This is a genomic window from Microvirga sesbaniae, assembly GCF_025460805.1.
In the GTDB taxonomy this organism is placed as follows: domain Bacteria; phylum Pseudomonadota; class Alphaproteobacteria; order Rhizobiales; family Beijerinckiaceae; genus Microvirga; species Microvirga sesbaniae.
This window is the reverse complement of record NZ_JAMXFJ010000013.1, coordinates 111,618-168,633: the sequence shown is the minus strand read 5'-3', so window position 1 is coordinate 168,633 and position 57,016 is coordinate 111,618. Positions and strand designations below refer to the sequence as shown.

At 64.9% G+C, this 57,016-nt stretch carries 52 protein-coding genes and 1 tRNA gene (1 of these 53 running past the window's edge); 38 read left to right on the top strand and 15 right to left on the bottom strand.

The window, feature by feature from the left end:
* The first annotated feature begins 1,549 nt into the window (after nt 1–1,549).
* Nucleotides 1,550–2,662, top strand: coding sequence for a hypothetical protein (locus OCW50_RS18540; protein WP_262298588.1), 1,113 nt, complete (start codon nt 1,550–1,552; stop codon nt 2,660–2,662).
* Nucleotides 2,663–3,118: 456 nt separating this feature from the next.
* On the opposite strand, the gene OCW50_RS18535 is transcribed toward OCW50_RS18540, so the two are convergent.
* A complete protein-coding gene (locus tag OCW50_RS18535; protein ID WP_262298587.1) occupies nt 3,119–3,808 on the bottom strand; it encodes a recombinase family protein in 690 nt (229 codons plus the stop codon).
* A 298-nt stretch (nt 3,809–4,106) separates the two neighbouring features.
* On the opposite strand from OCW50_RS18535, the gene OCW50_RS18530 reads away from it, so the two are divergent.
* From OCW50_RS18530 to OCW50_RS18520, 3 genes are read left to right on the top strand one after another with little or no spacing between them, the layout of a single operon-like run.
* Complete coding sequence (locus tag OCW50_RS18530; protein WP_262298586.1) at nt 4,107–4,823, top strand: lysozyme; 717 nt, start codon at nt 4,107–4,109, stop codon at nt 4,821–4,823.
* Between the two features lie 20 nt (nt 4,824–4,843).
* A complete protein-coding gene (locus tag OCW50_RS18525; RefSeq protein ID WP_262298585.1) occupies nt 4,844–5,683 on the top strand; it encodes a M48 family metalloprotease in 840 nt (279 codons plus the stop codon).
* 53 nt (nt 5,684–5,736) lie between these two features.
* A complete protein-coding gene (locus OCW50_RS18520; protein WP_262298584.1) occupies nt 5,737–6,390 on the top strand; it encodes a M48 family metalloprotease in 654 nt (217 codons plus the stop codon).
* Between the two features lie 74 nt (nt 6,391–6,464).
* Here OCW50_RS18520 and OCW50_RS18515 read toward each other — a convergent pair whose 3' ends face one another.
* Entirely contained in the window at nt 6,465–8,147 is a 1,683-nt protein-coding gene (locus OCW50_RS18515) for a DUF6538 domain-containing protein (RefSeq protein ID WP_262298583.1), read from the bottom strand.
* Between the two features lie 102 nt (nt 8,148–8,249).
* Nucleotides 8,250–8,325, bottom strand: a tRNA-Ala gene (locus OCW50_RS18510).
* Between the two features lie 182 nt (nt 8,326–8,507).
* Here OCW50_RS18510 and OCW50_RS18505 point away from each other — a divergent pair.
* From OCW50_RS18505 to folD, 3 genes are all read left to right on the top strand, one after another.
* The gene (locus tag OCW50_RS18505; protein ID WP_262298582.1) at nt 8,508–8,798 is read left to right on the top strand and encodes a YggT family protein; all 291 of its coding nucleotides are present in this window, start codon (nt 8,508–8,510) and stop codon (nt 8,796–8,798) included.
* A 128-nt stretch (nt 8,799–8,926) separates the two neighbouring features.
* A complete protein-coding gene (locus OCW50_RS18500) occupies nt 8,927–9,244 on the top strand; it encodes a DUF167 family protein (RefSeq protein WP_262298581.1) in 318 nt (105 codons plus the stop codon).
* On the top strand, nt 9,241–10,143 hold the full coding sequence (folD, locus tag OCW50_RS18495) for a bifunctional methylenetetrahydrofolate dehydrogenase/methenyltetrahydrofolate cyclohydrolase FolD (protein WP_262298580.1): 903 nt from the start codon (nt 9,241–9,243) through the stop codon (nt 10,141–10,143). The genes OCW50_RS18500 and folD overlap by 4 nt, the downstream gene beginning before the upstream one ends.
* A 39-nt stretch (nt 10,144–10,182) precedes the next feature.
* Here folD and OCW50_RS18490 read toward each other — a convergent pair whose 3' ends face one another.
* Nucleotides 10,183–10,857, bottom strand: coding sequence for a hypothetical protein (locus OCW50_RS18490; RefSeq protein ID WP_373371472.1), 675 nt, complete (start codon nt 10,855–10,857; stop codon nt 10,183–10,185).
* A 113-nt stretch (nt 10,858–10,970) separates the two neighbouring features.
* Entirely contained in the window at nt 10,971–11,858 is an 888-nt protein-coding gene (locus OCW50_RS18485; RefSeq protein WP_262298579.1) for a LysR family transcriptional regulator, read from the bottom strand.
* Nucleotides 11,859–12,058: 200 nt separating this feature from the next.
* Here OCW50_RS18485 and sdhC point away from each other — a divergent pair, with 200 nt between their 5' ends.
* The 5 genes from sdhC to OCW50_RS18460 all read left to right on the top strand — a co-directional run bounded on the left by sdhC (nt 12,059) and on the right by OCW50_RS18460 (nt 16,282).
* Nucleotides 12,059–12,454 (top strand): succinate dehydrogenase, cytochrome b556 subunit, encoded by a 396-nt coding sequence (gene sdhC, locus OCW50_RS18480; protein ID WP_173947427.1) that lies wholly within the window; start codon nt 12,059–12,061, stop codon nt 12,452–12,454.
* An 11-nt stretch (nt 12,455–12,465) separates the two neighbouring features.
* On the top strand, nt 12,466–12,885 hold the full coding sequence (gene sdhD, locus OCW50_RS18475) for a succinate dehydrogenase, hydrophobic membrane anchor protein (RefSeq protein WP_262298578.1): 420 nt from the start codon (nt 12,466–12,468) through the stop codon (nt 12,883–12,885).
* An 11-nt stretch (nt 12,886–12,896) separates the two neighbouring features.
* Entirely contained in the window at nt 12,897–14,720 is a 1,824-nt protein-coding gene (gene sdhA / locus OCW50_RS18470; RefSeq protein WP_262298577.1) for a succinate dehydrogenase flavoprotein subunit, read from the top strand.
* A gap of 14 nt (nt 14,721–14,734) precedes the next feature.
* Complete coding sequence (locus OCW50_RS18465; protein WP_262298576.1) at nt 14,735–15,517, top strand: succinate dehydrogenase iron-sulfur subunit; 783 nt, start codon at nt 14,735–14,737, stop codon at nt 15,515–15,517.
* A 180-nt stretch (nt 15,518–15,697) separates the two neighbouring features.
* Nucleotides 15,698–16,282, top strand: a complete 585-nt coding sequence (locus OCW50_RS18460) for an AprI/Inh family metalloprotease inhibitor (RefSeq protein WP_262298575.1) — start codon at nt 15,698–15,700, stop codon at nt 16,280–16,282.
* Nucleotides 16,283–16,468: 186 nt separating this feature from the next.
* Here OCW50_RS18460 and OCW50_RS18455 read toward each other — a convergent pair whose 3' ends face one another.
* Nucleotides 16,469–17,134: an FABP family protein gene (locus tag OCW50_RS18455; protein ID WP_373371471.1), complete on the bottom strand. Its 666-nt coding sequence runs from the start codon at nt 17,132–17,134 to the stop codon at nt 16,469–16,471.
* Between the two features lie 96 nt (nt 17,135–17,230).
* Nucleotides 17,231–18,841, bottom strand: coding sequence for an IS66 family transposase (locus OCW50_RS18450; RefSeq protein ID WP_262298573.1), 1,611 nt, complete (start codon nt 18,839–18,841; stop codon nt 17,231–17,233).
* Between the two features lie 177 nt (nt 18,842–19,018).
* Here OCW50_RS18450 and zapE point away from each other — a divergent pair, with 177 nt between their 5' ends.
* The 11 genes from zapE (at nt 19,019) to OCW50_RS18395 (ending at nt 31,604) form a co-directional block, all read left to right on the top strand.
* Nucleotides 19,019–20,212 carry a cell division protein ZapE gene (zapE, locus tag OCW50_RS18445; protein WP_262298572.1) on the top strand — a complete coding sequence of 398 codons (1,194 nt, stop codon included), beginning with the start codon at nt 19,019–19,021 and terminating at the stop codon, nt 20,210–20,212.
* Nucleotides 20,209–20,838, top strand: coding sequence for a TetR/AcrR family transcriptional regulator (locus OCW50_RS18440; RefSeq protein ID WP_262298571.1), 630 nt, complete (start codon nt 20,209–20,211; stop codon nt 20,836–20,838). Before zapE ends, OCW50_RS18440 begins: the two co-directional genes overlap by 4 nt.
* A gap of 224 nt (nt 20,839–21,062) precedes the next feature.
* Nucleotides 21,063–22,025, top strand: coding sequence for a malate dehydrogenase (mdh, locus tag OCW50_RS18435; RefSeq protein ID WP_262271966.1), 963 nt, complete (start codon nt 21,063–21,065; stop codon nt 22,023–22,025).
* A gap of 74 nt (nt 22,026–22,099) precedes the next feature.
* Nucleotides 22,100–23,299 carry an ADP-forming succinate--CoA ligase subunit beta gene (sucC, locus tag OCW50_RS18430; protein ID WP_262298570.1) on the top strand — a complete coding sequence of 400 codons (1,200 nt, stop codon included), beginning with the start codon at nt 22,100–22,102 and terminating at the stop codon, nt 23,297–23,299.
* A gap of 12 nt (nt 23,300–23,311) precedes the next feature.
* Nucleotides 23,312–24,199, top strand: coding sequence for a succinate--CoA ligase subunit alpha (gene sucD / locus OCW50_RS18425; protein WP_262271968.1), 888 nt, complete (start codon nt 23,312–23,314; stop codon nt 24,197–24,199).
* A gap of 32 nt (nt 24,200–24,231) precedes the next feature.
* Entirely contained in the window at nt 24,232–24,726 is a 495-nt protein-coding gene (locus tag OCW50_RS18420) for a DUF1579 family protein (protein WP_262271969.1), read from the top strand.
* An 11-nt stretch (nt 24,727–24,737) separates the two neighbouring features.
* Entirely contained in the window at nt 24,738–27,698 is a 2,961-nt protein-coding gene (locus tag OCW50_RS18415) for a 2-oxoglutarate dehydrogenase E1 component (protein WP_262298569.1), read from the top strand.
* 20 nt (nt 27,699–27,718) lie between these two features.
* Nucleotides 27,719–28,039, top strand: coding sequence for a YciI family protein (locus OCW50_RS18410; RefSeq protein WP_262298568.1), 321 nt, complete (start codon nt 27,719–27,721; stop codon nt 28,037–28,039).
* A 24-nt stretch (nt 28,040–28,063) separates the two neighbouring features.
* Nucleotides 28,064–29,317 (top strand): 2-oxoglutarate dehydrogenase complex dihydrolipoyllysine-residue succinyltransferase, encoded by a 1,254-nt coding sequence (gene odhB / locus OCW50_RS18405; protein WP_262298567.1) that lies wholly within the window; start codon nt 28,064–28,066, stop codon nt 29,315–29,317.
* A gap of 253 nt (nt 29,318–29,570) precedes the next feature.
* The gene (lpdA, locus tag OCW50_RS18400) at nt 29,571–30,971 is read left to right on the top strand and encodes a dihydrolipoyl dehydrogenase (RefSeq protein ID WP_262298566.1); all 1,401 of its coding nucleotides are present in this window, start codon (nt 29,571–29,573) and stop codon (nt 30,969–30,971) included.
* 9 nt (nt 30,972–30,980) lie between these two features.
* Nucleotides 30,981–31,604 carry a thymidine kinase gene (locus OCW50_RS18395; RefSeq protein ID WP_262271973.1) on the top strand — a complete coding sequence of 208 codons (624 nt, stop codon included), beginning with the start codon at nt 30,981–30,983 and terminating at the stop codon, nt 31,602–31,604.
* A 236-nt stretch (nt 31,605–31,840) separates the two neighbouring features.
* Here OCW50_RS18395 and OCW50_RS18390 read toward each other — a convergent pair whose 3' ends face one another.
* On the bottom strand, nt 31,841–32,746 hold the full coding sequence (locus OCW50_RS18390) for a tyrosine recombinase XerC (RefSeq protein ID WP_262298592.1): 906 nt from the start codon (nt 32,744–32,746) through the stop codon (nt 31,841–31,843).
* A 176-nt stretch (nt 32,747–32,922) separates the two neighbouring features.
* Here OCW50_RS18390 and OCW50_RS18385 point away from each other — a divergent pair, with 176 nt between their 5' ends.
* The 9 genes from OCW50_RS18385 (at nt 32,923) to OCW50_RS18345 (ending at nt 42,160) form a co-directional block, all read left to right on the top strand.
* Nucleotides 32,923–33,543, top strand: coding sequence for a class I SAM-dependent methyltransferase (locus OCW50_RS18385; protein ID WP_262298565.1), 621 nt, complete (start codon nt 32,923–32,925; stop codon nt 33,541–33,543).
* 39 nt (nt 33,544–33,582) lie between these two features.
* Nucleotides 33,583–35,745, top strand: a complete 2,163-nt coding sequence (locus tag OCW50_RS18380; protein WP_262298564.1) for a primosomal protein N' — start codon at nt 33,583–33,585, stop codon at nt 35,743–35,745.
* 32 nt (nt 35,746–35,777) lie between these two features.
* Nucleotides 35,778–36,338, top strand: coding sequence for a histidine phosphatase family protein (locus OCW50_RS18375; protein ID WP_262298563.1), 561 nt, complete (start codon nt 35,778–35,780; stop codon nt 36,336–36,338).
* Between the two features lie 242 nt (nt 36,339–36,580).
* Nucleotides 36,581–37,153 (top strand): F0F1 ATP synthase subunit delta, encoded by a 573-nt coding sequence (locus OCW50_RS18370; RefSeq protein WP_262271977.1) that lies wholly within the window; start codon nt 36,581–36,583, stop codon nt 37,151–37,153.
* On the top strand, nt 37,153–38,682 hold the full coding sequence (atpA, locus tag OCW50_RS18365; protein WP_262271978.1) for a F0F1 ATP synthase subunit alpha: 1,530 nt from the start codon (nt 37,153–37,155) through the stop codon (nt 38,680–38,682). Before OCW50_RS18370 ends, atpA begins: the two co-directional genes overlap by 1 nt.
* A gap of 55 nt (nt 38,683–38,737) precedes the next feature.
* Nucleotides 38,738–39,610, top strand: coding sequence for a F0F1 ATP synthase subunit gamma (locus tag OCW50_RS18360; protein WP_262271979.1), 873 nt, complete (start codon nt 38,738–38,740; stop codon nt 39,608–39,610).
* Between the two features lie 22 nt (nt 39,611–39,632).
* A complete protein-coding gene (gene atpD / locus OCW50_RS18355) occupies nt 39,633–41,087 on the top strand; it encodes a F0F1 ATP synthase subunit beta (RefSeq protein ID WP_262271980.1) in 1,455 nt (484 codons plus the stop codon).
* Nucleotides 41,088–41,203: 116 nt separating this feature from the next.
* On the top strand, nt 41,204–41,605 hold the full coding sequence (locus OCW50_RS18350) for a F0F1 ATP synthase subunit epsilon (protein WP_262271981.1): 402 nt from the start codon (nt 41,204–41,206) through the stop codon (nt 41,603–41,605).
* Between the two features lie 39 nt (nt 41,606–41,644).
* On the top strand, nt 41,645–42,160 hold the full coding sequence (locus OCW50_RS18345; protein WP_262298562.1) for a 2'-5' RNA ligase family protein: 516 nt from the start codon (nt 41,645–41,647) through the stop codon (nt 42,158–42,160).
* Nucleotides 42,161–42,301: 141 nt separating this feature from the next.
* Here the strand turns inward: OCW50_RS18345 and putA are convergent, their stop codons facing one another.
* On the bottom strand, nt 42,302–45,400 hold the full coding sequence (putA, locus tag OCW50_RS18340) for a bifunctional proline dehydrogenase/L-glutamate gamma-semialdehyde dehydrogenase PutA (protein WP_262298561.1): 3,099 nt from the start codon (nt 45,398–45,400) through the stop codon (nt 42,302–42,304).
* Between the two features lie 114 nt (nt 45,401–45,514).
* On the opposite strand from putA, the gene OCW50_RS18335 reads away from it, so the two are divergent.
* A complete protein-coding gene (locus tag OCW50_RS18335) occupies nt 45,515–45,976 on the top strand; it encodes an Lrp/AsnC ligand binding domain-containing protein (RefSeq protein ID WP_262271984.1) in 462 nt (153 codons plus the stop codon).
* Between the two features lie 214 nt (nt 45,977–46,190).
* Here the strand turns inward: OCW50_RS18335 and OCW50_RS18330 are convergent, their stop codons facing one another.
* On the bottom strand, nt 46,191–47,198 hold the full coding sequence (locus OCW50_RS18330) for a TerC family protein (protein ID WP_262271985.1): 1,008 nt from the start codon (nt 47,196–47,198) through the stop codon (nt 46,191–46,193).
* Between the two features lie 304 nt (nt 47,199–47,502).
* Here OCW50_RS18330 and OCW50_RS18325 point away from each other — a divergent pair, with 304 nt between their 5' ends.
* Genes OCW50_RS18325 through OCW50_RS18315 form a run of 3 tightly spaced genes read left to right on the top strand, consistent with a single transcriptional unit; the run spans nt 47,503 to nt 50,167 of the window.
* Nucleotides 47,503–48,540 (top strand): ABC transporter substrate-binding protein, encoded by a 1,038-nt coding sequence (locus OCW50_RS18325; RefSeq protein ID WP_262298559.1) that lies wholly within the window; start codon nt 47,503–47,505, stop codon nt 48,538–48,540.
* A 60-nt stretch (nt 48,541–48,600) separates the two neighbouring features.
* Entirely contained in the window at nt 48,601–49,392 is a 792-nt protein-coding gene (locus OCW50_RS18320) for an ABC transporter ATP-binding protein (protein WP_262271987.1), read from the top strand.
* 7 nt (nt 49,393–49,399) lie between these two features.
* Nucleotides 49,400–50,167 (top strand): ABC transporter permease, encoded by a 768-nt coding sequence (locus tag OCW50_RS18315; RefSeq protein ID WP_262298558.1) that lies wholly within the window; start codon nt 49,400–49,402, stop codon nt 50,165–50,167.
* A gap of 232 nt (nt 50,168–50,399) precedes the next feature.
* Here OCW50_RS18315 and OCW50_RS18310 read toward each other — a convergent pair whose 3' ends face one another.
* The 3 genes from OCW50_RS18310 to OCW50_RS18300 form a co-directional block, all read right to left on the bottom strand.
* Entirely contained in the window at nt 50,400–51,536 is a 1,137-nt protein-coding gene (locus tag OCW50_RS18310; RefSeq protein WP_262298557.1) for a CobW family GTP-binding protein, read from the bottom strand.
* A gap of 4 nt (nt 51,537–51,540) precedes the next feature.
* A complete protein-coding gene (locus tag OCW50_RS18305; RefSeq protein WP_262298556.1) occupies nt 51,541–52,458 on the bottom strand; it encodes a DMT family transporter in 918 nt (305 codons plus the stop codon).
* A gap of 115 nt (nt 52,459–52,573) precedes the next feature.
* Nucleotides 52,574–53,968 carry a D-alanyl-D-alanine carboxypeptidase family protein gene (locus tag OCW50_RS18300; protein WP_262298555.1) on the bottom strand — a complete coding sequence of 465 codons (1,395 nt, stop codon included), beginning with the start codon at nt 53,966–53,968 and terminating at the stop codon, nt 52,574–52,576.
* A 190-nt stretch (nt 53,969–54,158) separates the two neighbouring features.
* On the opposite strand from OCW50_RS18300, the gene OCW50_RS18295 reads away from it, so the two are divergent.
* Together OCW50_RS18295 and OCW50_RS18290 are read left to right on the top strand one after the other, a co-directional pair.
* Entirely contained in the window at nt 54,159–55,061 is a 903-nt protein-coding gene (locus tag OCW50_RS18295; protein ID WP_262298554.1) for a DMT family transporter, read from the top strand.
* A gap of 72 nt (nt 55,062–55,133) precedes the next feature.
* Nucleotides 55,134–56,282, top strand: coding sequence for a 2OG-Fe(II) oxygenase (locus tag OCW50_RS18290; RefSeq protein ID WP_262298553.1), 1,149 nt, complete (start codon nt 55,134–55,136; stop codon nt 56,280–56,282).
* Here the strand turns inward: OCW50_RS18290 and OCW50_RS18285 are convergent.
* Nucleotides 56,270–56,680, bottom strand: coding sequence for an NUDIX hydrolase (locus OCW50_RS18285; RefSeq protein WP_262272508.1), 411 nt, complete (start codon nt 56,678–56,680; stop codon nt 56,270–56,272). The two genes, OCW50_RS18290 and OCW50_RS18285, sit on opposite strands and share 13 nt — an antisense overlap.
* Nucleotides 56,677–57,016, bottom strand: partial view of an LOG family protein gene (locus OCW50_RS18280; protein WP_262298552.1) — the 3' portion only. It continues 239 nt past the right edge of the window; 340 of the gene's 579 nt are visible here — the last part of the coding sequence; its start codon lies beyond the right edge, outside the window; its stop codon occupies nt 56,677–56,679. Before OCW50_RS18280 ends, OCW50_RS18285 begins: the two co-directional genes overlap by 4 nt.

Sequence of the window (57,016 nt, the reverse complement as noted above, 5' to 3'; positions counted from 1 at the left end):
CGCTATAGGCCGACAGTAGCACAACGACCAGCCACATGGGCTGAAGGGGATACGCCAAGGCTAAGAGACCAGCGGTGACGCCATAGGCAAACGCGTGTTCGAGGCCTGGGGGCGCAGGTGTCCGCAACTCTAGGTCCTGCGGGATGAGTGAGAGGTAAGTGATCAGGAGCACGCAGAACCAGGCCGAACAACGGAAGATGAGCGACCAGCTTCTTGGAGACACAGCACCCATTGCCCACCACCCAACTGTTGCGCACTGAATATGTACGCCAGACTGAGTTTATTTGCGCCCCCGGTCAAAGCTTCTCGTAAAACCGCAGCATCCGCCAATAGATCTCGATGACTTGGCGGACAGCCTCTCTCCTCGTCGGCACACGTCCAGAACGGGGTAAGGGGAACGTCGAAGTCACGCTCCAAGCCCAAAGACTAACCCTCTGGGCCACCTTCGACTTGGTGCACATTGCCGGTATAGGTAGGCCAAGAGTAGCTCTCCTATCCTCTCCTCATACCAGTCTCGACAGCAAGAGAAATTAGAGGGTGGAGATACCAAGCCGTGTTGGCATTGAGAGCCTTCAGGATTTTCGTAAGATCATCATGAGGGAGGCGTCTTGAACTGGCTTTGGCTGAGTCCGGCAACTTTATCTCAAGCACTGGATTGCAGGGCAAAGGGATACCCCATTCCCTCTTAGCGAGGGCAAAGCAGTGGTGGAGGATCGCAAGCTCTCGCCGGACACTTCCAGGCTGCACCACCAAAGGCGCTCATCCCGGTACTTGGCTGCTGAGGCAGGAGAGAGCTTATTCAGAGGAGTCTTTGCGATCTCATGAGCCAAGAGAGTTGCGAGGCGATAGCGCTCTGGTCCCGCTCCTCGCTTAGAGCCTCGGACGTGAAAAGTGGACACCACTTTTGAGATTCATCCCAGGCTCCCTCTCTTGACCGGCGCATCGTCCGATGCGCCAGTCAGCGTTACTGTATCACGATCCCTGCGCAACAGGTTGGCAACGGCGAGACCCCTGAGTTACCGTGTGGCCGTAGGGGCCTCAGTACGGTCAATGGACTTCTCCTGATCCCGAGCCCATGCCTGAGCATCGGCCTTTATAGCGAACGTCTTTGAGAGAGGAGGATAGCCCTCACGGCGCACCTGTGCCTGCCACGAGGAGCCGCGCTTAAGAATGGAAGCCATACTTGTGATCCGTCTCGCTGTGACAACGTTGTGACAGATCAGTCAATTCGGTGGAGGGAGAGCCTTAGCTCTATTTGAGAGACCCTAACGATTTCCTTACGTTAAGGCTTGGTGGAGCTGAGGGGAAACTAGCTCACGATCAAGAAACTTAAAGGAATCAAGGATTTCTCTCTGTGGTCCACCCGATGTATGACAGATTTGTGTACCACTTAACAGCTCCTATCGATCTGCTTCCCACTATAACCTCAGGTTCAACTGTGCGGGCCTCTTCACGGGGCCTGACTGGGCAATAACCCTACTATCCGCTATTAGGACAGGAGAGAACTTAGCTGGAAGCGAATCCAGCAAGCGTTGAGAGGGGCTGTAAGATGAACGCCGAAAGATTGAAGGGAGTTGTTGATTTCCTGCTCGCTCGCGAAAGGAAGATCAACATTCAACAGGCGCTGCAAGCATTTGTAAGCGCACTTAACAATCTAGTTGGCTCACCTACACACCCACCTTATCAAACGGAGGTGGCAGAGAGATTGACAGAACTCGATAATGGAGTTCGTAAATTCTACAATCAACTGACTCCGGCTGAGATCAAATCCATTGAGGGAATTGGTGGATTGCCGTTCTTTAGCTCAGAGCTTGTGGACACATTAAAGGACGCGGTTGCCCAGAATGCAATGACGCCAGCGGTCGTTCAGCAACGAACCAATGAGCTCATAGGTAAGCGGCAGGCTTTCCTTGAAACGTTGACCAACACATCCAACAGCCTAACCCAGCTAGGTATCAACTCTGATTCACTCGAAGAAGGCGAGGCAGAAATTGGCTTTCAAATACCTCGTGACATCTTCGAGAACGAGCTTGATGGCCTAATAGGTGAGCTCCGGGCGATTCGGCGCATCATCCGTGCTTTCTCTGAGCTTGCCACAGGCTCTGTTGAGCCTATCGAGGTTCGTCAGATCTCGACCAGTGATCCCTTTTTCTTCTTTGGCCTAGACGTGGCTACGGTTACTCAATTGGGATTAGTGGTTGTTTGGGCACTCGACAGATGGAAGCAAGTGGAGGAGATCCGAAAGCTTCGATCCGAGACGCGTAAAAACAAGAGTTTTAGCGAAGAGGAAATAAAGACGTTTTTCGACAAAAAAATCGAAGACACTGTGAAAGCAGCGATAGACCAGAAAACTACGGAGCTAGTCGGCCCAGCAGATGGGAAGGCTGGTCGCAAAGAGGAACAACGTGCCGATATCAGCTGGGCTCTAGAGAGCTTACTAGCTCGGATAGAGCGTGGGATGACAGTCGAGGTTCGTTTCCTTCCACCTACCGCTTCGGCAACAGACGAGAGCGGAGGAGCAAGTGGACAGACTGAGGACTTCCAGACGCTTAGCGAGCTTGCACCTCAATTGGTATTTCCTGCAGCAGATGCAGCTCCTGTGCTGGCTATCCCCCGAGCCGAACCCGAGAAAAGTCCGCGGAAAGCAAAGGCCGCAGAGTAGGTCGGCTTACCTCCAGTCTCCTGTCATTCGAGGGCGATTAGTTGGCCGCTCCGACAGGTTTGTCTCCTAAGCTGTACAGCGCACTCGGTGACGTGAAAGTAGCCACCACTGACAAGTAATGTAGTGAGAGGATCAAGGGCCGAATGAGAGCCATGGGACAGGTATAAGTGTCAACTATCTCGTATACCTGGATGTTCATCATGTGAGACGGCCCGCCCTCCCAATTTTTCAGAGTATATGACGGCTCATCTGCTCTTAAGAGGCGGATCTGTAGGGCGTATTACAGAACAGCAATAGGCAGAGTGCAGACGCCTGCAAGGGCCGGGTCGGTTTTATAGGGTAGGTGCATCTATTGTGTATTACATCTGTATTACAGGGATCTGTAATGCGCCTCCTTTTCGGAAAATTTTGTCCGAAAATTTTCGGAGAGTTAGAGAGACGCACCCCCTCACGGCCTCAACCTCGGTTTTCCAACCCTTCGATGCGGCCCAGCAGATCGCGGACCTGACTATGCCCCCAGCTCCCGCCACGTGGTGTCGGAATGCCGAGAGCATTAAGACCGCCCGCGATGGCGTTGAACGAGGTGCGGCCCTGGGCTTGAAGGGTGCGAACGGTTGGCGCTAGATCGGATGCCCGTCGATCCGCAACTGTGATACGAGCGATGCGGGCGCGCTTGCAGTCCTCAGCAGTGCCTGCTCGGCCCCGAAAGCCCCCAAGTTGCATTCCACGGGCTTTAGCGGCTGCGAGCGCTGCTTTCGTGCGATCAGAGATCATCTTTCGCTCGGCCTGGGCGACGACTGCCATGATGCCTACAACCAGCTCGTTGGCTTCCGGCATATCGACAGCGATGAAGCGAACCCCGGCATTTTGGAGGCCGAGGAGGAAGGCGGCATCACGGCTTAAGCGATCCAATTTGGCTATCAGTAATACGGCGTTGTGGATGCGGCAGGCTGCAAGGGCGGCTGCGAGCTGGGGACGGTCGCTGCGCTTTCCAGACTCGCATTCCACATACTCGGACAGCAACTCCCAAGAACCACCATTCAGGTAAGACAGTACCGCCGCGCGTTGGGCTTCGAGGCCAAGCCCCGACTTCCCCTGTCGCGCTGTTGAAACCCTGAGATATGAAATAAAGCGACGCTTCGGCACTGGCCTCTCCCGCATTGGCAGTTGCATGCAACGACCGTTGCAAATTTCTGCCAGCCAAATGCAGGTGCCTGCAAGTCAAAGTTATGAAATCACCTCAGCACAATGGACATGTTAGGTCACTATTCCTCGCCTGCGTCGGACGTGTCGGTCCGACGAACCAGAGCAAGACAATTCCTCGATTATACAATGGTGAACGAAACCAACCCAATAATCCTCGATCGAAACACGTTCCTTTTGAGGTACTATGCGGCTCCCACCTCTATAACTATCATACGAAGGCCCTGTTCGGAGGTGCCAGATGCGGTGGCTGCAAGGCTTAGTATTATCGCTTTTGATGATCGCGAGTGTCGCATTTGCCCAGCAAATTAGCTTTCGAATTATGTCGAGGAGCTTAATCGAGGATTTTGGCGAGCCTCCTTTAGGTGCCGCAAGATCTGCAGCAGCCCGGCCCTTGATCCGTCTAGCTCTCGACGTAATCAAAGACTTCGAAGGATGGGTGGATGTCGCTTACGATGATCCGGCGGGATACTGTACAATAGGTTATGGGCATCTAATCTCTCTCAAAAGGTGCAATGAAGTTGACCTTGCTGCAGTAGATGCGGGTAAGTACTCTAGTAAGTTGTCTGAATCATCTGGCTTAGATCTTCTTGAAAAAGATACTGTGACAGCGAGGCTGGCTATCCAGAGTCTTGTCTCAGTAGACTTAACAGACGAGCAGTTTGGCGCTCTTACATCGTTCGTTTTTAATATAGGTAAAGAAAATTTCAAGCGATCGACGATGTTGCGCCTTTTGAATGCGGGCGAGTTTGACTTCGCTGGACGGCAGTTTTCTCGATGGATTCGAGCAGGCGAAGTTATCCCTCCTGGGCTTGTTGCAAGACGTGCATGTGAGGAGACACTATTTAGACATCAGCTGGCTTATGGGAGAGATGGACGGTTCAATCGTGGCGATTGTGTTTCTCTTGGTGCTGCTCCCTCCGCTGGTTCATTGATCGATATTGAGAAGGGTGAGTAAGCGGGCGATGGAGATGTACCGTGAGCTTCCAATCCAGTATTCCCTCGTGGCTATATCGATGCATCAGCGTAACCATTCTATGTAGCTGGTTAGGCCTAGGCTATTCTTATGCCCAATCGGCAAGCAGCTTCTGTGTTAAAGAATATTTTGCGCGCCAAACAAAAGAGGGAACAAAGCTAGGCATTGCCGCGTCAGACGTCGAAGAGTTAATTCAAGAAGTAGCAAGATCAATTGGCCTAATGTCAAATGGCATAGTGATTGTTCCATGCGACCAATCCTCAAAAGTTTATGCATGGTACGCGGGGGCGAGCGTCATCGGAGTGCCAGAAGGTGAGTATATATTATTTGATCCTACTTGGGTTCGGGAAGTAATTGGCAATGATCGTGTTCAGGCCATTGCACTCTTTGGACATGAACTTGGACATTTCTTGAACAGACATTTCTCTGCTCGGCAGAAAGTCCCCAGAAAGGAGCAGGAAACAGAAGCGGATCGCTTCGCAGGATGCGCCGTCGGACGAATGGGTGGCAATTGGGAAGCGTTGGAAAGTCTACTGTCGCGCTTACGGAACGAACGTGATGATCTATATCCCGATCGTTTAAAGAGTTTGGAAGCAGCTAGGTTGGGCTTTGACGAGTGCATTCGTTCACATGAGCAGCCCGCTGCCCTGACAAACGATAGCGCAGGTTCCACCGCATGCGCGAAGTACCCTTCACTTTGCGATGGAGCCTTAACACGAACAGAGCCGCCTCGAGCGATTGGAAAGCTCGAATGTTTCAACGGTCTCGGCGATTGCCCAATCCTGCCCAAAGTAAAAAAGAACTGTGTGAACGGGCTCGGAGATTGTGATGGCGGCAACTGAGCTAAAACTTACTACTTCGATCTGGGGTTAGCGCTATGACGTGCAACCGTCGCGTGTTCGGCACGCTTTTGATCTCGAGTTTTCTAAGTGCTGTGTCGAACCAATCTGCTACCGCTTTTTCAGCGCGTGATGATGCGAGGCAGGGATTTAGCCGCTCGGGTGATGACGCTCTTGACCAAGCATTTATTGCAGAGCTCAAACGCATAGTGAGCGTTCTAAATATCAATCCGGGGTTTCAGTACATAGATGAGATGAATAGCTATTCGACAATTGAAGTGTATATACCAGGCACCAAAGGTACAGTGTTTTTTGGTGTCCCACTAATCAAAATGTTGATGATGGAGCCCGATGGCGGCATAGCTGTTGCCGGAATTGCAGCTCATGAGTGTGCCCATGTCTTACAGTATGTTATTGACATTCCGTCAAAGCTACGCACCACTTCTGGTTCTGTTACTCTTCTAGAGCTACATGCAGACTTCTTAGCAGGGTATTACATTGGAAGACGTAACGGGGACGGATCCAGTTCTATAATTCGGCTTTCTTCTGCTTTGTATAAATTTGGCGATTATGACTTCAAAAGTCCCGCTCATCATGGCACCCCAGCTAAGAGGTCCGCGGCCGCCGAAAAGGGGTATGCAGTTGCGCAAAATGGCGGCAAGCTTCAAGATGCTATAGAGGCAGGTATGAAGTACGTGAAAGAGCTTTAGACTTTGCCATCTAAAATAGGATCGGCGCTAGCGAGTTCAGCAAATCGTTTGATGCTCCCTTCCATGTGCCTGCCTCATGCAGAGGAGGATTTGGATTGGTAGATCCTTCTTAAGCTCAGTCCAGGAAACTCGACACGGCGCACATACGTTGCAAGGTGGTCGGGATCATAGCCCTTTCCGTAATTCTGGCTTGAGTTCTTGCTAGCATTCCATCCGCAGATAGCATCGCGAATAGGCAGCGGAGTTTCAGTCGCATCAAGGGCATCTTTGAACGTGTGGCGAAAGCTATGGAATCCGAGCTTCGGAGACTTCACGCCAACGCCCTTGAGGAATGTTCGGTTGAACCGCTTCGAGAAGCGTTCGCTGTAGTAGCCATGACGAGAGCTGCTTACATCCTCGAAAACTCGTGACTCTCCCGACGCAGTGCGATCTCTAACGAAATCAATGAATCCCAATCCGATGAGAACCGGATGCAGAGGCACATTTCTCTTGCTGTGGCGGTTTTTGACCCGCTTGCCGTTCTTGTCATTGATTGACAGGTACCAAGTGCCTTTTTTGGTTGCTTCTAAATCAGAGATCTCAAGCTGGCAGATCTCATTCAGGCGCATCCCTGAGAAAACCCCTATCAACGGTACCCAATAATCTGCCGTTCTCGCGGACTCCTGTTCTGAGAACAAAGCGGCGCAGAAAATTGCTTGGAGTTGCTCAAGGGTGAAAGGGTCCCGGGCTTCGTTTGCTGCTGTTCTCTCTCCGAGAGCCTCTAATCGATCCGCTGGGCTGGATGATATCAAGCCCTCTGCAACAGCCCAGTCGAGCATCATTCTTAAGGCCCGCAGATATGTATCCTGAGTGCCACGCTTCATAACTGGGAGGCGCAGTGCCTTTCCTTGCTTGATAATCTCAGCAAGGGGAGTATAGCGCCCGAAGTGCTTCCACATATTCGAGGGAAGCTCGTTTAAGGTATTGCGGAACTCGCGACACTGTTGGCGGTCGAGGTGATGAATCAATGTCTCTCGACCCAAAAATTCAGCTACGAGGTCCAGCGCGGCCTTTAGCTTCTCTTTACGCTTAATCCCTGTCTGCTTGGATAGGTTGTAGTCAGCGAGGTACCTTTGGCAAAGCTGCTCAACCGATATGGACTTCTCTGTTGGGTTTTTAAAACGAGGGTTGAATGTTTGGGCGGCTATCCCGTCTTGGAACCAAGCAACGGTACGCTTCTCGACCTCGATCATAGCTTGCCGAATAAGGTCCCGAGCGTGATTTATCTGATCCGGGCCTAGCGCACGGTCCAGTCCATTCTCTCCAAAGAGTTCCTGTTCAGTAATGCCGACGTCTTGCTGGGTAGAGAGGTCAACCGGATTCTCATAGTGATCTATGAGCCGCTGACTATGCCACCAAAGATCATCTCGATCTTCAAGGCGATCAGCCCAGTCGACGTTCGATAGATCTTTTAGGGTCTGCTCAGATGCCGTTTCGACATAACGATGTATGCGTCCCTCGATCTCGCGTAGGGACAAGCTGGCTGCACGGCGAGACTGCCCCGCTCTAGTTGCTCGCTCTGCTCGTATCTTTGAAAATACGGCATCGAACTCGGCAGCTTTCAGGTTTCTACGAACCTTAGCTTCGGCATAGCTCTCGGTTTGGAGGCTTGCCTTAAGTTCCTTCGCCCCCTTGAAGGCATCTGCAAGGTCGAGCGGGATACGCCTACGGTAATACCAAATATTGCCACGCTTAACGAGACCGGGCGGTTTAGACACGTCTGACATACCCTAATGTGTACCAGATCTGTGGACCACATCGAGGCGGAAGCGCTTTGAATTCCCAAGATTTCTCGATTTACCAACCGTTTAGGGAGAGGTTGGTGGAGCTGAGGGGATTCGAACCCCTGACCTCTGCAGTGCGATTGCAGCGCTCTCCCATCTGAGCTACAGCCCCGGCCGGTTGAATCGAGCCAAGTAGCGGAGGTTTTAGGCCTGCCGGCTTTGATCTGTCAATCGGCCGGTTGAGACGTCGAGACCGCCTCCGGACGGGAGGAGCCGACCGGCCGGAATGGTTATGGGTTGTTCAGCCCCGCTTCAGTCGCTACATGAGCAACGCCGATCCCCGACAGGTTTCCCATGCGCGCCCTCCTCAACGTCATTCTGCTGGCCCTGCAGCTCTATACCTACCTCATCGTCGCCTCGGCGATCCTGAGCTGGCTCGTGGCCTTCAACGTGGTCAACACCCGCAACGATTTCGTCCGCTCGATCTGGAGCTTCCTCGACGCGGTGACCGAGCCGGTCCTGCGGCCGATCCGGAGCATCCTGCCCAATCTGGGCGGGGTCGACATCTCGCCCATCCTCCTGATCCTGCTGATCATCTTCATCCAGAACCTGATCGTCGATTACCTGATGCCGATCGCCTTCTAGAGCATCGGACGGAAAAGTGGACCCGGTTTTCCGTTCTGACCGATGCTCTCATTCAAGAAGAAAGCATCGGATGGATCCCAAAAGTGCAAGTCCACTTTTGGGTCCGATGCTTTAAGGGGGGCGGGGCCTTGGCCTGGAGCCTCCGCCCCGGCGGCCTCGAGGTCCGGGTGCGGGTGACGCCCCGGGGCGGGCGGGACTCGCTCGACGGGGTCGAGCGCCTGTCGGACGGCCGGACGGTGCTGAAGGTCCGGGTCAGGGCGGTGCCGGAGGACGGGGCCGCGAACGAGGGCGTCCGGCGCCTCCTCGCCAGGACGCTCAAGGTCCCGGCCTCGGCGGTGAGTCTCGAGACGGGCGCCACGGCGCGGTTGAAGACGTTTCTCATTTCAGGCCAGGGGGAGGAGCTTTCCGCCGCTCTCGCCGCATTGACAGGACGGGACATCCCATGAGCGCCACGATCATCGACGGAAAAGCCTATGCCGAGGGATTGCGCGGCCGCATCGCCGGGGCCGTCAGGGATCTGGCCGGCCGGGGCGTCGTCCCCGGGCTCGCCGTGGTGATCGTCGGCGAGGATCCGGCGAGCCAGCTCTACGTGAAGAACAAGGCGCGCCAGACCGTCGAGGTCGGCATGCGCTCCTTCGAGCACAAGCTTCCGGCCTCCACCGGCGAGGCGGAGCTCCTCGACCTCGTCGCCCGGCTCAACGCCGACCCGGCGGTGGACGGCATTCTCGTGCAGTTGCCGCTGCCCCGGCAGATCGATGCCCAGAAGGTGATCGAGGCCATCGATCCGGCCAAGGACGTGGACGGCTTCCATCCGGTCAATGCCGGCCGGCTGATGACCGGCGTGCCGGGCCTGGTCTCCTGCACGCCGCTCGGGTGCCTCCTGCTCGCGCAATCGGTGCGGCGGGACCTGTCCGGCCTCAACGCGGTGGTGGTCGGGCGCTCCAACATCGTCGGCAAGCCCATGGCGCAGCTCCTCGTCGCCCAGAGCTGCACGGTGACCGTGGCCCATTCGAAGACCCGCGACCTGGCCGCCGTGTGCCGCGGCGCCGATCTTCTCGTGGCGGCCGTGGGGCGGCCAGAGATGGTGCGCGGCGACTGGGTCAAGCCCGGCGCCATCGTGATCGATGTGGGCATCAACCGGGTGCCGAACCCGGCCGCCGGCGAGGGCAAGACCAAGGTGGTCGGCGATGTGGCCTACGCGGAGGCCGCAAAGGTCGCCTCCGCCATCACGCCGGTGCCCGGCGGGGTCGGCCCCATGACCATCGCGTGCCTGTTGCGCAACACGCTCGAGGCCGCCTGCCTGAGGCGTGGTCTGACCATGCCGGCGGTGGATTTCGCCGCCTGACCGCCTCGGACGCGGCGCCGCTCCCGAGGCGGGCGCGGATCAGTTCGCCGCGAAGCAGTAGAACAGGCCGGCGCCGCCGGTGCCCTTCAGGGCGTCCTGGCTGCACCCGCCGCGGGAGGCGTGGGACGAGTTCCAGGACTTGGCCGGGGGCGACTCGTCGAGGCCCGTGCGGTCGTGATGTCCGAGCATGGCCGCTCCCTCCGCGCCGCTCCTCGTCCAGTTGCCGCAGGTCATGTCCTGGCTGCCCGCGAAGGCGGTGCCGTCGGGCTGCGAGCCGGTGAGCATGTCGTGCTCGTTGGGCTGGTCGCCGCGGCCCTTCACCGGCTCGCCCTTCTCGGTCAGCGCCGTCTGCTTGGTCAGGTTGTTGCCGGTCCCGTGCAGGTCGGCCACGTCCTTGGCGATCACCACGCCCTTGGCGTTCTGCCACGGTCCGCGTCCGATGCGGTCCTTCGCATGGGTGGCCGTCGCGCCCCCCGTCGCCTGTGTCGAGAGATAGGCCCGCCAGATCTTGCCGCGAATGCCGGCGGCCTCCGCCAGAGTCTGGCAGTGCCGGTCCGCCCCTTCGAGCCCGCCGAGATCCGCGCCCTTGCCGGAACCGACGCTGGTCACGAAGAACGTGGTGTCCTGGACGCTCTGGGCCTGCGCGCCGCCCAGGGGGGCGAGGGCCACGAGGCCGACGGCGGCGATAAGCGATAGGCGGTCCAATCCCTGCATTGCTTCCTCCTTGCTGGTGTCCTGCCGTGCTGTTCGGGCGGACGGGCGTAAAGACGCTTCAGGCGCAGAATCATTCCCTGTTCACGGGGTTGTGAGGGCGGCCGGGACGCGGATCAGGCATCCCGGCGCAGATGTTCCACCAGCTGCCGGGCCGAGGGCGGCAGATCCTGCAAGGACCTGATGCACAGGGTGAGGTCGCGGGCCGCCCAGGCGTCGTCCAGTTCGACCGGGATGATGGCCATGGTGCGGGCGGCGCGGCGGGCGGTGGTCTCGGGCACGATGCCCAGGCCCACGCCGGCCTCCACCATGCGGCAGACGGCGTCGAAGCTCCTCAGCTGCACCCGCAGGCGGATCGGCTTGCCGATCCGCGTCGCCTTGCCGGCGAGGAAGCGCTGGAGAGCGCTTGCCCGGTCGAGGCCGACGAAATCGTGCTCGAGCACTTCGGCGAAGGGGATGCTGGCCCGGGCGGCCAGCGGATGGCCCTTCGGCACCACGAGCACGAAGCGGTCGCTGCGGAACGGGTAGGTCTCCAGCCGGCCCGTATCGACGGTGCCGGCCACGATGCCGAGATCCCCGACGCCCTCCGCGATCAGCCCGACGATCTCGTCGCTGAGGCGCTCCTCCAGGTCGATGGAGACCTGCGGGTGCTCGGCCAGGAAAGCGCCAAGGGCCTCGGGCAGGAACTCCGTGAGGGCATTGGTGTTGGAGAGGATCCGGATCTGTCCGCTCAATCCGCCCGTGTAGGAGCCCAGATCCTCCCGCAGGCGCTCGGCCTGGGCGAGGAGGGCGCGGGCATGTTGAAGCAGGGTCCGGCCGGCGGGCGTCGGGGTCACGCCCGCGCGGGTCCGCAGGAGCAGGGGGGCGCCGAGGGACTTTTCCATGTTGCGGATGCGGGTGCTCGCCGCCGCCAGCGCCAGATGGGCCCGTTCGGCCCCGTGGGTGATGCTGCCCGCCTCGACCACGTGGCGGAAGAGGCTCAGATCTGTCAGATCGAATTGCATAGGTTCCCTTCGTCAATCGCGAAGGGAGATAAGAATAATTAAAAATTGTGCGATAAGCGAGCGTGGAGCAAACTTCGCGGCTGACGAAGTGTGCCGGTTGCCGAGGGTTCGGCAGAAGGTGCATTGCGGTGTTGCCGCGCTTCCGTTACGAACCGTTCCAAACTACGGGCGGCCGACGTCGCCGATCAGGAGTGAACACCATGGCTGAGGCGAAAGTGGCCCCGCGGCCCCTGTCCCCGCATCTTCAGATCTACCGGTGGAGCTGGACGATGGCGATGTCCGTCGCCCACCGCATCACGGGCGTCGCCCTCTACGGCGGCATCGCGCTGTTCGCCATCTGGCTCGTGGCGCTCGCCTCCGGGCCCTCCGCGTTCGACGCCGTGCAATGGTTCTTCGGCTCGCCCCTCGGGTACCTGATCCTGTTCGTCTACACCTGGATCCTCATGCATCACATGCTGGGCGGCGTACGCCACCTGGTGTGGGATTTCGGCCACGGCATGGAACCGGCCCAGCGCATCAACATGGCCCGCTTCACCCTCGTCGGCTCGGTCGCCCTCACCCTGGCGATCTGGATCGTCGCCTTCATCGCTTTCTAAGGAGCAGGTTCATGGCCGACAACAGGGCTGATACCCGCGTTTCCATGCGCACACCGCTCGCCCGCGTGAAGGGCCTCGGCGCCTCCGGGCACGGGGTGGAGCATTGGTGGATCCACCGCGTCACGGCGGTGTCGAACGTTCCCCTGATCATCTCCTTCGTGATCATCGTGGCGGCGCTCGCCGCCTCGCCGTCCTACCAGGAGGCGATCGCCGTCATCTCGCATCCGCTGGTCGCGATCATCCTGATCCTCGCGGTGATCTCGGTCACGAACCACATGCGGCTCGGCATGCAGATCGTCATCGAGGACTATGTCCACCACAAGGGCCAGAAGATCGCCGCCGTCATCGCCAACAATTTCTACGCCGTGATCATCGCGGTGGCGTGCCTCTACGCCATCCTCAAGGTCAGCCTCGGCCGCATCCTCGCTTAAGGAATTCTCCCATGGCTCAAGCAACGAACGGCGCCGCCGTCAACGGCAAGGCCTATACCGTCATCGACCACACCTTCGACGTGGTGATCGTGGGCGCGGGCGGCGCGGGCCTGCGCGCCACCGTCGGCTGCTCGCAGGCCGGCCTGCGCACCGCCTGCATCACCAAGGTGTTCCCGACCCGCTCGCACACGGTGGCCGCCCAGGGCGGCATCTCGGCGTCGCTGGGCAACATGGGGCCGGACGACTGGCGCTGGCACATGTACGACACCGTCAAGGGCTCGGACTGGCTCGGCGATCAGGACGCCATCGAGTACCTCGTGCGCAACGCGCCTGCGGCGGTCTACGAGCTCGAGCACTGGGGCGTTCCCTTCTCGCGCACGGCCGAGGGCAAGATCTACCAGCGCCCCTTCGGCGGCATGACGACCGATTTCGGCAAGGGCACGGCGCAGCGCACCTGCGCGGCCGCCGACCGCACGGGGCACGCGATCCTGCACACCCTCTACGGCCAGGCGGTGAAGAACCAGACCAACTTCTTCATCGAGTACTTCGCCCTCGACCTGATGATGGATTCCGACGGCCGCTGCGTCGGCGTCGTGGCTCTCAACCAGTCCACCGGCGAGATCCACCGCTTCCGCGCCCACATGACGATCCTGGCCACGGGCGGCTACGGACGCGCCTATTTCTCCGCCACCTCGGCCCATACCTGCACGGGCGACGGCAACGCCATGGTGCTGCGCGCCGGCCTGCCGCTGCAGGACATGGAGTTCGTGCAGTTCCATCCGACCGGCATCTACGGTTCGGGCTGCCTCATCACCGAGGGCGCGCGCGGCGAAGGCGGGTACCTCACCAATTCGGAAGGCGAGCGCTTCATGGAACGCTATGCGCCCTCCGCCAAGGACCTCGCCTCCCGTGACGTGGTCTCGCGCGCCATGACCATGGAGATCCGCGCCGGCCGCGGCGTCGGCAAGAACAAGGACCACATCTATCTCCATCTCGACCACCTCGACCCCAAGATCCTGCACGAGCGCCTGCCGGGCATCTCGGAGAGCGCCAAGATCTTCGCGGGCGTGGACGTCACCAAGGAGCCGATCCCGGTCCTGCCGACCGTCCACTACAACATGGGCGGCATCCCGACGAACTATCACGGTGAGGTGCTCACCCTGAAGAACGGCAACCCGGACACGGTGGTGCCGGGCCTGATGGCGCTGGGCGAAGCGGCCTGCGTGTCCGTGCACGGGGCGAACCGCCTCGGCTCCAACTCCCTGATCGACCTCGTGGTGTTCGGCCGCGCGGCGGGGCTTCGCTGCGCCGAGATCCTGGAGCCGAAAGCCCGCCACGCGGACCTGCCCAGGAACGCCGACGAGCTCGCCCTCTCGCGGCTCGACAAGTTCCGCTACGCCAACGGCTCGACCTCGACGGCGGATCTGCGTCTCCAGATGCAGAAGACCATGCAGAACAACTGCGCGGTGTTCCGCACCGGCGAGGTTCTGGAAGAGGGCCGCAAGCTCATCCACGACGTCTGGAACGCGGCCGCCGACATCAAGGTCACGGACCGCTCCCTGATCTGGAACACCGATCTCCTCGAAACCCTGGAGTTCGACAACCTGATCGGCCAGGCGGTCGTCACCATGGAGGGCGCGGCCAACCGCGAGGAATCCCGTGGCGCCCACGCCCGCGAGGACTTCACCGAGCGCGACGACAAGAACTGGATGAAGCACACGCTCGCCTGGCTCGATGACACCTCGCACACGGTGACCCTCGATTACCGCCCGGTGCACACCTACACCATGTCGAACGACATCCAGTACATCGAGCCGAAGGCTCGCGTGTACTAAGGAAGACGAAAACGATGGCTCAGTTCACGCTTCCCAAGAACTCCAAGTACACCGAAGGCAAGACCTGGCCGAAGCCGGAAGGGGCTTCGAACGTCCAGGAATTCCGCATCTACCGCTGGAACCCGGACGATGGGCAGAACCCGCGCATCGACACCTATTACGTCGACCGGGACGATTGCGGCCCCATGGTTCTCGACGCGCTTCTGTGGATCAAGAACAACGTCGATTCGACCCTGGTCTTCCGCCGCTCGTGCCGCGAGGGCATCTGCGGCTCCTGCGCCATGAACATCATGGGCGGCAACACGCTCGCCTGTACGCTCGGCATCGACGATTGCGGGTCGGGCTCCATCAAGATCTACCCGCTGCCGCACATGCCGGTCCTCAAGGATCTGGTGCCTGACCTGACGAGCTTCTTCGCCCAGCACGCCTCGGTCGAGCCCTGGCTCCAGACCGAGACGCCCGCGCCCGAGACCGAGTGGCGCCAGACGCCGGAGGAGCGCTCCAAGCTCGACGGGCTCTACGAGTGCATTCTCTGCGCCTGCTGCACCACTTCCTGCCCGAGCTACTGGTGGAACGGCGACCGGTTTCTGGGGCCGGCGGCCCTGCTCCAGGCCTATCGCTGGCTGATCGACAGCCGCGACGAGAACACCGGCGACCGGCTCGACAACCTGCACGATCCGTTCCGGCTCTATCGCTGCCACACGATCATGAACTGCGCCAATACCTGCCCCAAGGGCCTGAACCCGGCCAAGGCCATCGCCGAGGTCAAGAAGATGATGATTGCGCGGGTCGTATGACGCTGCGGTAATGACGCTTCCTTGCAACAACTTCGCGAAAAGGCGCCTCAAGCGCCTTTTTTTGTGTCTGCCGATCCCATATGTCGAAGCCGGAACCCTGTTGGCCTGGGTTCATATTCCTTACCCTAGCCTGGGCCGCACACACCGTCCGAAGAGACGGCCACGCATGCGAGGACCAAGATGACGAAGCCTCTTTGGCTGACGACTGCTGTGATGTGCTCCGCCCTGGCGCTCGGCGCGTGCTCCTCGACCCGGCTCGGCGGGCCGCCGAGCCGCAGCGCGGCGGCGCCGATCACCGAGGTCCCGCCCGTCGAGGCCGTGCCGTCGGGCCCCGTGGAGGCGGCGCCGCTGCCGCCGCTCGCCGGCGCCCCGCTCGCGCCCGACATGACGGCTCCTCCCCCCAGCGGCACGGACATCGCCGGCCTGCCGCCCGCGCCCCCGCCGCCGACCATCGGGTCGCCGGCTCCCGCTCCCGCGGCGGCTCCCGCGAGCCGCACCGCGATGGTGGGCAACTGGAGCGTCCAGACCTCCGGCGGCTCGTGCCGGGTCCAGCTGTCGAGCTCGCCCGCCCTCGACCTCTACCGGGCCTCGGCCTCCGGCTGCTCGAACCAGGACCTGTCCAAGGTCAATGCCTGGGACTACCGCGACGGGGAGGTCTATCTCTACCAGACCGGCGGCTCGGTGGCGGCGCGCCTGCGCGGCTCGTCCTCGTCCCTCAGCGGCGTCCTCGCCAAGTCCGGCGCGCCGCTCTCCCTCACGCGCTGATCGGTCGGCAAAGCCGACCCGCCCTTGGCGGCTGATCCTGCGACGTCATGGCCGGGCCCGTCCCGGCCATCCCGATCCGGTCAGGCGCCGAGCTTCTCCCGTAAGCGGAGCAGTTTGGGGGCGCAAGCTTGAACCGTTGTGCAGAGAAGGTTCGCTACGAAGCGACGCCCGCCCCCGCCATTCCGCTCAACCTGTCTTCCGCTTGGCTAAAATCAACGCCAGGGGATTGGGCCTCGCCTCACCGACCCGATGGAGCGTGTTTCGGTCCTGATGAGCAAAAGGTGTGTCCCGGCCATGCACCAGCAGTTCGGTATCGGTCACATAGCTCCAGCTCCCGTCCGGATGGAAGGTAATCGTGATCTTGTAGGTGTCCGTGCGGAACGCCTGCTCCAGAAAGGTTGTCGAGCAGATGCCGTATCCGGTCTGCCCGCGGGTCGCCATCACGACGATCTCGTCGGAATCGGCTGTCGTCTGGCCCGCCGCGAGGGCGACTTGCCCGCGGGGAATAGCGATGGTCTGCATGACGAGGCCGGTCGCCGGCTCCCAGAGCCAATAGCCGACCTGATCGTGGAAGGTGATGTCCTCCTCCTCGGTCGTGATGTGGATGTGGTAGCGCAGGCCGTAGAGCAACTGCGGCCCGTTGGTCTGCGGATCGATCGCCTGGAAGTCGATGGTCTCGATGAACACGCGCCGTTCCGGACCGTCCGCCTTCGGGTTGAGGTCGACCCCCTTGCGTGCGCGCCAGCGCCCAGCCAGCCGCCGCAAAGGACCCAGATTGTTGAGCGTTTCCGGGTCGACGTCGTTGGGTTCGGTGAAAACGTCTGTGAGGGCAGTCATAGGTGAAGGCGTCATGACGGAACCTTTCTGTTTACAGGTGAAGGGACAAGCGGCGCCGACAACAATTGTCCGCCGGGCGGCGACTATGCGGCGGTGGTGTGCAAGGCGGCCTCAGGCTACTCCGATGATGAGGTCGGCGAGCGGCGGGATCCTTGGCCGATCCCCATTCAGGCCGAGTCTGTCCCCGAGATAGTCGAAGAACGCCAGCCCGAGCTTGCGGCAGGTCTTCGAGAGCCCCAACATCACATCACGCGCCATGCGGCCATCCACACTCATCGTGCCGCCAGAGATCTTGCGCTTGATCACCCAGGCACGCAGGTCGTTCTCGGAGGCATTGGTGTGCAGCGGGATCTCGGGCCGCTCGAGCACCCGCAGCAGTTCGGCCTTGCGCCGCGCCAGGCGGGCCAGCAAGTCGTCGAGCTCCTTGTAGCCGGTGCGCAGGCCAAAGATCCGGTCAAACTGCCACCGGAAGGCCCGCTCCCCACCTGGCGAGGGGCTTTGCTTCCACAGCTTCAGGCTCCGATGGAAGCACCAGATCGCCTCACGGACCAATTCCACCGCCTGGGCCTGCTTGGGGGAGGCCGGCATCAGCTTCTGCAGGTGCCGCTCGGCATGAACCCAGCACAGGGCGTGCGTGGCCACCCGGAACTGGCCGGCATCGTCAGAGACCACGACGGTGTTGGCCATCAGCCCGTGATGGCGGAGCGCACCCCAGGTGGCAGCTTCGTCCAGCACCTGCAGCAGAGGCCGGTCGAAGATGTTGATCGAGCAGCGCAGCAGATGCTGCCACCACTCCATCTGCGAGCCGAACACCTGGTCCGGATGCGCGGCCAGCCGGGTGATCACGGCGGCTTCGACGGATTGCGCCCGCAGATTATCCAGGGCGGCCTCGTTGACGACGTAGTCCTCGCAGCCACCCCGCAGCAGCGTCAGGAAGTTCAGGCGCGATTTCGATCGGCTGGTGCGGAAGACGCAAAAGCGTTCACCGCCGATCTGCGTGGTGACCCCAGGACGGCGGGCATGGCGCGCCCCGGTGTCGTCGACGGTGAGGTAGGGCGAGGAGACCAAGCCGGCCTGCAGGATCGCGGCGTCCTCCTGCGCGAAGGGCTCCAGATCGGCGGTGAGCAGGCGCACCACCTCCCGCTTGGAGATCGCCAGGCCGATGCCGTTCAGCAGATCGGTCAGGCGCTCGGTGGTGACCTGGCCCTGTGTGTGCAGGGCGAGACAGAACCGCCGCACGCCCGGCCCGAACCCACCCGTGATCCCCGCGGGCAACGGGGCGATGAGGGTCTGACCCTCGGGCGTGAGCCAGCGTTCCCGCTTGTAGCGCACCACCTCGGCAACCAGCACCAGATCCCGCTGCACCACCGTCTTGTAGCCTTTGAAACGCGAGCCGGGCGGAGCCTCCACTGGAATCGTGACCTCGCGGGTGACCCGATCTCGTTTGGCGCCACGGCCGGGGCGCCGGCTCGGGCCCGTGGGTCGCGGCTGAGTGGCTTTGTCCATGCCGGAGGCTTTGAAGGGCGGGCGCGGCGGCAGGTGCTTGAGCCGGGCGATCTCGTCCTTCAGGGCCTGGTTGTCAAGGCGCAGGTTGCTGTTGTCGAGGCGCAGCTGCTCGACCTCCTGCTCCAGCCGATCGATTTTGCTGGCCAGATCCGAGATCAACTGGCGCAGGGCCGTCGAGGACAGGGGCTTGCTGGACCGACCGGGCGGCGATGTCATACCTGGATTGAATCATGAATGCCCGGTCGGAGGAATCCCTGCCCCCAAAAAGCCCCGGTTACCTTCTCCCGATCGGGATGACTGGCACGAGGCCGGTGACGACGGCAGGCCGACTTTTCGCACAAGCCCGCCCGAAGACGTTTGCGCTGCAAGGCCGGGAGGGGTATCGGTCATCCCGTGAACGACACCTCCTTCTCCTCGCCTCAATCCATCACGGCCCGCTACAATGCCCTGGTCACGTCGGGCGCGATCGAGCGCGATCCGGCCCAGGTGGCCCTGCTCAAGCGGCTCCAGGCGCTGGCCGAGAGCCTCGCCAGCCACCGCCTCGCCCGCAAGCCCAGCGCGCTCGGCTGGCTCTTCGGCCAGAAGAGCAGCGCGCCCCCGAAGGGGCTCTATGTCTGGGGTTCCGTCGGACGCGGCAAGACCATGCTGATGGACCTGTTCTTCGAGGCGCTGCCGGTCCGCCGCAAGCGCCGGGTCCACTTCCACGCCTTCATGGCCGATGTGCACGGGCGCATCCATGAGTACCGTCAGAAGCTGAAAACCGGCCAGGTCTCGGGGGACGATCCCATCGGTCCCGTGGCGGAGGCTCTGGCCGACGAGGCCTGGGTGCTGTGCTTCGACGAGTTCACCGTCACGGACATCGCCGACGCCATGATCCTGGGGCGCCTGTTCACGGCCCTGTTCGCCCGGGGCGTCGTGGTGGTGGCCACCTCCAACGTGGAGCCCGACCGGCTTTACGAGGGCGGCCTCAACCGCTCGCTTTTCCTGCCCTTCATCGGGCTGTTGCAGGAGCGGATGGCCGTGGTGAAGCTCGAATCCCGCACCGATTTCCGGCTCGAGAAGCTCGCCGGCAGCCCGGTCTTCTATACGCCCGCCGACGAGCACGCCCATGCGGCCCTGACCCGGGCGTTCAAGAGCCTGACCGGACGCGAGCAGGGCAAGCCCCTGACGATGACCGTCAAGGGGCACCCCGTGGAGGTGCCGCAGGCCGCCGGCGGCGTGGCGCGCTTCGCCTTCGGGGATCTCTGCTCCAAGCCCCTAGGCGCCGCCGATTACCTCGCTCTGGCCGAGGCATTCCACACGGTCATTCTCGAGAACATCCCGACCATGACCTTGGAGCGCCGCAACGAGGCGAAGCGCTTCATTCTGCTCGTCGACGCCCTCTACGATGCCCATGTGAAGCTCCTGGCCTCGGCCGAAGCCGAGGTGGACGCGCTCTATCATGCCGATAGCGGGCGCGAGGCCTTCGAGTTCGACCGCACCGTGTCCCGGCTCATCGAAATGCGCTCGGAGGAATACCTGTCCTTGCCGCATGGCCGCTCGGACTCGGAAGCCTCCGGCAACACCACGGGGCTCGCCGAGACATGAAGCGGCCCTCCGGCGCAGCCGTGCGGCCGGCTGAGACCGCCCCCGCCGACACCCGTCTTCTCGCCATCGCGGCCCATCAGCTCAGGGAGCATGGCCCCAGGCACGTCACAGTGGTCGGCATCGCGGACGCGGCGGGCATGACCCATGCCAATGTCTATCGCTACTTCGCCAGCAAGGCGGCGCTCATCGACGCGGTGGCCGGGCAATGGCTGCGGCGGATGGAGGCGACCATCGCGGACATCGCGGATTCTCCGGATCCCGCCGACGACAAGCTGGAGCGCCTGATCCAGGCCTGGGCCCGGATCCACCGCGACCTCCTGAAGGACGACCGGCATCTCTTCGACGTCTATTGCACGGCCACCGAGACGGCCCGTCCCCTCATCCGCAAGCACCGGTCCCGCATGCGCGTCCTGATCGACCGGGTGCTGGACGAGGGGATTACGACGGGCAAGTTCGACCCCCGGGACCGGGAGAAGGCCCATTCCTTCGTGACGGATTCCGTCTACCGCTTCATCAACCCGCTTACGGTCCGTCTCGACGCGGAGGTGCCGCAGGACATCCTCGACCAGCGGCTCGCCACCATGACCCGGGTCGTTCTAAGAGCCCTGGCGAACGGTAGCGTGTAACGTTAGTTACAATTTTCAAAAAATGTAACAGGAAAATTCCGACCCCTGTCGAACAGTCAAGATCCTGTAATCGCGAAGACTTTTCGAACCGTTAAGCTTGCCGAGACTTTTCTCGGGGCTCAAAGCCCCACCCGTTAACCTTTTGCTCGCTTGATGACGGACCATCTCTCATGGCAAACAGCGCCACCTCAAAAAGGCTCATGCCAAAAACCCAAGGACAGACCATGGCCCGGAAAAAGATCGCGCTCATCGGTGCAGGCCAGATCGGCGGAACGCTCGCCCATCTCGTCGGCTTGAAGGAACTCGGCGACGTCGTTCTCTTCGACATCGCGGAAGGCATTCCCCAGGGCAAAGGTCTCGACATCGCCGAATCCGCGCCGGTCGACGGGTTCGATGCCAAGTACAAGGGCGCCAACGACTACGCGGCCATCGAAGGCGCCGACGTGATCATCGTGACGGCCGGCGTCCCGCGCAAGCCCGGCATGAGCCGCGACGACCTGATCGGCATCAACCTGAAGGTCATGGAAGCGGTCGGAGGCGGCATCAAGCAATATGCCCCGAACGCCTTCGTCATCTGCATCACCAACCCTCTCGACGCCATGGTGTGGGCGCTCCAGAAGTTCTCCGGCCTGCGCCCTGAGAAGATCGTCGGCATGGCCGGCGTGCTGGACTCGGCCCGCTTCCGCCACTTCCTGGCCGAAGAGTTCAACGTATCGGTCGAGGACGTGACCGCCTTCGTGCTCGGCGGCCACGGCGACGACATGGTGCCGCTGGTGCGCTACTCCACGGTCGCCGGCGTCCCGCTGCCCGACCTGGTGAAGATGGGCTGGACCTCCCAGGAGAAGCTCGACGCCATGGTCGAGCGCACCCGCAAGGGCGGCGGCGAGATCGTCAACCTGCTCAAGACCGGCTCCGCCTTCTACGCGCCCGCCGCCTCGGCGATCGCCATGGCCGAGAGCTATCTCAAGGACAAGAAGCGCGTCCTGCCCTGCGCGGCCTATCTCAACGGCCAGTACGGCGTGAAGGACATGTTCGTGGGCGTGCCGATCGTGATCGGCGAGAACGGCGTCGAGCGCATCGTCGAGGTCGCGTTCTCGGCCGACGAGAAGGCCATGTTCGAGAAGTCCGTCGCGTCGGTGCAGGGACTGGTCGACGCCTGCAAGCAGATCAACTCGGCTCTCGCCTAAGATTCCTCAAGGACGTCGGGGCCGGGCGCAGACCCGGCCCGTGCGCCTTCAACCGCTGATGCGGAGAGTAACGAATGAACATCCATGAATATCAAGGCAAGGCAGTCCTGAAGGAATTCGGCCTTCCCGTCTCCCGCGGCAAGGCGATCTTCTCGGCCGACGAGGCCGAGGCTGCGGCCAAGGAGCTCGGCGGTCCGCTCTGGGTCGTGAAGTCCCAGATCCATGCGGGCGGCCGCGGCAAGGGCAAGTTCAAGGAAGCCGCCGCCGGCGAGAAGGGCGGCGTGCGCCTCGCCAAGTCCGTCGACGAGGTGAAGCAGTTCGCCCAGCAGATGCTCGGCAACACGCTCGTCACCGTGCAGACCGGCGAGGCCGGCAAGCAGGTCAACCGCCTCTATATCGAGGACGGCTCCGACATCGAGACCGAACTCTACCTGTCGATGCTCGTCGACCGCGCCACCGGCCAGGTCGCTTTCGTCGTCTCGACCGAAGGCGGCATGGACATCGAGCAGGTTGCCCACGACACCCCTGAGAAGATCCTGACCTTCTCGGTCGATCCGGCGACCGGCGTGATGCCCCATCACGGCCGCACGGTCGCCAAGGCGCTCGGCCTCAAGGGGGCGCTCGCCAAGGAAGCCGAGGACCTGGTGACCAAGCTCTACAAGGCCTTCATCGCGAAGGACATGGAGATGCTGGAGATCAACCCGCTGATCGTCACCAAGGACCAGCACCTCAAGTGCCTGGACGCCAAGATCTCGTTCGATTCGAACGCCCTCTACCGTCACCCCGAGGTGATGGAGCTGCGCGATCTCACGGAAGAGGACGAGAAGGAGATCGAGGCCTCCAAGTTCGACCTCGCCTATATCGCGCTCGACGGCACGATCGGCTGCATGGTCAACGGCGCCGGCCTCGCCATGGCGACCCTCGACATCATCAAGCTCTACGGCGAGGAGCCGGCGAACTTCCTCGATGTCGGCGGCGGCGCGTCCGAGGAGAAGGTGACGGCGGCGTTCAAGATCATCACGGCCGATCCGAACGTGAAGGGCATCCTGGTCAACATCTTCGGCGGCATCATGAAGTGCGACGTCATCGCCCGCGGCGTCATCGCCGCCGTGAAGACCGTCGGCCTGCAGGTTCCCCTGGTGGTGCGCCTCGAGGGCACGAACGTGGAAGAGGGCAAGCAGATCATCCGCGAATCCGGCCTCAACGTGATCCCGGCGGACGACCTCGACGACGCCGCCCAGAAGATCGTGAACGCCGTGCGCGGCGGAAAGTAAGGTTTCGAGCTGATGTCCATCCTCATCGACAAGAACACCAAGGTCATCTGCCAGGGCTTCACCGGCAAGAACGGGACCTTCCACTCCGAGCAGGCCATCGCCTACGGGACCAAGATGGTCGGCGGCACCTCGCCGGGCAAAGGCGGCTCGACGCACCTGAACCTGCCCGTGTTCGACACGGTCATGGAAGCGCGCGAGAAGACCGGCGCCGACGCCTCGGTGGTGTACGTCCCGCCGCCGGGCGCGGCGGACGCCATCTGCGAGGCGATCCAGGCCGAGATCCCGCTCATCGTGTGCATCACGGAAGGCATCCCGGTGCTCGACATGGTGCGCGTGAAGCGCGCCCTCGAAGGCTCCAAGTCGCGCCTCATCGGGCCGAACTGCCCGGGCATCGTGACGGCCGGCGAGTCGAAGATCGGCATCATGCCGGCCAACATCTTCAAGCCCGGCTCCGTCGGCATCGTGTCGCGCTCCGGCACCCTCACCTACGAGGCCGTGTTCCAGACCACCAATGAAGGCCTCGGCCAGACCACCGCGGTCGGCATCGGCGGCGACCCGGTGAAGGGCACCGAGTTCATCGAGATGCTCGACATGTTCCTGTCCGATCCCAAGACCGAGTCGATCGTCATGATCGGCGAGATCGGCGGCTCGGCCGAGGAAGAGGCGGCCGAGTTCATCGCCCGCGAGGCCAAGAAGGGCCGCAAGAAGCCGATGGTCGGGTTCATCGCGGGCCGCACGGCCCCTCCCGGACGCCGCATGGGCCATGCCGGCGCGATCATCTCGGGCGGCAAGGGCGGCGCCGAGGACAAGATCGCCGCCATGGAGGCCGCGGGGATCCGCGTGTCCCCGTCGCCGGCTCGCCTCGGCAAGACCCTGGTCGAGGTTCTCAAGGGGAACTAAGCCCAAACGCGCGAGACAGCTCGAGAAAGCCCATGGCACCGCAACCCACTCCTCACCACAACAGGCTTCACGCGCTCGCCGGCGCGTGGATGGGTGAGGAGGTGGTTGCGGACACGCCATGGATGCCCGGCGGCAAGGCTCGGAGCTTCGTCACCGCGAAGCCGGTCCTCGGCAGCTTTTTTCTGGAGCAAGATTACCGCCAGGAACGTGACGGTCAGGAAACCTTCCGCGCCAAGGGCCTGTTCACGTTTGATTTAGACCGGAACGAGTACAGGCTCTTCTGGTTCGACAATCTGGGGTTTGCACCCGCAGACCCGGCCGGGGGAGCGTGGGACGGGAACACGCTCTCGGTTATCCGCAAATCATCGCGCGCCTTGGCGCGCCATACGATCACGATCCGCAGCCCTCACGAATACGAGCAAGTTATTGAGAACTCGTGGGATGAGGGCGCGAGCTGGATGCCTGTAACGACAGGGTTGTACAGGCGCCGCTCAGACGATCACTCGCCTCTGTCACACGTTGCTTGAGGAATAAGATTATGGCTCGCCAAGACGCCAACCAGAACTTCCTGAACACCGCTTTCCTCTTCGGGGCGAACGCGTCCTACATCGAGGATCTTCAGGCCCGCTACGAGAAGGATCCCTCCTCGGTCGATGCCGAGTGGCAGGCGTTCTTTGGCGCCCTGAAGGACGACAAGCAGGCTGTCGAGAAGGCGGCCAACGGCCCGTCCTGGGAGAAGCCCAACTGGCCGATCCACGCCAACGGCGAGCTCGTTTCCGCCCTCGACGGCAACTGGGCCCAGGTCGAGAAGGCGGTCGGCGACAAGATCAAGGCGAAGGCGGAAGCCAAGGGCGTCGAGATCAGCCAGATCGACGTGCAGCAGGCGACCCGCGATTCCATCCGCGCCATCATGCTGATCCGCGCCTACCGCGTGCGCGGCCACCTGCATGCGAAGCTCGATCCGCTCGACATCAATCCCCGTCCGAACGACCAAGAGCTGCACCCGTCCCATTACGGGTTCACGGAGGCCGACTGGGACCGCAAGATCTTCCTCGACAACGTGCTCGGCCTCGAGTTCGGCACGATCCGCGAGATCGTGGCGATCCTGGAGCGCACCTATTGCCAGACGCTCGGCGTCGAGTTCATGCACATTTCCGATCCGGTCGAGAAGGCCTGGATCCAGGAGCGCATCGAGGGTCCCGACAAGGAGATCACCTTCACCAAGGAAGGCAAGCGCGCGATCCTCAACAAGCTGGTCGAGGCGGAAGGCTTCGAGAAGTTCCTCGACGTCCGCTACACCGGCACCAAGCGCTTCGGTCTCGACGGCGGCGAGTCGCTCATCCCGGCTCTCGAGCAGATCATCAAGCGCGGCGGCAATCTCGGCGTGCAGGAGATCGTGCTCGGCATGGCCCATCGCGGCCGTCTCAACGTGCTCACCCAGGTGATGGGCAAGCCGCACCGGGCCCTGTTCCACGAGTTCAAGGGCGGCTCCTTCGCGCCCGACGACGTGGAAGGCTCGGGCGACGTGAAGTACCATCTCGGCGCTTCCTCCGACCGCACCTTCGACGGCAACAACGTCCACCTGTCGCTGACCGCCAACCCGTCCCACCTCGAGATCGTCGATCCCGTGGTGCTCGGCAAGGTCCGCGCCAAGCAGGACCAGCACGGCTGCACGCCGGAGAACCGCGGCGCCGTGATGCCGCTCCTGATCCACGGCGACGCGGCCTTCGCCGGCCAGGGCGTGGTGGCGGAGTGCCTGGGATTGTCGGGCCTGCGCGGCCACCGCACCGGCGGCTCGATCCATTTCATCATCAACAACCAGATCGGCTTCACCACCGATCCGCGCTTCTCGCGCTCCTCGCCCTATCCGTCGGACGTGGCCAAGATGGTCGAGGCGCCGATCTTCCACGTGAACGGCGACGACCCGGAGGCCGTGGTGTTCGCCGCCAAGGTGGCGGCGGAGTATCGTCAGCGCTTCCAGAAGCCTGTCGTCATCGACATGTTCTGCTACCGCCGCTTCGGCCACAACGAGGGCGACGAGCCGGCCTTCACCCAGCCCCTCATGTACCGCAAGATCCGGTCGCATCCGGCGATCGTCGAGCTCTATTCCAAGAAGCTCGTCGCCGAGGGCGTTGTCACCGAGGCCGAGGTCGAGGAGATGAAGTCGAGCTGGCGCTCGAAGCTCGACGCCGAGTTCGAGATCGCGGCCAACTACAAGCCCAACAAGGCCGACTGGCTCGACGGCCGCTGGTCCGGCCTCAAGGCGGTGCGTGAGGATCAGGACGATCCGCGCCGCGGCCAGACCGGCGTGTCGGTCGAGACCCTGCAGCAGATCGGCAAGGCGCTCACCACGATTCCGGAAGGCTTCCACCTCCATCGCACGATCCAGCGCTTCCTCGACAACCGGAAGAAGATGCTGGAGACGGGCGAGGGGCTCGACTGGGCCATGGCCGAGGCGCTCGCCTTCGGCTCGCTCCTGCTCGAAGGCCATCGCGTCCGCCTCTCCGGCCAGGACGTGGAGCGCGGCACCTTCTCGCAGCGCCACTCGGTCCTCACCGACCAGGAGAACGAGGAGCGCTACACCAACCTCAACCACATCAGCGAAAACCAGGCCCGCTACGAGGTCATCAACTCGATGCTCTCGGAAGAGGCGGTGCTCGGCTTCGAGTACGGCTACACCCTCTCGGAACCCAACGCGCTGACCCTCTGGGAGGCCCAGTTCGGCGACTTCGCCAACGGCGCGCAGGTGGTGTTCGACCAGTTCATCTCCTCGGGCGAGCGCAAGTGGCTGCGCATGTCCGGCCTGGTGTGCCTGCTGCCGCACGGCTACGAGGGCCAGGGACCGGAGCATTCCTCCGCCCGCCTCGAGCGCTGGCTGCAGATGTGCGCCGAGGACAACATGCAGGTCGGATACTGCTCGACCCCGTCGAACTACTTCCACATCCTGCGCCGGCAGCTCAAGCGCGACTTCCGCAAGCCGCTGATCCTGATGACGCCCAAGTCCCTGCTGCGCCACAAGCGCTGCACGTCGAGCCTCGCGGACATCTCGGAGGGAACCTCCTTCCACCGCGTGCTGCGGGACGACGCGCAGCTCGGGCGCGAGGGCATCAAGCTGGTGAAGGACGACAAGATCCGTCGCGTGGTGATCTGCACCGGCAAGGTTTATTACGACCTGCTCGAGGAGCGCGAGAAGCGGGGCATCGACGACGTCTACCTGCTGCGCGTCGAGCAGCTCTATCCGTTCCCGGCCAAGTCCGTGGCGGCCGAGCTCTCCCGCTTCAAGAAGGCCGACGTGGTGTGGTGTCAGGAAGAGCCCAAGAACATGGGCTCCTGGACCTTCGTCGAGCCCTATCTCGAATGGGTGCTCAAGACGGCCGGCTCGAAGGTGGACCGCCCCCGCTACGTGGGACGTCCCGCCTCCGCGGCCACGGCGACGGGCCTCATGTCCAAGCACACCGCCCAGCTGCAGGCCTTCCTCGACGAGGCCTACGCGGCCTGAAGCGACCGGAGACCCGACCCGTGCCGATCCACCTCTGCAAGCTTCTGCCTCCGCGGCCCACCTTTCCGGGCGACATGACGCCGTCCGAGGCGGAGCTGATGCAGAAGCACGCGGGGTATTGGCAGGATCTCGCCGACCGGGGCGTCGCCCTAGTCGTCGGGCCCGTGCTCGATCCGGCCGGGATCTGGGGCGTCGCCGTCATCGATGCGAAGGACGCCGACGCGGCCGCCGCCATCGCGAACGACGACCCCGTGATCGCCGCCGGCGGCGGCTTCCGATATGACATTCACCCGGTCCCGCAGGCCATCCTGCGGACGACCCATCAACCGAACCCTCAGTGAGGGGCCGTCCCTAAGGCGTAATCCATGGCAACCGAAATCCGCGTACCCACTCTTGGCGAATCCGTGTCAGAGGCCACCATCGGCCGCTGGTTCAAGAAGCCCGGCGATCCCGTGAAGGCCGACGAGCCCGTGCTCGAGCTCGAGACCGACAAGGTGACGCTCGAGGTCAACGCTCCCGCGAGCGGGACGCTCGGCGACATCGTGGCCAAGGATGGCGAGACGGTCAGCCCCGGCGCGGTGCTCGGCTCCATCGTGGAGGGCGGCGCGGCCGCGGCGGCTCCTGCGACGGCTCCTGCGACGGCTCCTGCCGCTGCCCCGAAGGCGGAGGCGCCCAAGGCTGCTCCGGCGCCGGCCCCGGCTCCGGCGGCCGCTCCCGCCGGCGCATCCAGGGACAACGGACCGGCCGTGGCCCGTCTCGCGGCCGAAAGCGGCGTCAGCCCGGTGGGCGTGCCCGGCACCGGCAAGGATGGCCGCGTGACCAAGGGCGACATGCTCGCGGCCATCGCCACGGGCGGCGCTGCGGCGCCCGCGCCGGCGGCTCCGGTCCAGGTCCGCGCCCCCTCGGCCCCGGTCGATGCCGAGCGCGAAGAGCGCGTCAAGATGACGAAGCTGCGCCAGACCATCGCGCGCCGCCTCAAGGACGCCCAGAACACCGCCGCCATGCTGACCACGTTCAACGACGTGGACATGAGCGCGGTGATGAACCTGCGCAGCCAGTACAAGGACGTGTTCGAGAAGAAGCACGGCACCAAGCTCGGCTTCATGGGCTTCTTCACCAAGGCGGTGATCCAGGCCCTCAAGGACGTTCCGGCCGTCAACGCCGAGATCGACGGGCAGGATCTCGTCTACAAGAACTACTATCACATCGGCATCGCGGTCGGCACCGAGAAGGGCCTGGTGGTTCCGGTGGTGCGCGACGCGGACGACCTGTCGGTCGCCGGCATCGAGAAGAAGATCGCCGATTTCGGCCGCCGCGCCCGCGACGGCAAGCTCTCCATCGACGAGATGCAGGGCGGCACCTTCACGATCACCAACGGCGGCATCTACGGCTCGCTCATGTCGACCCCGATCCTCAACGCGCCGCAATCGGGCATTCTCGGCATGCACCGCATCGAGGAGCGCCCGGTCGTCCGCAACGGCCAGATCGTCGTGCGCCCGATGATGTATCTCGCCCTCTCCTACGATCACCGCATCGTCGACGGCAAGGAAGCGGTGACCTTCCTCGTGCGGGTCAAGGATGCGCTGGAAGATCCGGCGCGCCTCGTTCTCGACCTTTAAAGCAGCGGACCCAAAAGTGGACTCCACTTTTGGGATCGGATCCGATGCATTCTCTTTGGATGAGAGCATCGTCGAGAGCGGACCCGAAGGGCCACGCGAGTGAAAACCGGATCCCCTTTTCCGCACGATGCTCTAAGAACCACGATCCGTAGCGTCATGGCCGGGGCTCGCCCGGCCATCCAGGCGATCAAACGCACAACAAGACGTGGATGCCCGGATCATGTCCGGGCATGCCGTTAGGTGGAGACAAGCAATGTCCTACGATGTCATCGTCATCGGCACCGGCCCCGGCGGCTACGTGGCCGCCATCCGGGCCGCGCAGCTCGGCCTCAAGACCGCCGTCGTCGAGAAGCGCAAGACCCATGGCGGCACCTGCCTCAACGTGGGCTGCATCCCGTCCAAGGCCCTGCTACACGCCTCGCACATGTTCGAGGAGGCGCGCGATCACTTCGCCGGGCTCGGCATCGGCGTGTCCGCTCCGACCCTCGACCTCAAGACCATGCAGTCCTTCAAGCAGGAGGGCGTCGACGGCAACACCAAGGGTGTCGAGTTCCTGCTCAAGAAGAACAAGATCGACGCCTTCATCGGCACCGCCCGCATCGCGGCTCCGGGCCAGGTCGAGGTGACGTCGGAGGATGGCTCGAACCAGATGCTCGAGACGAAGAACATCATCATCGCGACGGGCTCCGACGTGACGCGCCTGCCGGGCATCGAGATCGACGAGAAGGTCGTGGTCTCCTCCACGGGCGCGCTGGAGCTCGAGAGCGTTCCGAAGCGCCTCGTGGTCATCGGCGCCGGCGTGATCGGCCTCGAACTCGGCTCCGTGTGGCGCCGCCTGGGCTCCGAGGTCACCGTGGTGGAGTATCTCGACCGAATCCTGCCCGGCATGGACGGCGAGGTCGCCAAGAACTTCCAGCGCATCCTCACCAAGCAGGGCTTCCAGTTCAAGCTCGGCTCCAAGGTGACCAAGGTGGAGAAGGCCGGCAGCGGCGTGACGCTCACCTTCGAGCCCGCCGCGGGCGGCGCGCCTGAGACCCTGGAGGCCGACGTGGTGCTGGTCGCCATCGGCCGCGTGCCCTACACCCAGGGGCTCGGCCTCGATCACGTGGGCGTCCAGCTCGACAACCGCGGCCGCATCCAGACGGACGCGCATTTCTCCACCAACGTGACCGGCATCTACGCCATCGGCGACGTGATCGCCGGACCCATGCTCGCCCACAAGGCCGAGGACGAGGGTGTTGCCGTTGCGGAAACCATCGCCGGCAAGGCGGGCCACGTGAACTACGACGTGATTCCGAGCGTCGTCTACACGTTCCCCGAGGTCGCCTCCATCGGCAAGACCGAGGAGGAGCTCAAGAGCGCCGGAACCGCCTACAACGTCGGCAAGTTCCCGTTCACGGCCAATGGCCGCGCCAAGGTGAACCGCACTACGGACGGCTTCGTGAAGATCCTGGCCGATGCGACCACCGATAAGGTGCTCGGCGTCCACATCATCGGTCCGGAGGCCGGCAACCTCATCCACGAGGCGGCGATCACCATGGAGTTCGGGGGATCCTCCGAGGACATGGCCCGCACCTGCCATGCGCATCCGACCCTCGCGGAAGCTGTGAAGGAAGCCGCCCTCGCGGTCGAAAAGCGCGCGATCCACATGTAGGATCGCCGGATGGCAAAGCTCCACTTCCTCTACTCGGTGATGAACGCAGGCAAGACCACCCATCTCCTGCAGGTCCGCTACAATTACATCGAGAACGGCGGCCACGTGCTGCTGTTCACGAGCGTGATCGACGACCGGTTCGGCATCGGCAAGGTCAAGTCGCGCCTCGGACTCGAGGCCGACGCGACTCCCTTGCGCAAGGACGAGGCCATCGGCGCCCTCGTGGCGGCGGAGCATGCCAGGCGGCCGGTGACCGCGGTGCTCATCGACGAGGTCCAGTTCATGACGGCGGACCAGATCCGCCAGCTGGCCTGGATCGTCGACGAGCTGAAGATCCCCGTCATGGCCTACGGGCTCAAGAACAACGTCTACGGCACCTTGTTCAGCGACGCGATCGTGGCCCTCATGGCCCTCGCGGACGATTTCCAGGAGATCAAGCAGCTCTGCCATTGCGGGCGCAAGGCCACGATGATCCTGAAATACGACCGCAACGGCGAGGCCGTGCGCTCGGGCGAGGTGGTCGAGATCGGCGGCGAGGGCCGCTACGTGTCCGTCTGCCGCCCTCACTGGACGGCCGGGGATATCGGCCCCGCAGCCCGGCAGCTGCTGGCCCAGCCCGTGGCGGCGGAATAGCCGAAAATTCTCCGTCACGGCCGGCCGGCCATCCCGATGCGGTGAGGCTCGGCGCTTCAGACGATCGAGATCACCGGGACAAGCCCGGTGATGACGTGGAGAGGTGGGATGGGCCGGTGACAACACCCTCCACACGTCATGGCCGGCCTTGTGCCGGCCATCCCGATACGGAGAAGCGCGGCGCCTCTCGGAAGCGGGATCACCGGGACAAGCCCGATCGGGACGACCCAGACCGGCTACTTCACCCGGGCCCGCGGATGGGACGCGTTGAAGGCGTCCATCAGACGGGCCGCATCCACCTTCGTGTAGAGCTGCGTGGTCGACAGGGAGGCGTGGCCCAGGAGCTCCTGGATGCCGCGCAGGTCGCCGCCCTTGGCGAGAAGATGCGTGGCGAAGGAATGGCGCAGGGCATGGGGCGTGGCGCTGTCCGGCAGGCCGAGGGCGCCCCGCAGCTCCTCCACGGCGAGCTGGATGATGCGCGGCGAGAGCGGGCCGCCCCGGGCGCCGACGAAGAGCGGCCCGTCCGGCGCGACCGCATAGGGGCAGAGCTGGAGATACGTCTCCACGGCCCGCTGGATCGGCGGGATGACCGGCACGCTGCGCATCTTGCCGCCCTTGCCGGTCACCGTGACCGCCTCGGTTCCCGCCACCGGCGCGTCCCGGCGCTGCAGCCCGAGCGCCTCGGAAATGCGCAGGCCCGCGCCGTAGAGCAGCGACAGCACGGCGGCGTCCCGGGCCAGGATCCAGGGCTTGCGGCTCTCCGAGGCCCGCGTCTCGGCCTCGGTCACCGCAACGGCCGAGGAGGCCGACAGGGGACGCGGCAGGTTCTTGTCCACCTTCGGGGTGCGGATCGCCGCGAAGGCCGAGGCGGTGCCGTGGCCCTCCCGCTCAAGATGGCGGGCGAAGGAGCGCAGGGCCGCGAGCTGGCGCATGAGCGAGCGGCTGCCGACCTGATCCATCCGACGGGCGGCCAGGAAGGCGCGGATGTCCATGGGCTTCAGCCCCAGGGTGCTTTTCACGCTCGGCGGCTCGCCGAGGTGGTTGGTCAGGAAGGCCAGGAACTGGCGCAGATCCCGGGCATAGGCCTCGACCGTCTTGGCCGAGAGCCGCCGCTCCTTGGCCAGCGACGCGAGCCAGGCCATCGATTCGCGGCGGGTGTCGTCCGCCCCGGGAAGGACGAGATCGAGCACGGAGGATGCATTCTTTGCGTCTGTCACGATCCCACTATCCCTTCGCCACGTTGCCAAAACGTGAAGCGCCGACGCCCGCCGCGACCGGATGAGATAAGATCCCGATCGGACCGACAGGGAGAGCGCGCGTGAGCCAGGACGGAAAGAGCCTTCCAGGGACCCAAGGGTACGGCACAGAGGCCGACGATCTCGTGGAGAGGTACGAAAGCCTCGTGTTCGAGGATCTCTATCGTCCCGTGCTCGCGCTGCTGCCCGGGCGGGGCCGGGCTCTCGACATCGGGGCCGGCACGGGACGGGATGCCGCCGCCCTGGCGCGGCGCGGCTTCCGGGTCCATGCGGTGGAACCCACGCCCGAGCTGCGCCGTCATGCGCAGCGCCTCCATGCCGAGCCGGGTATCGTCTGGATCGACGACGGGCTGCCGGATCTGGCGCGGGTGCGGGCCGCTGGCGGGCGTTTCGATCTCATCCTGATGTCCGCGGTATGGATGCATCTGGACGAGGGCGAGCGCAGCCGCGCCCTGCCGCATCTCGTGGAGCTGCTCGCCCCGGGCGGAAGGCTTTTCATGACCATCCGCAGAGGGCCCGTGCCTGCTGGACGGCGGATGTTCCTGGTTCCGGTCGATCCGCTGGTGTCGCAGGCGCAGGCCATCGGTCTCACCCTTCTTCACCGGGACGAATTTGCCGATAGGCTTGGCCGCGAGGGTGTGACCTGGACCATGCTTGCATTCGAGAACAAAAATCGGGTCTAAGCTGTCGGCCATGTTCCCGTTCTTCGTGCTCTCCCGCTGATGGCCGCCAAGATCGCCGACGTCCTCATCCCGCTGGCGCTCGACACGGCCTATTCGTACGCCGTGCCGGACGGCCTTGCCCTCAAGGAGGGCGACGTGGTCCAGGTCCCGCTCGCCAACCGGGAGGTGGCCGGTGTCGTCTGGGGCCTGCGCGAGGGCCAAGGCGGCAACCTGAAGAAGGTCACGGGGGTCATCGAGGCCCCGAACCTGTCGTCCAGGATGCGCAAGTTCCTGGACTGGATCGCCTGGTACACCCTGGCGCCCAAGGGCTCGGCGCTCGCCATGGGGCTCAAGATCCCGGATCCCGACCGGCAGGAGGTGGCCCGCGTCGGCGTGAGGCTGGCGGGCGCCTTGCCGAAGCGCATGACGCCTGCCCGGCAGAAGGTGATCGAGGTCGCGAAGGACGGGGCCGTGCGGCTCAAGAGCGAGCTGGCGCATGCGGCCGGCGTGAGCAACGGCGTCGTCGACGGGCTCATCGACGAGGGAACCCTCGCGACGGTCACGCTCCTGGCCGAGCCCGTCGCCGAGACGCCGGACCCGGCTTTCGGCCACACGGCTCTGTCCGACGGGCAGAAGACGGCGGCCGAGGAGATCGTCGCCGCCATGGGCGAGGAGCATCCGCCGGTGATTCTCCTCGAAGGCGTCACGGGCTCCGGCAAGACGGAGGTCTATTTCGAGGCGGTGGCCGCGACCGTGAGGGCGGGTCGGCAGGCGCTGATCCTCATGCCCGAGATCGCCCTGACGGCGCAGTTCCTGGACCGCTTCGCGGCCCGGTTCGGGGTCAAGCCCGCCACCTGGCATTCTGGCGTCGCGGGCCGCCGGCGCGAGCGGCTCTACACGGCCATCGCGTCAGGCGACGTGAAGGTGGTGGCGGGCGCCCGCTCGGCCCTGTTCCTGCCCTACGCGGATCTCGGCCTCATCATCGTCGACGAGGAGCACGAGACCGCCTACAAGCAGGACGACGGGGTGCATTACCATGCCCGGGACATGGCGGTGGTCCGCGGCCGGATCGAGAACGCCCCCGTGGTGCTCGCCTCCGCCACGCCGTCCATCGAGAGCCGGGTCAACGTGGAGCGCGGTCGCTATCGCCATGTGCGTCTCCCTGAGCGATTCGGCGGCCGCTCCATGCCCCAGATCCGCGCCGTGGACCTGCGCCGGGAGGCCATTCCCAAGGGCCGCTGGCTCTCGCCGACCCTGGTGGGCGCCGTGGAGGACACGGTCGGGCGCGGCGAGCAGGCGCTCCTCTTCCTCAACCGGCGCGGCTATGCGCCGCTCACCCTCTGCCGGGCCTGCGCCCACCGCTACGAATGCCCCAACTGCTCCTCGTGGCTGGTGGAGCACCGCTTCCGGCGCGCCCTCGTGTGCCACCATTGCGGCCATGTGGAGCGCACCCCGCACGCCTGCGTCGAATGCGGCAGCGTCGATTCGCTGGTGCCGTGCGGGCCCGGCGTGGAGCGCATCGCCGAGGAGGCCGCCGCGCTGTTCCCGGACAAGCGCTGCATCGTGCTCTCGAGCGATTTTCCCGGCGGCACGGAGCGGCTGCGGGCCGAACTGGCGGCGATCGCCGCGGGCGAGTTCGACATCGTGATCGGCACCCAGCTCGTGGCCAAGGGGCACAACTTCCCGCTCATGACCCTGGTGGGGGTGCTCGACGCCGATATCGGCCTCACCTCGGGCGATCCGCGCGCCGCCGAGCGCACCTTCCAGATGCTCCAGCAGGTGACCGGCCGCGCCGGACGCGGCGAGAAGCCGGGCCGGGCTCTGGTCCAGACCTGGCAGCCGGACCACCCGGTGATCGCGGCCCTGATCTCGGGCGACGCGGAACGGTTCTACGAGGAGGAGACCCGGGTGCGCGAGATGGCCGGCCTGCCGCCCTTCGGACGGCTCGCCTCCCTGATCGTCTCGGCCGAGGACCGCGAGGTCGCGGAAGCGCATGCCCGGGGCATGGCCCTCGTGGCCGAGCCGCCGCCCGGCGTGACGGTGCTCGGGCCGGCCGAGGCGCCGCTCGCCCTGATCCGCGGCCGCTACCGGTTCCGGCTCCTGGTGAAAACCGAGCGCGAGGTGGACCTCCAGGCCTATCTGCGCGGCTGGATGGCCCGCTGCCCGAAGATCCGCGGCAACACCCGCGTGTCCATCGACGTGGATCCCCAAAGCTTTTTGTGATCGAACGAACACCCACCACCAAGACAGGCCCCATGACCAAGATCGTCCATTGCATCCGCCACGGCCAATCCACCTTCAACGCCCACTGGGCCGAGCACGGCGAGGATCCGGGCCATTTCGATGCGCCTCTCACGGAACTCGGCCAGCAGCAGGTGGCCGAGCGGGCGCCGGAGCTGCGCCAGCACCCCTACGAGCTCGTCGTGACCTCGCCCCTGACCCGGGCGATCCAGACCACCATGGGCCTGTTCGGAACCCATCCGGCCGCCCCGCCGATCCTGGTCGAGTGCCTCCACCGCGAGCACCTGGAGAGCAGCTGCGACGTGGGCCGCGCGGTCTCCCAGCTGTCCCGGGACTTTCCGCACCTGCATTTCGGACACCTGGACGAGGTCTGGTGGCACAGCCAGGGCGAGGTGAACGAGCGCGGCTTCGTCTACGAGCCGGCTCACCTCTTCGAGGAGCGGGTCGAGCGGTTCCGGCAGTGGCTCTCCGAGCGGCCGGAGGCGATGATCGCCGTCGTCGGGCACGGCACCTTCTTCAGCAGGCTCACGGGGCGGTTCCTGGCCAACTGCGAAGTCGCCGCACTGGAGCTCTGACGCATTTTGCCCCGCGGCGGCTCCTCCGGGCCTTCACCATAACCGGCAGCCCGGTTTTTTCCCGGCCGGGCAGGGCCCGGCTCGCCTTGCGCCCTGGGAAAACCCATGCTAGTGCACCCTCGCCTGACGGGCGGAGAAGGCTCCCGCCCCGGGCTCATTTCCACACCTGACGGGTTTCCCGAGGGCCTCATTCGCAGGCTGCCCCGGTCCGAGGCCCGTTAAGACACGAGAGAGACGGTTACGTGGCGCAAAGCGGTTCGCAAGAAGGACCCCTCCTGTCGGGCGTAGCATTGCGCTATGCTTCGGCGCTGTTCGAACTCGCTCGCGAAGCGAACGCCGTGGATGCCGTCGCCGGCGACCTGGCCCGCTTCGATCAGATGATCCGCGGCAGCGAAGACTTGCAGCGCCTGATCCAGAACCCCATCTTCACGGCCGAAGAGCAGTCGAACGCCATTGGGGCCATTCTCGACAAGGCCGGCATCTCGGGCCTTTCGGGCAATTTCATCCGCCTCGTCGCGTCCAAGCGCCGGCTCTTCGCGCTGCCCGACATGATCCGCGCCTTCCAGAACCTGGTGTCCGATGCCAAGGGCATCGTCCGGGCGCAGGTCACCCTGGCGGAAGCGCCGTCCGACACGGTCCTGAACGAAATCAAGGCGGCGCTGCGCGACGTCGCCAAGGCTGACGTCTCCGTCGACGTCAAAATCGACCCGAGCCTCATCGGCGGTCTCATCGTGAAGATGGGGTCCCGCATGGTGGATGCCTCGGTGCGCACCAAACTCAATTCCATTCGTCTAGCGATGAAAGAGGTCCGCTGATGGACATTCGAGCCGCTGAGATCTCCGCGATCCTCAAAGAGCAGATCAAGAACTTCGGTACCGAGGCTGAAGTCACCGAAGTCGGGCAGGTCCTGTCCGTCGGTGACGGCATTGCCCGTTGCTACGGCCTCGACAAGGTCCAGGCCGGCGAGATGGTCGAATTCGAGAGCGGCGTGCGCGGCATGGCCCTCAACCTCGAGACCGACAACGTCGGCGTCGTGGTGTTCGGCTCCGACCGCGAGATCGCCGAAGGCCAGACCGTGAAGCGCACGGGCGCCATCGTGGACGTGCCGGTCGGCAAGGGCCTGCTCGGCCGCGTCGTCGACGCGCTCGGCAACCCCATCGACGGCAAGGGCCCGATCCAGGCCACCGAGCGCCGCCGCGTGGACGTGAAGGCTCCCGGCATCATTCCGCGCAAGTCGGTGCACGAGCCGATGGCGACGGGCCTCAAGGCCATCGACGCCCTGATCCCGGTCGGCCGCGGCCAGCGCGAGCTGATCATCGGCGACCGCCAGACCGGCAAGACCGCCGTCGTGCTCGACACGATCCTCAACCAGAAGCCGCTCAACCAGGGCAACGACGAATCGCAGAAGCTGTACTGCGTGTACGTCGCGGTCGGTCAGAAGCGCTCGACGGTGGCCCAGTTCGTGAAGGTGCTCGAAGAGCAGGGCGCGCTGGAATACTCCATCATCATCGCGGCGACCGCTTCGGACCCGGCTCCGATGCAGTTCCTGGCGCCCTTCTCGGGCTGCGCCATGGGCGAGTTCTTCCGCGACAACGGCATGCACGCCGTGATCGTGTATGACGACCTGTCCAAGCAGGCCGTCGCCTACCGTCAGATGTCGCTCCTGCTCCGTCGTCCTCCGGGCCGCGAGGCTTATCCGGGCGACGTGTTCTACCTGCACTCCCGCCTGCTCGAGCGCGCGGCGAAGCTCAACGACAGCCAGGGCGCGGGCTCGCTCACCGCTCTGCCGGTCATCGAGACGCAGGCCAACGACGTGTCGGCCTACATCCCGACCAACGTGATCTCGATCACCGACGGCCAGATCTTCCTCGAGACCGACCTGTTCTACCAGGGCATCCGTCCGGCGGTGAACGTCGGCCTCTCGGTGTCGCGCGTGGGCTCCTCGGCCCAGACGAAGGCGATGAAGAAGGTCGCGGGCAAGATCAAGGGCGAGCTGGCGCAGTACCGCGAGATGGCGGCCTTCGCCCAGTTCGGCTCCGACCTCGACGCCACCACGCAGCGCCTCCTGAACCGCGGTTCGCGCCTGACCGAGCTCCTGAAGCAGCCGCAGTTCTCGCCGCTGAAGATGGAAGAGCAGGTCGCCGTGATCTACGCCGGCGTGAACGGCTACCTCGACAACCTGCCCCTCAACCGGGTGCGGGCGTTCGAGGACGGGCTGCTCTCGCTCCTGCGCGGTAAGCACGCCGATATCCTCGATGCCATCCGGGCTTCGAAGGACCTGTCGAGCGACTCGGAAGCGAAGCTCAAGGACGTGGTCCAGACCTTCGCCAAGTCTTTCTCGTAAAGACTTCCGTTCTCGTAAGATCCAGCCGGATTTCCGGAGAGGGTAGGGCCGCTCGATGCCGAGCTTGAAAGACCTTCGTAACCGCATCGCCTCGGTCAAGGCGACGCAGAAGATCACCAAGGCCATGCAGATGGTGGCCGCCGCGAAGCTGCGCCGCGCGCAGACCGCGGCGGAAGCCGCGCGTCCTTACGCGGAGCGCATGGCCGTGGTGCTCGGCAACCTCGCGTCCGGCATCACGGTCGGGCCCGACACGCCGCGCCTCCTGGCCGGCACCGGTTCCGACCGCGTCCACCTGCTGGTCGTCTGCACGGCCGAGCGCGGCCTGTGCGGGGCGTTCAACTCCTCGATCGCGCGCCTCGCCCGCGACCACGCCAACCGGCTCCTCGCCGAAGGCAAGACGGTCAAGATCATCTGCGTCGGCAAGAAGGGCTACGACATCCTGCGTCGCCAGTTCGCCGAGCAGATCATCGAGTTCGTCGACCTGCGGGCGGTGCGCCAGATCGGCTTCGAGCAGGCGGACCAGATCGCCCAGAAGATCCTCGGCCGTTTCGAGGCGGGCGAGTTCGACGTGGCGACCCTGTTCTACTCGCGCTTCCGCTCGGTGATCGCCCAGATCCCGACCGCGCAGCAGATCATCCCGGCCGAGATCGAGGCCAGCGCCGGCGCCACCGACGCGGTCTACGACTACGAGCCCGAGGAAGGCGAGATCCTCACCACGCTCCTGCCGCGGAACCTCACCGTGCAGATCTTCCGCGCGCTGCTTGAGAACGCCGCCTCCGAACAGGGCGCCCGCATGAGCGCCATGGACAACGCGACCCGCAACGCGGGCGAAATGATCAAGAAGCAGACGATGACCTACAACCGGTCCCGTCAGGCGATGATCACCAAGGAACTGATCGAAATCATCTCGGGCGCCGAGGCGCTCTGACGACATCGGAGAGGAGCCAATCATGGCCAACACCGCTACCACTGCCGGCAAGGCGACCGGTCACATCACGCAGGTCATCGGCGCCGTCGTCGACGTGCAGTTCGAAGGACACCTGCCGGAGATCCTGAACGCCCTCGAGACCACGAACGGCGGCAACCGCCTCGTGCTCGAAGTGGCCCAGCAGCTCGGCGAGAGCACCGTGCGCTGCATCGCCATGGACACCTCCGAAGGCCTGGTGCGCGGCCAGCCCGTCACCGATACCGGCGCGCCGATCTCGGTGCCGGTCGGCGCCGCCACCCTCGGGCGCATCATGAACGTCATCGGCGAGCCGGTCGACGAGGCCGGCCCCATCGTGGGCGAAGGCACCCGCGCCATCCACCAGCCGGCTCCGTCCTACGCCGAGCAGTCCACGGAAGGTCAGATCCTGGTCACGGGCATCAAGGTCGTCGACCTGCTGGCTCCCTATGCCAAGGGCGGTAAGATCGGCCTCTTCGGCGGCGCCGGCGTCGGCAAGACCGTGCTGATCATGGAGCTCATCAACAACGTCGCGAAGGCGCACGGCGGCTACTCCGTGTTCGCCGGCGTCGGCGAGCGCACCCGCGAGGGCAACGACCTCTACCACGAGATGATCGAGTCGAAGGTGAACGTGGATCCCCGCGAGGCCGGTTCGGCCGTCGGCTCCAAGTGCGCCCTCGTGTACGGCCAGATGAACGAGCCCCCGGGCGCCCGCGCCCGCGTCGCGCTCACCGGCCTGACCGTCGCCGAGAACTTCCGCGACCAGGGCCAGGACGTGCTGTTCTTCGTGGACAACATCTTCCGCTTCACCCAGGCGGGCTCCGAGGTGTCGGCGCTTCTCGGCCGTATCCCCTCGGCCGTGGGCTACCAGCCGACGCTGTCCACCGACATGGGCGCCCTGCAGGAGCGCATCACCACCACCACCAAGGGTTCGATCACCTCGGTGCAGGCCATCTACGTGCCGGCCGACGACCTGACCGACCCGGCTCCGGCCACGTCCTTCGCCCACCTCGACGCCACGACCGTGCTGTCGCGCTCCATCGCCGAGAAGGGCATCTACCCGGCCGTGGACCCGCTCGACTCGACCTCGCGCATGCTCTCGGCCGCCATCGTCGGCGAGGAGCACTACAACACCGCCCGTCAGGTCCAGCAGGTGCTGCAGCGCTACAAGGCGCTCCAGGACATCATCGCGATCCTGGGCATGGACGAGCTGTCCGAAGAGGACAAGCTCACCGTCGCCCGCGCCCGCAAGATCGAGCGCTTCCTGTCGCAGCCCTTCCACGTGGCGGAAGTGTTCACCGGCTCGCCCGGCAAGCTCGTGGCGCTCGAAGACACCATCAAGGGCTTCAAGGGTCTCGTCGAGGGCCAGTACGACCACCTCCCGGAGGCTGCCTTCTACATGGTCGGCACCATCGAGGAAGCCGTCGAGAAGGCCCAGCGCCTCGCGGCCGAAGCGGCCTAAGTCGAACCAGACGTCATCCCGGAGCCGTGCATCCACGCTCCGGGATGGTCGTGTCCAAGCGTATCTCCCAAACGATTCCCGACCGCCCGGCGGCCGCGGGATGACGAGGAGCACAGATGGCTACCTTCACCTTCGAACTCGTGTCCCCTGAGCGCGTCCTGTTCTCCGGCGCCGTGGACGCCGTCGTGCTGCCGGCGACCGAGGGCGACATGACGGTTCTGGCCGGCCACTCGCCGGTGATGACCACCCTCAAGACCGGATTCCTCGTCGTCACCAGCACGCCCGGCAACGGACGGCGGGTTCTCGTGCGCGGCGGATTCGCCGACGTCAACCAGAACGGCCTCACGGTCCTGGCGGAGCGCGCCCTCCCCGAGGAAGAGCTGACCCAGGACATCCTCGACCAGGAAATCCTGACCGCCGAGATGCACTACGACGCCACCAACGAGCCGGCCGCGAAACACGCCGCGGAATCAGCCATCGCGCAGCTGCGCGAAGCCAAGGCGGCACTGAACTTCTGAGACTGAAACAACCCGGCCCCGCGCCGGGTTTTTCATGGCATGACCCCCGACAGCCCGCCGCTCATCCTCACGCTCCGGCTCGACGAGCACTCGTTCGCCTTCTTCGACGCGCAGAGACGGCGCTACTTTCCGCCCGATCGCAACTTCATCCCGGCCCACCTCACCCTGTTCCACGCGCTGCCGGGCGAGCATCTCCCCACGATCCAGCAGGACATCGCCACGTCGATCGCGCGGCGGACACCCTTCCTGCTGCACGTGACCGGCCTCCGGTCCCTCGGACGCGGGGTCGCCTATTCGCTCCAATCGGCGGAACTCGCGGACCTGCGCCGCATCTTGGCGCTCACCTGGAATCCCTGGCTCAAGCCCCAGGACCGGCAGAACCACCAGCCGCACGTCACCGTGCAGAACAAAGTGGATGCTACCCGGGCCAGGGCTCTCCTCGAAGATCTCAGCGAGACCTTCCAGCCATTCCAAGCCGAGGCGATCGGGCTGGACCTGTGGTGGTATCGCGGCGGACCGTGGGAGATGGCCGGCCGCTTCGGCTTCACCGCCTGACCGATCCACCAGGCGGCGGCCGGGCTTGCCCCCGCCAGGGCGACACGGCGAGCGGTGCGCGACCACCAAGAGGGATCACCGGCACAAGGCCGGTGACGACGTGGAGGAGGTGTCGCCCGGGCGATCGACGCGGCGCCGGCCCTATTCCCCCATGGCGATCAGGTTGGCGTTGCCGCCCGCCGCGGCGGTGTTGATCGTCACCGTCTGTTCGGTGGCGAAGCGCAGGAGATAATGCGGGCCCCCGGCCTTCGGCCCCGTGCCGGACAGGCCGTGTCCGCCGAACGGCTGCACGCCCACCACCGCGCCGATCATGTTGCGGTTGACGTAGACGTTGCCCACCGACAGGGCCTGGACCACCCGCGAGACCGTCGCATCGATGCGCGAGTGGACGCCCAGCGTCAGGCCGTAGCCCGTGCCCTCGATCGCCCGCAGTACATCCTCCAGCCGGTCCGCCCTGTATCGCACCACGTGCAGCACCGGGCCGAACACCTCCTGGGCGAGATCGCGCGGCTTGTTCAGCTCGAAGATGTGCGGCGCCACATAGGTCCCCGCCGCCGGGGCCTCGCCGGCATAATGCACCTTCGCCGATGCGGTCATCGCCGCGACATGGGCGTCGAGCTTCTCCTTCGCCTCCCGGTCGATCACCGGACCGATCTGGGTCGAGATCTCGCGCGGGTCCGCGATCTTCAGCTCGCGGGCATTGCCGGCGATCATCTCGATCATGCGGTCGGCCACGTCGTCCTGGACGCAGAGCAGACGCAGAGCGGAGCAGCGCTGGCCGGCCGACCGGAACGCCGACATCACCACGTCATCGGCTACCTGCTCGGGCAGCGCGGTGGCATCGACGATCATCGCGTTGATGCCGCCCGTCTCGGCGATCAGCGGCACGATGGCGGCGTCCTTGCCGGCGAGGGTTCGGTTGATGATGCGCGCGACCTCGGTCGAGCCGGTGAAGACCACGCCGGCCACATCCTTGTGCTCGACGAGGCGCGCCCCGACGCGCCCGTCGCCCGGCACGAGGTGCAGGGCCGTTTTCGGAACGCCCGCCTCGTGGAGGATGCGAACGGCGAAATCCGCGATCAGCGGCGTCTGCTCGGCGGGCTTCGCCACGACGGCGTTGCCGGCCATCAGCGCGGCGCCGACCTGACCGAGGAAGATCGCGAGCGGGAAGTTCCAGGGCGAGATTGCCACGAACACCCCGCGGCCGCGCAGACGCAGCACGTTGCTCTCGCCGGTGGGGCCGGGCATCGCCTCGCCGGCGCCGAACAGGGCGCGGCCCTGAACGGCATAGTAGCGGAGGAAATCGACGGCCTCGCGCACCTCCGAGAGCGCATCGTCGAGGGTCTTGCCCGCTTCGACCTGCAACAGGTGCAGCAGCGCGCCGCGGCGCTCCTCCAGAAGATCGGCCGCCCGCTGGAGGGCTTTCGCACGGGTGTTCGCATCCGTGCGGCTCCAGCCGGGAAAACCCGCCTGCGCGGCCGCCATCGCCCGGTCGGCTGCCGCCGGCGCGGCTTCCGTCACGTGGCCGGCCACGGTGCTGCCGTCGATGGGGCTGACTACCGGACGGGTGGCACCGGGTGCGGCCCTGCCGTCGATGAGCGGCTCCGCCTTGAAGCTCTGCCGCCCACCTGTCCTGATCTCGGCCAGGAGCGCGTCGAGGGAGGCCTGGTGGCCGAATTCCACGCCCCGCGAGTTGGGACGCTCCGGGCCATAAAGGTCACGCGGCAGCGGGAGCTTCGGGTGGCGCGCCTTGTCGGCCGACACGATGATGTCCGCCGGACGCTTCAGGAGCGACTCGACAGGGACGTTCGTGTCGGCCGCGACCGACACGAAGGAGGAGTTCGCCCCGTTCTCCAGGAGACGGCGCACCAGATAGGCAAGGAGATCGCGATGGCCGCCCACCGGCGCATAGGCCCGGCAGGCCAGGCCCGGCCTGTCCTCCAGGAGGCGCGCATAGAGCGCCTCGCCCATCCCGTGCAGGCGCTGGAACTCGTAACCCTCCGTGCCGCCGGCCCGCTCGATGATCGACGCGACGGTGAGCGCGTTGTGGGTGGCGAATTGCGGGTAGATGCGCGGGCGCAGGGACAGCATCTTCTCGGCGCAGGCCATGTAGTGCAGATCCGTCATCGCCTTGCGGGTGAAGACCGGATAATCGTCGAGGCCGCGCTCCTGGGCGCGCTTCACCTCCGTGTCCCAATAGGCGCCCTTCACCAGGCGCACCATGAGCTGCCGGTCGTAGCGCTCCGCCATGGCGGCGATCGCATCGACCACCGACCCGGCCCGCTTCTGGTAGGCCTGGATGGCGAGGCCGAAACCCTTCCAGTCGGCGAGCGAGGGATCGGCGAGCACGGCCTCGATCACCTCGAGCGACAGTTCCAGCCGGTCCGCCTCCTCGGCATCGACGGTGAAGTTGAGATCGTAGGATTTCGCCTTCCGGGCCAATTCGATCACGAGGGGCACCAGCTCGCGCATGACCCGCTCGCGGCTCGTGGCCTCGTAGCGCGGATGGAGGGCCGAGAGCTTCACCGAGATGCCCGGCCGGTTCGGCAGCGGCTCGTTGCCGGCGGAGCGGCCGATCGCGTCGATGGCGGAGGCATACGAATCGAAGTAGCGGCGGGCGTCCTCGGCCGTGCGGGCGCCTTCGCCCAGCATGTCGAAGGAATAGCGGTAGAGGCGGCCCTTGGACGAGGTGGCCCGCTTCAGGGCCTCGTCGATGGTCTGGCCGAGCACGAAATGGTTCCCCATCACCCGCATGGCCTGGCGGGTGGCGGTGCGGACGGCGGGCAGGCCGAGGCGCTTGGTGAGCTGGCCCAGGATGCTCTCCGGGGTCTCGCCGGGCTGGATGATCCGCGCCGTGATGCCGAGCGCCCAGGCCGAGGCCGAGACGAGGAACGCGTCGGATTTCGCCTCGTGGCCGGCGAAATCGGCCTGGCCCAGCTTGTCCTCGATCAGCCTGTCGGCGGTGGCGGCATCCGGCACCCGCAGCAGGGCTTCGGCCAGAACCATGAGCGCCAGCCCCTCCTTGGTGGAGAGCGCGTATTCCCGCAGCATCTCCTCGACGCCGCCGAGCCCGCCGCCCTTGGCGCGGATCGCCTCGATCAGGCGGGTCGCCTGCTCGTCCACGCGCTTTTCCCGCTCCGGCGAGAGACGGGCGCTCGCGAGGAGCCGGGCCGCGAGGGCCTTGTCGTCCTCTGCGAAGGGCGGGTTGAAGGGCAGGGCGGCGCTGGTGGCAGGGCTCATGGAAATGTCCTCTGGATGTTTCCCGAAATATAGGAGGGCGTCGGCCGTGCTTCGATGGCAAAATTCGGGATCTTGCCTTAGAAAGAGCGGAGAAAAGATGGAAAGGCCGTGGAAATGGCGGATTTGGACCGGATCGATCGCAAGATCCTCAAGGCTCTCCAGACGGATGGCCGCATCGCCACCGTGGAGCTCGCCGAAAAGGTGGGATTGTCGCCCACCTCCACGGGCGAACGGGTGAAGCGTCTGCAGCGGGAGGGCGTCATCGCCGGGTATGGCGTCAGGCTCGATCCGCACCGGCTCGGCCTCGAGCTCCTGGTCTTCGTGGAGGTGTCCCTCGACAAGACCACGCCGGACGTGTTCGAGAAATTCGCCGCCGCAGTGAAACGGGCCCCGGAGGTTCTCGAATGCCACATGGTGGCGGGCGGGTTCGACTACCTGGTCAAGACCCGCGTGGCCGACATGGCCGCCTATCGCCACTTCCTCGGCGAGATCCTGCTGGCCCTGCCGGGCGTGAAGGAGACCCGCACCTATGCGGTCATGGAGGAGGTGAAGAGCGACGGGATGCTGCCGGTGTGACGGCCGTAGCGTTTCTCTCCGTCGTCACCGGGCTCGTCCCGGCGCCCGCGATCGCGTGGAGCGCGGTGCTTTTCCCAATCGAGATGGCCGGGACAAGCCCGGCCATGACGTGAGAGTTTGTCGTCACCGGGAGAGGTCCGGTGATGACGTCGGGAGGTGCCTTAGAGCATCGGATGGATCCCAAAAGTGCAAGTCCACTTTTGGGTCCGATGCTTTAGCCTGCCACCGTCCTATCCTCGTCCTTCGTCTTCCACAGCGAGTAGACGACGCCGCCGGCGATCAGCGCGAGGGTGACGCCGAGCGAGATGGTCGGGTCGAGCTTGCCCACGAGCTGGTTCCAGAAGATCTTGCCGCCGATGAAGACGAGCACCAGGGCGAGCGCGTATTTCAGGTAGTGGAACCGGTGCACCATGGCGGCCAGGGCGAAGTAGAGCGCCCGAAGGCCCAGAATCGCCATGATGTTGGCCGTGTAGACCACGAAGGTGTCCGTGGTGATCGCGAAGATCGCCGGCACCGAATCCACCGCGAAGATCAGGTCGGCCACGTTGATCACCACGAGGGCGAGGAACAGCGGCGTCGCCCAGGTGACGATCCTGCCGGACTTCGGATCCGGTTCGCGCACGAAGAAGTGCTGATCGTGAAGCCGGTTCGTCACCCGCATGTGCTTGCGCAGGAAACGGACCAGGGGGTTCTTCTCGATGTCGGGATCGCTCTCCGGAACGATCAGCATCTTGATGCCCGTGGCGATGAGGAAGGCGCCGAAGAGATAGAGCATCCAGGCGTATTCCTGCACCAGGGCGGCGCCCAGGGCGATCATGATGCCGCGCAGGACGATGACGCCCACGATGCCCCAGACGAGGGCGCGATACTGGTACTTCCGGGGGATCGCGAAGTAGCTGAAGATCAGCGAGATCACGAAGACGTTGTCGATCGACAGGGACTTCTCGATGAAGAAGCCCGTGAAGTAGGAAATACCCGCGTGCGTGCCGTCCTCGGTCACCAGCAGGCCGGTCTCGAACGACCACCAGATATAGGCGCCGAAGGCGGTCGCGATGCCGATGTAGAAGGCGGACAGGAGAAGGCTCTCCTTCACCCCGAGCTCCCGGTCCTTCCTGTTCAGGACACCGAGATCGAAAGCGAGGAGAAAAACGACAAGGCTCAGGAAAGCCGTCCACATCCAGACGGGCTTTCCCAGCCATTCCATGAGCAGGAATTCTGGCATAACCGGACCTTTGATTGCTTCTGTTCAAGCATCGGCTCCGACATCGCAGTCGTGTGCTCACGTCCTGCCAGAGGGGCCCGGTCGCCGATGGGATCCAACGTGGGGAGAGCCCTTGCGGCCTTCAAGAGCGCGGAACCCGACTATTTCTGCTCAATTTTCCGTCAGATGCCCGCCCCGATGGCAGGGGTGCCCGGCCAAGAGACTTGACCCGGAGAGCCGATCTGATTGCATGGTCGGGAACCGGGCAGGCGGCCGCAAAAGAGCGCCACGAGGCTCCGGGCCATAACAATCAGAGGTGACGGTGATGTTTGCGGATCGTGCGACGAAGGCGAGGTGGATCACGGGGATGCTGGCCGGCGCGGCCGTGCTCCTCGGATCCGCGGCCGCCCAGGCCCAGACGCCGGTGAGATTCTCGCTGGACTGGCGCTGGGAGGGACCGGCGGCCCCCTTCGCGGTCGCGATCGACAAGGGCTACTTCAAGGCCGAGGGGCTCGACGTGACGATCGATCCGGCGGCGGGCTCCCGCGAGCCGATCTCCCGCGTGGCGTCCGGCACCTACGACGCGGGCTTCGGCGACGTGAATTCCCTTGTGCGCTTCCGGGACGAGAATCCGGGCACGGACATCAAGGCCGTGATGGTGATCTACGACCGTCCCCCCTTCGCGCTCATCGGGCGCAAGAGCCGGGGCATCACCAAGGAGGTGTCGAGCCTGCAGGGCAAGAAGTTCGGCGCTCCGGCGGCCGACGGCGCCTACGCGCAATGGCCGATCTTCAAGGCGGTCAACAAGATCGACGATTCCACCATGAAGTTCGAGAATGTCGGCTTCCCGGTCCGGGAGCCGATGCTCGCGCAAGGCGAAGTCGACGCGGTGTTCGGCTTCTCCATGTCGTCCTACATCAACCTGAAATCCCGCGGGGTTCCGGCGGACGACATCGTCGTGATGCTGATGAGCGATTACGGCGTCGATCTCTACGGCAACACCATCATCGTGTCGCAGAAATTCGCCCAGGAGAAGCCGGAGGCCGTCAAGGGCCTGCTGCGCGCGATCATGAAGGGCGTGCAGGACACCGTGAAGGATCCCTCGAGCGCGGTCGATTCCGTGATCAAGCGCAACGACGTGGCCAAGAAGGACGTGGAGCTCGAACGCCTCAAGATGGTGCTGGAGCAGAACATGATCACGCCCTTCGTCAAGGAGAACGGCTTCGGCGGCATCGACAAGGAGCGCTTCGCCAAGGCCCTCGACCAGATCGGCCTGACCTTCGCCTACAAGAACAAGCCTGAAGTCGGCGCCGTGTTCACGGAGGAGTTCCTGCCCGCCGCCGACCAGCGCAAAGTGAACTGATCCGCCGGGCCCGGCGGTTACGATAGCCGGGCTTTTCCTTTGGCTCACCGGCACGGCTTCATGAAACCCTTCGTCGACATCCATGACGTCACCCACGTCTATGCCCGGGCCGAGGACGGCCTGCCCGCGGTCAGGAACCTGAATCTCAAGGTCGGCGAGGGCGAGTTCGCCGCCATCGTCGGCCCCTCGGGCTGCGGCAAGTCCACCCTCATGAAGCTCGCCACCGGGCTCCAATTCCCGCGCGAGGGAACGGTGATCGTCGACGGCAGGCAGGTGGGAGCTCCCGTCAAGCTCGCCGGCATGGCCTTCCAGAACCCCACCATGCTGCCCTGGCGGACGACCCTGGACAACATCCTGCTGCCGCTCGAGATCGTCGAGCCGCACCGCTCGCGGCTGCGCCGCCACAAGGCGGAGTACGTGGCCAAGGCCGAGAGCCTGCTTGCCCAGGTGGGCCTGAAGGGCCAGGGGCACAAATTTCCCTGGCAGCTCTCGGGCGGCATGCAGCAGCGGGCCTCCCTGTGCCGCGCCCTGATCCACGAGCCGAAGCTCCTGATGCTCGACGAGCCTTTCGGCGCCCTCGACAGCTTCACCCGCGAGGAATTGTGGTGCGTGATGCGTGATCTGCATGCGGCCCAGAAGGTCACGATCATCCTCGTCACCCACGACCTGCGCGAGGCCGCGTTCCTGGCCGACCGGATCTTCTGCATGAGCGCCCGGCCGGGGCGAATCGTGGCCGAGCGGGAGGTAGCGTTCCCGCGGCCGCGCGATCTCGAGATCACCTACACGCCGGAGTTTTCCGAGCTCGTTCACGACCTGCGCGGGCATATCGCGCAGGCGCGCAGGGCGGCATGAGACACCCATGAAAACCAAGAATCAGCTCGCCCTCGCACCCTGGGTCTTCACCATCGGCTTCTTCGCGCTCTGGGAGATCCTCTGCCATGTCCTGAGGATTTCGAGCTTCATCCTGCCGGCGCCGTCCACGATCCTTCTCGCCGTATGGGAGTATCGGACCCAGCTCGCCTATCATGCCATGCACACCCTCTGGATGACGCTGGCCGGCTTCGGCCTCGCGGTCGGATTCGGCCTGCTGCTCGGCATGGTGCTCGGCTCGTCGCGGCTCATCAATGCCGGGTCGTATCCGCTGCTCGTGGGCTTCAACTCGATCCCGAAGGTCGCCGTGGTGCCGATCCTCGTGTTCTGGTTCGGCGTCGGCTGGGTTCCGCCGGTCATGACGGCGTTCCTGATCTCGTTCTTCCCCATCGTGGTGAACGTCGCCACGGGAATCTCCACCGTGGAGCCGGAGATGGAGGACGTGCTGCGGGCGCTCGGCGCGTCGAAGCGAGACATCGTGTTCAAGGTCGGCGTGCCCCGCGCCATGCCGTATTTCTTCGGCTCGCTCAAGGTGGCGATCACGCTCGCCTATGTGGGCTCCGTCATCGGCGAGCAGAATGCGTCGAATGTGGGCATCGGCAACCTGCTCACCCGCGCGTCCGCCGCCTTCGAGGTGCCCCTCGTCTGGGCCGCCCTCGTGGTGCTGGCGGTGCTGGGCGTCGTCATGTACGCGATCACGGCTTCTGTCGAGCGCTCGATGACCGGCTGGGCCCAGCGCTCGCAGATGGCGGCCTAGAGCATCGGAGCCAAAAGCGGACCCACTTTTGGGATCAATCCGATGCTCCCCGCCTCAAGGGGCGCATCGTCCAGGACCTGACCATCTTCTCCACGTCATCACCGGGCCTGTCCCGGTGATCCCGATTGTCCGATGCTCCCCTCTTGGCTGGCGCACCGTTGACCGCGAAAAACCGGGTCCACTTTTTCGCACGATGCGCGAGTGTCCTTCGTTCGGAAGGAGCGAACCCGGCTCACCTCCGCAGCGACAGCGGGTTGTCGGAGAGCGCCGCCGCATCGGGCTGGTCGACGGCGGGCCGTCCGAGGAAGGCGTTCCAGAGCCTCTCCACGGTGTCCCGCTCCAGATCGTCCACGATGAAGACGAGGCGGCTGCGCCGGTCCTCGCTCGGCCAGCGCGGCAGCACGGCCGGGACGTGGATCACGTGCTGGACGCCGTGGATGACCACCGGATGCTCCGGATCCTCCGCGAGCGCCACGAGGCCCTTGACCCGCAACAGCTTCGCTCCCTGAGACGAGCGCAGGAGGTCGAGGAACATGTCGAGGGTGCCCTGGCGGACCGGCTGGTCGCTGGTGAGGCAGAAGGCCCGGATCCTGTCGTCGTGCCGGTTCACGTCGTGATGATGGTGGTGGTCGTGCCCGTGATGGTGGTGATGCCCGTGCTGGTGCGCATGGCTCGCGTGCTCCGCCGCCTCCACGGCTTCCGTCTTCAGCCATTCGGCCACGTCGCCGATCTTGCCGTCGAGGCCGAAGAGGCCGCCGGAGACGACCGCCCCGGCCGGAGCATCGGCGTCCAGGAGAGCGGCGCCCGGGTTGAGCTGGCGTAGCCGTCCGCGCAGCCGGGCGGCGCCATCAGGGTCCTGAACCAGGTCGGTCTTGGTGATCACGATGCGCTCGGCGACGGCCGCCTGCTTCACGGCTTCCCGGTGCGCGTCCAGCGTGGCGGCGCCGTTGACCGCGTCGACCACCGTCACCACGCCTTCGACAGCGTACCGCAGGGAGAGATAGGGGTGGTAGAGCACCGCGTGCAGGATCGGTGCCGGATCGGCCAGACCCGTGGTCTCGATGATCACGCGCTTGAACGGCAGGATGCGGCCGTTGTCGCGCTTGCGCAGGAGGTCCTCGAGGGTCGCGATGAGGTCGCCGCGCACGGTGCAGCAGAGGCACCCGGCGGAGAGCAGCACCATGCCCTCGTCGACGGTCTCCACCAGCAGATGGTCGAGCCCGATCTCGCCGAACTCGTTCATGATGACCACCGTGTCCTGCAGGGCCGGATCCTTCAGGAGGCGGTTGAGCAGGGTTGTTTTGCCCGCGCCCAGGAAGCCGGTGAGGATGGTGAGCGGAATCGGGGCGGGAGGAATCATGGCGGTCATCCTGTCAATCGGCAATCCGCACCAGGGCGGCATCCTTCGGACCGCGCCGTCGGCGCTGTTCCAGCAGAACGTTGGCCACGATGGCGGCCAGCACAAGAGCCCCGCCGGCGATCTGCAGAGGGGCCAGGGTCTCGTCGAGGATCAGGGCCGACGACACGGCGGCCACCACCGGCTCGGCGCAGTAGAGGATTCCGGCCGCCACGGCCGAGATGCGCCCGAGGGCGAGGAACTGCAGGACGAACCCGCTCACGTAGCCGGCGATCGTCATCGTGACGGCGAAGGGCGCCAGGGCCAGGACCGACGGGGGCGCCAGCTGGCCGGCCGCGAGGCTGACGAGGATGGCGGTCGGCAGGATGATCAGCTGGATCCAGAACACCTTCGCCACCACGCCGGTTCGGGTGCAGCGCGCCGCCGCGAAGAACTGGACGGCCGTGGCGATGCTGGCCCCGAACGCGAGGGCCAGGCCGCGCCAGTCCAGGTCCGAAAAGGCAGGTCCGACCACAAGGCAGACCCCGAGGGTCGCGACGGCCACGATGGCGACGAGAGCCTGCGTCAGCGGCGTCCTCTCCACGAAGGGGCTCGCGAGGACGATGATGATGGGATAGGTGTAGAAGACCACGGCCGCGACCGTGACCGGAATGAAGGCAACGGACGAGAGATAGCCGATGCCCTGGAGAGCGCTGGAGACCCCGAGCAGGAGCAGCTTGCCCCGTTCCTCCCGCTCCATCGCGAGCGAGCTTCTCATGATGGCGACGACGAGGCCCACCAGCACGAGCATCAGAAGAACCCGGTAGACCACGATGGCCGACCCGCTCGCCCCCGTGAAGGACGCGATGCGCGCGTAGACGATGTTGAAGCCGTAGAGGCCGGCCGACGCGAGGGCGAAGAGCAGGCCGTTGGCCGGAGAGGAGGAGCGGGTCATCACGACATCGGATTTGGGACGCCGCACCGTTCGCGCGGATCGCCCGCAAAAGCAAGGCATCAAGCAGAACGCCCGGTCGATGACCGGGCGTCGCAGGACATGAAAGGATCGCGGATCAGTTCGCGACGGCTTTGGGCTTTGCGGCGGCGTCCGCCTTCTGCGGCGCCTTCTTCGTGTCGGCGGGGGTCTTGGCGGCAGGCTTCGAGGAGCCGGACACCGGCTTGACCGCGACGCTGGCGCGCGGCTGATCCTTGCCTTTTGCCGTCGTCTTCACGGGCTCCTTGTCGGCGTCCTTGTCGTCCACCGCCGTGTCGGCCGTGTCCTTCGAAGCAGCCCCCTTGGCAGGCGCCTTCTTCGAAGCGGTGGCCTTCTTGGTCTTCGCCTTGCGGGCCTGCTCGGCCGCCTCTTCGGCGGCGGCCTGGGCGGCGAGCTCGGTCTCGGACGGAGGATTGAGCCCGATCCACACGCGCTCGGGCTCGACGGCCGCCCGGGGGCCCAGCACGGTGCGCACGGGCTTTTCCGTCGTCGCTCCGGCAAAGGCCATCACCTCGGAGGAAAACAGGTTCGGGATGTTGCTGTCGGTCTCCGCGACCGCCGGTGCGTCCTCTTCCTGCGGCATCGGTCCGCGCCGGTCGCAGATGACCGGGCGCATGTCCGGCGGCGTGGTGTTGGCCGAGGCGGGCAGGGCCGCGAGTTCCGGATTGGTGAAGTTCACCTTGCTGCTGAAGCCGCGGTCGAACAGCTCGGCCGCCTTGATGGTGCGCTCGTTGGCCGAGGGCGCGCCGAGCACGACCGTGATGAGGTGGCGGCCGTTCCGGGTGGCGCTGGCCACCACGTTGAAGCCGGCCGAGCAGATGAACCCGGTCTTCATGCCGTCGGCGCCCGGATAGCGGCCGATGAGCCCGTTGGTGTTGCGCATGATGCGCCGGCCGAACTGAACCGCCCCGATGTCGAACAGATCCCGGTACTGGGGGAATTCCAGCAGCAGGGCGCGAGCCAGGATCGCCATGTCCCGGGCCGAGGTCTGGTTGCGGTCGTCCGGCAGGCCGTGCGGATTGGCGAAATGGCTGCTCACCATGCCGAGGCGCTGGGCATGGGTGTTCATCAGCTCGGCGAAGCCGTCGATGGAACCGCCGATGTTCTCCGCGATGGTCGCCGCGATATCGTTGGCCGACTTCACCATCATGATCTTGAGGGCGTTGTCGAGGCGGATCTCGGTGCCGGGCTTGAAGCCCATCTTGGACGGAGGCAGGGCCGCCGCGCCGTCGGTGACGGTGAGGAGCGTCTCCATGCTCATCTGGCCCGAGCGCACCTTGTCGAGCGCCACGTAGGCGGTCATCAGCTTGGTGATCGAGGCCGGGTACCAGGGGTCGGTCGCCCGCTCCGCGTGCAGCACGCGGCCGGATTCGAGTTCAACGACAAGAGCAGGGCCGCCGGCGGCCAGAGCCGAACCACCCATCAGGGCGGCAAGGGCAAAGGCTGTCACGCGGAGGGCTCGGCTAACGTTCATGCGGAACGACTCCTTGGCTTCGTCCAACGATAGGAGAGGATCTCGATCAAGCCCCGCCTGTCAGCTGGGCCATTTTTAGTCCCAAACCTAGACCTTGGCTAGGCTGAGTGGATTTTTGCTTGTTTGTACGCCCTTCTTAACGAAATCCGTGGCAAGAGAGTGGCAAGAGCGGCGCGGTTTGAAGATCGATATGACAACATCCCTTCTCTGGATTCCGGTGACCCTGGCCGCCGCGGCCGCCCAGACCGGACGCAACGCCACCCAGCGGCGCCTGACCGAGACCATCGGAACCGTGGGGGCCACGCAGGTTCGTTTTCTCTACGGATTTCCTTTCGCGCTCCTGGCCCTGGTCGTGATGAACCTCGTGACGGGAGAGGTTGTTCCGGGGCCGAACGCCACCTTTCTGGCCTACGCTCTCACCGGCGCCGTCACCCAGATCCTGGCCACCGCCCTCATGCTCGCGGCCATGCGGGAGCGCGCCTTCTCGGTGGTGACCGCCTACACGAAGACGGAACCGGTGCAGGTGGCCCTGTTCGGCCTGGTGCTGCTGGGGGACCGCCTGACGCCCGCCATGGCGCTGGCGATCCTGGTGGCGACCGGCGGGGTTCTGCTCATGTCCGTCAAGCCGGGCACGAACCTTGCCTCGTCCGGCCCGAAGCCCGTTCTCTTCGGGCTCGCCTCGGGGGCCTTCTTCGCCCTGGCGGCCATCGGCTTTCGCGGCGCCATCCTGTCGCTCGACGGGGGCTCGGCCCTGATCCGGGCCTCCACGACCCTGGTCTGGGGCTTGGGCTTGCAGACAGCCATCCTCCTGATCTGGCTCGGTCTCTTCGACCGCAAGGCCCTGGTGGCGAGCTTCGCGGCCTGGCGGCCCTCCCTGGGAGCAGGCTTCCTCGGCGCGCTCGCGTCCCAGTTCTGGTTCATCGGCTTCGCGCTCACGACAGCCGCGAACGTGCGCACCCTCGCCCTCGTCGAGGTTCTCATGGCGCAGGCGGTGTCCCACCGCTTCCTGGCGCAGACGACCAGCCGACGGGAACTGGCCGGCATGCTGCTGATCCTTGCGGGGGTCGGGTTGCTCCTGTGGGCGCAACGTTAGCTTGTCGCTGCGGCAGACGCGTGTTAATGAACATTGTTTCGTTTCCTGTCACCGTGATCGGACCTGCTCCCCATGACCGACGCCGCTGAGATCGCTCAACCCGCCTACCGCGTCCTTCAGGTCGGCGATCCGGTGCCCTGGTTCAGGCAGAACTCATCGAGCAATCCGAACTACAGCTTCGATACCGTGGCCGGGCGTTACGTCGTCCTGTGCTTCTACGGCACGGGCTCCGACGAGGCCGGGCGCGCGACCCTCGACTGCTTTCAGGAGGAGCATCGCGACCTGTTCGACGACGACCGGATCGCTATTTTCGGCGTCAGCGTCGACCCGTCGGACGAGGCGGAGGCACGGGCGAAGCAGATCATCCCGGGCATCCGCCATTTCTGGGATTTCGACGGGGCCGTGGGGCGCCTCTACGGGGCGCTCCCGCGCAACACCCCGGCGGGTCCGTCGCAGATCCCGATCCGGCGCTTCTGGATGGTGCTCAATCCGACCCTGCGCGTGCGCGCCGTCTTCCCCTTCGAGCCGGACGGGAGCGACCGCCACAAGGTGATGGCCTATCTGCGGGCTCTGCCGCCGGTCGACCGGTTCGCCGGCTTCGAGATGCCGGCGCCCGTGCTCGTCATCCCGGACGTGTTCGAGCCCGAATTCTGTCACCATCTGATCGGTCTCTACGAGCGGCATGGCGGCCAGGAATCGGGCTTCATGCGCGAAGTCGGCGGCAAGACCGTGGCGGTCCACGATCCGAACCACAAGCGGCGCAAGGACTATACGATCGAGGATCCGAACCTGATCCGTCAGGTGCAGCACCGCATCATTCGCCGGATCAATCCGGAGATCGAGCGGGTGCATTTCTTCAAGCCCACCCGCATGGAGCGCTACATCGTCTCCTGCTATGCGGCCGAGGACGGCGGGCATTTCCGGGCGCATCGGGACAACACCACGAGCGGCACGGCCCATCGCCGCTTCGCCGTCTCCATCAATCTCAACGGCGATTTCGAGGGCGGGGAGGTCAGCTTCCCGGAATACGGACCACGCAGCTACAAGGCTCCCCCCGGCGGCGCCGTGGTGTTCTCCTGCCCGCTGCTCCACGCGGTGTCACGCGTCACGCAGGGCCGGCGCTTCGCCTTCCTGCCCTTCCTCTATGACGAGGAGGCGGCCAGGATCCGCGAGGCGAACAACGCCCATCTCGGCGAGGGCGTGGGCGCCTACAGGGCCTGACCCCGGTCCTCCGACCTCAGCGCGAGCGGCAGGACGGTGTCCCGGGTGAGCGGGGCCAACGGCGCCTCGCCCGGTTCGCGCGGATCGACCCAGGCATATTCCTCGATCTCGGCCCGGCAGACGAGCGCACCGGCAAGCCTCACCGCGTAGAGGGCGGCCCGCACCCGCCGTCCCGGCTCGTTCGCCGCCGGCGCCTCGAAGGTGCCGAGGCCCGTCACGGAGCCCGGCACGAGGCCGCAGCCGAGTTCCTCGCGGAGTTCCCGGTCGAGCGCGTCCAGATCGCCTTCGCCCGGCTCGCGCTTGCCGCCGGGCTGCATGAAGCTTTCCGTGCCGCGCTTGCGCACGAGCAGGACATGGCCGCGTCCGTCGCGCACCAGGGCGGCGACGATGTCGATCACCGTTCGCCCGCCTTGATCCATTTGTCGACCTTCGGCGGTTCATAGGAGCGCACGGCCTCGACCAGGGCGGCGGGCTTGCTCTCGACGATCAGCATCGCCCGGTGGATCGGCTTGACGAAGCCGCGGTCCACCACGTCGTCCAGGAAGTCCGTCAGCTTGTCGTAGAAGCCGCCCGCGTTCAGGAGCGCGCAGGGCTTGCGATGGTAGCCGAGCTGCGCCCAGGTCCAGATCTCGAACAATTCCTCGAAGGTGCCGAGCCCGCCGGGCAGGGCGACGAAGCCATCCGCGAGTTCCGCCATCAGGGCCTTGCGCTCGTGCATGGAGCCCACCACCCGC

Bases quoted from the DNA above. Each gene is read 5' to 3' on its own strand.
- OCW50_RS18290 (WP_262298553.1), top strand. From the start codon at position 55,134: ATGACCGACGCCGCTGAGATCGCTCAACCCGCCTACCGCGTCCTTCAG.
- lpdA (WP_262298566.1), top strand. From the start codon at position 29,571: ATGTCCTACGATGTCATCGTCATCGGCACCGGCCCCGGCGGCTACGTG.
- atpA (WP_262271978.1), top strand. From the start codon at position 37,153: ATGGACATTCGAGCCGCTGAGATCTCCGCGATCCTCAAAGAGCAGATC.
- OCW50_RS18485 (WP_262298579.1), bottom strand. From the start codon at position 11,858: ATGCAATTCGATCTGACAGATCTGAGCCTCTTCCGCCACGTGGTCGAG.
- OCW50_RS18345 (WP_262298562.1), top strand. From the start codon at position 41,645: ATGACCCCCGACAGCCCGCCGCTCATCCTCACGCTCCGGCTCGACGAG.
- OCW50_RS18455 (WP_373371471.1), bottom strand. From the start codon at position 17,134: ATGACGCCTTCACCTATGACTGCCCTCACAGACGTTTTCACCGAACCC.
- OCW50_RS18375 (WP_262298563.1), top strand. From the start codon at position 35,778: ATGACCAAGATCGTCCATTGCATCCGCCACGGCCAATCCACCTTCAAC.
- OCW50_RS18460 (WP_262298575.1), top strand. From the start codon at position 15,698: ATGACGAAGCCTCTTTGGCTGACGACTGCTGTGATGTGCTCCGCCCTG.
- OCW50_RS18490 (WP_373371472.1), bottom strand. From the start codon at position 10,857: ATGCAGGGATTGGACCGCCTATCGCTTATCGCCGCCGTCGGCCTCGTG.
- OCW50_RS18530 (WP_262298586.1), top strand. From the start codon at position 4,107: ATGCGGTGGCTGCAAGGCTTAGTATTATCGCTTTTGATGATCGCGAGT.
- OCW50_RS18330 (WP_262271985.1), bottom strand. From the start codon at position 47,198: ATGCCAGAATTCCTGCTCATGGAATGGCTGGGAAAGCCCGTCTGGATG.
- OCW50_RS18360 (WP_262271979.1), top strand. From the start codon at position 38,738: ATGCCGAGCTTGAAAGACCTTCGTAACCGCATCGCCTCGGTCAAGGCG.
- folD (WP_262298580.1), top strand. From the start codon at position 9,241: ATGAGCGCCACGATCATCGACGGAAAAGCCTATGCCGAGGGATTGCGC.
- sdhC (WP_173947427.1), top strand. From the start codon at position 12,059: ATGGCTGAGGCGAAAGTGGCCCCGCGGCCCCTGTCCCCGCATCTTCAG.
- OCW50_RS18350 (WP_262271981.1), top strand. From the start codon at position 41,204: ATGGCTACCTTCACCTTCGAACTCGTGTCCCCTGAGCGCGTCCTGTTC.
- OCW50_RS18440 (WP_262298571.1), top strand. From the start codon at position 20,209: ATGAAGCGGCCCTCCGGCGCAGCCGTGCGGCCGGCTGAGACCGCCCCC.
- OCW50_RS18320 (WP_262271987.1), top strand. From the start codon at position 48,601: ATGAAACCCTTCGTCGACATCCATGACGTCACCCACGTCTATGCCCGG.
- OCW50_RS18305 (WP_262298556.1), bottom strand. From the start codon at position 52,458: ATGACCCGCTCCTCCTCTCCGGCCAACGGCCTGCTCTTCGCCCTCGCG.
- sdhA (WP_262298577.1), top strand. From the start codon at position 12,897: ATGGCTCAAGCAACGAACGGCGCCGCCGTCAACGGCAAGGCCTATACC.
- mdh (WP_262271966.1), top strand. From the start codon at position 21,063: ATGGCCCGGAAAAAGATCGCGCTCATCGGTGCAGGCCAGATCGGCGGA.
- OCW50_RS18380 (WP_262298564.1), top strand. From the start codon at position 33,583: ATGGCCGCCAAGATCGCCGACGTCCTCATCCCGCTGGCGCTCGACACG.
- OCW50_RS18310 (WP_262298557.1), bottom strand. From the start codon at position 51,536: ATGACCGCCATGATTCCTCCCGCCCCGATTCCGCTCACCATCCTCACC.
- OCW50_RS18420 (WP_262271969.1), top strand. From the start codon at position 24,232: ATGGCACCGCAACCCACTCCTCACCACAACAGGCTTCACGCGCTCGCC.
- odhB (WP_262298567.1), top strand. From the start codon at position 28,064: ATGGCAACCGAAATCCGCGTACCCACTCTTGGCGAATCCGTGTCAGAG.
- OCW50_RS18325 (WP_262298559.1), top strand. From the start codon at position 47,503: ATGTTTGCGGATCGTGCGACGAAGGCGAGGTGGATCACGGGGATGCTG.
- OCW50_RS18335 (WP_262271984.1), top strand. From the start codon at position 45,515: ATGGCGGATTTGGACCGGATCGATCGCAAGATCCTCAAGGCTCTCCAG.
- OCW50_RS18295 (WP_262298554.1), top strand. From the start codon at position 54,159: ATGACAACATCCCTTCTCTGGATTCCGGTGACCCTGGCCGCCGCGGCC.
- OCW50_RS18395 (WP_262271973.1), top strand. From the start codon at position 30,981: ATGGCAAAGCTCCACTTCCTCTACTCGGTGATGAACGCAGGCAAGACC.
- OCW50_RS18415 (WP_262298569.1), top strand. From the start codon at position 24,738: ATGGCTCGCCAAGACGCCAACCAGAACTTCCTGAACACCGCTTTCCTC.
- atpD (WP_262271980.1), top strand. From the start codon at position 39,633: ATGGCCAACACCGCTACCACTGCCGGCAAGGCGACCGGTCACATCACG.
- OCW50_RS18465 (WP_262298576.1), top strand. From the start codon at position 14,735: ATGGCTCAGTTCACGCTTCCCAAGAACTCCAAGTACACCGAAGGCAAG.
- sucC (WP_262298570.1), top strand. From the start codon at position 22,100: ATGAACATCCATGAATATCAAGGCAAGGCAGTCCTGAAGGAATTCGGC.
- sucD (WP_262271968.1), top strand. From the start codon at position 23,312: ATGTCCATCCTCATCGACAAGAACACCAAGGTCATCTGCCAGGGCTTC.
- putA (WP_262298561.1), bottom strand. From the start codon at position 45,400: ATGAGCCCTGCCACCAGCGCCGCCCTGCCCTTCAACCCGCCCTTCGCA.
- sdhD (WP_262298578.1), top strand. From the start codon at position 12,466: ATGGCCGACAACAGGGCTGATACCCGCGTTTCCATGCGCACACCGCTC.
- OCW50_RS18540 (WP_262298588.1), top strand. From the start codon at position 1,550: ATGAACGCCGAAAGATTGAAGGGAGTTGTTGATTTCCTGCTCGCTCGC.
- OCW50_RS18390 (WP_262298592.1), bottom strand. From the start codon at position 32,746: ATGGCCTGGCTCGCGTCGCTGGCCAAGGAGCGGCGGCTCTCGGCCAAG.
- OCW50_RS18450 (WP_262298573.1), bottom strand. From the start codon at position 18,841: ATGACATCGCCGCCCGGTCGGTCCAGCAAGCCCCTGTCCTCGACGGCC.
- OCW50_RS18505 (WP_262298582.1), top strand. From the start codon at position 8,508: ATGCGCGCCCTCCTCAACGTCATTCTGCTGGCCCTGCAGCTCTATACC.
- OCW50_RS18315 (WP_262298558.1), top strand. From the start codon at position 49,400: ATGAAAACCAAGAATCAGCTCGCCCTCGCACCCTGGGTCTTCACCATC.
- OCW50_RS18300 (WP_262298555.1), bottom strand. From the start codon at position 53,968: ATGAACGTTAGCCGAGCCCTCCGCGTGACAGCCTTTGCCCTTGCCGCC.